The 56170-nt window shown below is 48.0% G+C and carries 58 protein-coding genes and 3 tRNA genes; 36 read left to right on the forward strand and 25 right to left on the reverse strand.

All coding sequences use genetic code 11. The features are described from left to right. The 3 genes from EHO61_RS16380 to EHO61_RS16390 form a co-directional block, all read left to right on the forward strand. A partial coding sequence (locus EHO61_RS16380) for a flagellin (protein ID WP_281276701.1) occupies positions 1-169 on the forward strand: 169 nt, incomplete at its 5' end. A 275-nt stretch (positions 170-444) separates the two neighbouring features. Continuing rightward, positions 445-771, forward strand: a complete 327-nt coding sequence (locus tag EHO61_RS16385) for an ArsR/SmtB family transcription factor (RefSeq protein ID WP_135814649.1) — start codon at positions 445-447, stop codon at positions 769-771. Beyond that, entirely contained in the window at positions 768-1319 is a 552-nt protein-coding gene (locus EHO61_RS16390) for an SRPBCC family protein (RefSeq protein WP_135814650.1), read from the forward strand. The genes EHO61_RS16385 and EHO61_RS16390 overlap by 4 nt, the downstream gene beginning before the upstream one ends. Before the next feature lie 57 nt (positions 1320-1376). Here the strand turns inward: EHO61_RS16390 and EHO61_RS16395 are convergent, their stop codons facing one another. Continuing rightward, entirely contained in the window at positions 1377-2615 is a 1239-nt protein-coding gene (locus EHO61_RS16395; RefSeq protein ID WP_135814651.1) for a lipoprotein LipL46, read from the reverse strand. 65 nt (positions 2616-2680) lie between these two features. Between EHO61_RS16395 and EHO61_RS16400 the strand changes: the two genes are divergently transcribed. From EHO61_RS16400 to EHO61_RS16415, 4 genes are read left to right on the forward strand one after another with little or no spacing between them, the layout of a single operon-like run. Further along, positions 2681-3943: an exo-beta-N-acetylmuramidase NamZ family protein gene (locus EHO61_RS16400; RefSeq protein WP_135814652.1), complete on the forward strand. Its 1263-nt coding sequence runs from the start codon at positions 2681-2683 to the stop codon at positions 3941-3943. A gap of 31 nt (positions 3944-3974) precedes the next feature. Further along, positions 3975-4571: an LIC_11883 family protein gene (locus tag EHO61_RS16405; protein ID WP_135814653.1), complete on the forward strand. Its 597-nt coding sequence runs from the start codon at positions 3975-3977 to the stop codon at positions 4569-4571. Continuing rightward, entirely contained in the window at positions 4568-5425 is an 858-nt protein-coding gene (locus tag EHO61_RS16410; protein ID WP_135814654.1) for a DUF2797 domain-containing protein, read from the forward strand. The genes EHO61_RS16405 and EHO61_RS16410 overlap by 4 nt, the downstream gene beginning before the upstream one ends. Positions 5426-5466: 41 nt before the next feature. After that, a complete protein-coding gene (locus EHO61_RS16415) occupies positions 5467-6330 on the forward strand; it encodes a M48 family metalloprotease (protein WP_135814655.1) in 864 nt (287 codons plus the stop codon). A 34-nt stretch (positions 6331-6364) separates the two neighbouring features. Here EHO61_RS16415 and EHO61_RS16420 read toward each other — a convergent pair. The 6 genes from EHO61_RS16420 to EHO61_RS16445 all read right to left on the reverse strand — a co-directional run bounded on the left by EHO61_RS16420 (position 6365) and on the right by EHO61_RS16445 (position 11205). Beyond that, positions 6365-6436, reverse strand: a tRNA-Pro gene (locus tag EHO61_RS16420). A 47-nt stretch (positions 6437-6483) separates the two neighbouring features. Beyond that, complete coding sequence (locus tag EHO61_RS16425) at positions 6484-7371, reverse strand: NAD(P)-dependent oxidoreductase (protein WP_135814656.1); 888 nt, start codon at positions 7369-7371, stop codon at positions 6484-6486. A 53-nt stretch (positions 7372-7424) separates the two neighbouring features. After that, on the reverse strand, positions 7425-8174 hold the full coding sequence (gene mce, locus EHO61_RS16430) for a mammalian cell entry protein Mce (RefSeq protein WP_135814657.1): 750 nt from the start codon (positions 8172-8174) through the stop codon (positions 7425-7427). A gap of 68 nt (positions 8175-8242) precedes the next feature. Next, positions 8243-9010, reverse strand: a complete 768-nt coding sequence (locus EHO61_RS16435; RefSeq protein WP_135814658.1) for an ABC transporter ATP-binding protein — start codon at positions 9008-9010, stop codon at positions 8243-8245. Between the two features lie 10 nt (positions 9011-9020). Beyond that, on the reverse strand, positions 9021-9800 hold the full coding sequence (locus EHO61_RS16440; protein ID WP_135814659.1) for an MlaE family ABC transporter permease: 780 nt from the start codon (positions 9798-9800) through the stop codon (positions 9021-9023). 4 nt (positions 9801-9804) lie between these two features. Further along, positions 9805-11205 (reverse strand): hypothetical protein, encoded by a 1401-nt coding sequence (locus EHO61_RS16445; protein ID WP_135814660.1) that lies wholly within the window; start codon positions 11203-11205, stop codon positions 9805-9807. 43 nt (positions 11206-11248) lie between these two features. Between EHO61_RS16445 and EHO61_RS16450 the strand changes: the two genes are divergently transcribed. Continuing rightward, positions 11249-12313, forward strand: a complete 1065-nt coding sequence (locus tag EHO61_RS16450) for a D-alanine--D-alanine ligase (protein ID WP_167884896.1) — start codon at positions 11249-11251, stop codon at positions 12311-12313. Here the strand turns inward: EHO61_RS16450 and metW are convergent. The 3 genes from metW to EHO61_RS16465 all read right to left on the reverse strand — a co-directional run bounded on the left by metW (position 12310) and on the right by EHO61_RS16465 (position 15433). Further along, positions 12310-12918, reverse strand: coding sequence for a methionine biosynthesis protein MetW (gene metW, locus EHO61_RS16455; RefSeq protein ID WP_135814662.1), 609 nt, complete (start codon positions 12916-12918; stop codon positions 12310-12312). The two genes, EHO61_RS16450 and metW, sit on opposite strands and share 4 nt — an antisense overlap. 4 nt (positions 12919-12922) lie before the next feature. Then, positions 12923-14026, reverse strand: coding sequence for a homoserine O-acetyltransferase MetX (metX, locus tag EHO61_RS16460; protein WP_135814663.1), 1104 nt, complete (start codon positions 14024-14026; stop codon positions 12923-12925). Between the two features lie 102 nt (positions 14027-14128). Further along, positions 14129-15433 (reverse strand): O-acetylhomoserine aminocarboxypropyltransferase/cysteine synthase family protein, encoded by a 1305-nt coding sequence (locus tag EHO61_RS16465; protein ID WP_135814664.1) that lies wholly within the window; start codon positions 15431-15433, stop codon positions 14129-14131. Between the two features lie 504 nt (positions 15434-15937). Between EHO61_RS16465 and EHO61_RS16470 the strand changes: the two genes are divergently transcribed. After that, entirely contained in the window at positions 15938-17467 is a 1530-nt protein-coding gene (locus EHO61_RS16470; RefSeq protein WP_246032200.1) for a hypothetical protein, read from the forward strand. Here EHO61_RS16470 and EHO61_RS16475 read toward each other — a convergent pair. The 4 genes from EHO61_RS16475 to EHO61_RS16490 form a co-directional block, all read right to left on the reverse strand. After that, positions 17441-18217 carry an RsmE family RNA methyltransferase gene (locus EHO61_RS16475; RefSeq protein WP_135814666.1) on the reverse strand — a complete coding sequence of 259 codons (777 nt, stop codon included), beginning with the start codon at positions 18215-18217 and terminating at the stop codon, positions 17441-17443. The genes EHO61_RS16470 and EHO61_RS16475 overlap by 27 nt on opposite strands. Further along, entirely contained in the window at positions 18217-18642 is a 426-nt protein-coding gene (locus EHO61_RS16480; RefSeq protein WP_246032197.1) for a hypothetical protein, read from the reverse strand. Before EHO61_RS16480 ends, EHO61_RS16475 begins: the two co-directional genes overlap by 1 nt. A gap of 102 nt (positions 18643-18744) precedes the next feature. Then, positions 18745-19569, reverse strand: a complete 825-nt coding sequence (fcpB, locus tag EHO61_RS16485) for a flagellar-coiling protein FcpB (protein ID WP_135814668.1) — start codon at positions 19567-19569, stop codon at positions 18745-18747. A gap of 135 nt (positions 19570-19704) precedes the next feature. After that, positions 19705-21000, reverse strand: coding sequence for an ATP-binding protein (locus tag EHO61_RS16490; RefSeq protein WP_210415359.1), 1296 nt, complete (start codon positions 20998-21000; stop codon positions 19705-19707). A gap of 82 nt (positions 21001-21082) precedes the next feature. Between EHO61_RS16490 and fliN the strand changes: the two genes are divergently transcribed. Further along, positions 21083-21610: a flagellar motor switch protein FliN gene (gene fliN, locus EHO61_RS16495; RefSeq protein ID WP_135814670.1), complete on the forward strand. Its 528-nt coding sequence runs from the start codon at positions 21083-21085 to the stop codon at positions 21608-21610. Positions 21611-21680: 70 nt separating this feature from the next. Here fliN and EHO61_RS16500 read toward each other — a convergent pair whose 3' ends face one another. Genes EHO61_RS16500 through EHO61_RS16510 form a run of 3 tightly spaced genes read right to left on the reverse strand, consistent with a single transcriptional unit; the run spans position 21681 to position 24063 of the window. Further along, positions 21681-22610: an SPFH domain-containing protein gene (locus EHO61_RS16500; protein ID WP_135814671.1), complete on the reverse strand. Its 930-nt coding sequence runs from the start codon at positions 22608-22610 to the stop codon at positions 21681-21683. Positions 22611-22618: 8 nt separating this feature from the next. Further along, positions 22619-23545 (reverse strand): SPFH domain-containing protein, encoded by a 927-nt coding sequence (locus EHO61_RS16505; RefSeq protein ID WP_135814672.1) that lies wholly within the window; start codon positions 23543-23545, stop codon positions 22619-22621. 41 nt (positions 23546-23586) lie between these two features. Next, on the reverse strand, positions 23587-24063 hold the full coding sequence (locus EHO61_RS16510; RefSeq protein WP_425460362.1) for an NfeD family protein: 477 nt from the start codon (positions 24061-24063) through the stop codon (positions 23587-23589). Positions 24064-24131: 68 nt separating this feature from the next. On the opposite strand from EHO61_RS16510, the gene EHO61_RS16515 reads away from it, so the two are divergent. The 6 genes from EHO61_RS16515 to fliM all read left to right on the forward strand — a co-directional run bounded on the left by EHO61_RS16515 (position 24132) and on the right by fliM (position 29641). Beyond that, a complete protein-coding gene (locus tag EHO61_RS16515) occupies positions 24132-24566 on the forward strand; it encodes a heme-binding domain-containing protein (RefSeq protein WP_135814674.1) in 435 nt (144 codons plus the stop codon). 9 nt (positions 24567-24575) lie between these two features. Then, a complete protein-coding gene (gene argH / locus EHO61_RS16520) occupies positions 24576-25997 on the forward strand; it encodes an argininosuccinate lyase (RefSeq protein WP_135814675.1) in 1422 nt (473 codons plus the stop codon). Beyond that, entirely contained in the window at positions 25994-26866 is an 873-nt protein-coding gene (locus tag EHO61_RS16525; RefSeq protein ID WP_135814676.1) for a peptidylprolyl isomerase, read from the forward strand. The genes argH and EHO61_RS16525 overlap by 4 nt, the downstream gene beginning before the upstream one ends. Next, positions 26863-27471, forward strand: a complete 609-nt coding sequence (locus EHO61_RS16530; protein ID WP_135814677.1) for a hypothetical protein — start codon at positions 26863-26865, stop codon at positions 27469-27471. The genes EHO61_RS16525 and EHO61_RS16530 overlap by 4 nt, the downstream gene beginning before the upstream one ends. A 161-nt stretch (positions 27472-27632) precedes the next feature. Then, positions 27633-28619, forward strand: a complete 987-nt coding sequence (locus EHO61_RS16535; RefSeq protein WP_135814678.1) for a hypothetical protein — start codon at positions 27633-27635, stop codon at positions 28617-28619. Beyond that, positions 28616-29641, forward strand: coding sequence for a flagellar motor switch protein FliM (fliM, locus tag EHO61_RS16540; RefSeq protein ID WP_135814679.1), 1026 nt, complete (start codon positions 28616-28618; stop codon positions 29639-29641). Before EHO61_RS16535 ends, fliM begins: the two co-directional genes overlap by 4 nt. A gap of 58 nt (positions 29642-29699) precedes the next feature. Here the strand turns inward: fliM and EHO61_RS16545 are convergent, their stop codons facing one another. After that, positions 29700-29924, reverse strand: coding sequence for a ferredoxin (locus EHO61_RS16545; RefSeq protein ID WP_135766227.1), 225 nt, complete (start codon positions 29922-29924; stop codon positions 29700-29702). Between the two features lie 271 nt (positions 29925-30195). Between EHO61_RS16545 and lsa33 the strand changes: the two genes are divergently transcribed. Next, on the forward strand, positions 30196-31125 hold the full coding sequence (gene lsa33 / locus EHO61_RS16550) for a surface adhesin Lsa33 (RefSeq protein ID WP_135814680.1): 930 nt from the start codon (positions 30196-30198) through the stop codon (positions 31123-31125). A gap of 68 nt (positions 31126-31193) precedes the next feature. Here lsa33 and EHO61_RS16555 read toward each other — a convergent pair whose 3' ends face one another. Both EHO61_RS16555 and queF read right to left on the reverse strand, forming a co-directional pair. After that, entirely contained in the window at positions 31194-31463 is a 270-nt protein-coding gene (locus tag EHO61_RS16555; RefSeq protein WP_135814681.1) for a SemiSWEET transporter, read from the reverse strand. Positions 31464-31465: 2 nt separating this feature from the next. Further along, complete coding sequence (queF, locus tag EHO61_RS16560; protein ID WP_135814682.1) at positions 31466-31885, reverse strand: preQ(1) synthase; 420 nt, start codon at positions 31883-31885, stop codon at positions 31466-31468. Between the two features lie 80 nt (positions 31886-31965). On the opposite strand from queF, the gene guaA reads away from it, so the two are divergent. The 3 genes from guaA (at position 31966) to EHO61_RS16575 (ending at position 34040) form a co-directional block, all read left to right on the forward strand. Beyond that, positions 31966-33780, forward strand: coding sequence for a glutamine-hydrolyzing GMP synthase (gene guaA / locus EHO61_RS16565; protein WP_135814683.1), 1815 nt, complete (start codon positions 31966-31968; stop codon positions 33778-33780). A gap of 56 nt (positions 33781-33836) precedes the next feature. Further along, positions 33837-33907 (forward strand) — tRNA-Cys (locus tag EHO61_RS16570). A gap of 46 nt (positions 33908-33953) precedes the next feature. Beyond that, positions 33954-34040: transfer RNA gene (locus tag EHO61_RS16575), tRNA-Leu, on the forward strand. A 14-nt stretch (positions 34041-34054) separates the two neighbouring features. Here EHO61_RS16575 and EHO61_RS16580 read toward each other — a convergent pair. Continuing rightward, on the reverse strand, positions 34055-36043 hold the full coding sequence (locus tag EHO61_RS16580) for an O-antigen ligase family protein (RefSeq protein ID WP_135814776.1): 1989 nt from the start codon (positions 36041-36043) through the stop codon (positions 34055-34057). 107 nt (positions 36044-36150) lie between these two features. On the opposite strand from EHO61_RS16580, the gene EHO61_RS16585 reads away from it, so the two are divergent. The 9 genes from EHO61_RS16585 (at position 36151) to EHO61_RS16625 (ending at position 45809) form a co-directional block, all read left to right on the forward strand. Continuing rightward, complete coding sequence (locus EHO61_RS16585) at positions 36151-37044, forward strand: glycosyltransferase family 2 protein (RefSeq protein ID WP_135814684.1); 894 nt, start codon at positions 36151-36153, stop codon at positions 37042-37044. Continuing rightward, positions 37045-37833 (forward strand): LBBP_01157 family protein, encoded by a 789-nt coding sequence (locus EHO61_RS16590; protein WP_135814685.1) that lies wholly within the window; start codon positions 37045-37047, stop codon positions 37831-37833. 3 nt (positions 37834-37836) lie between these two features. Next, complete coding sequence (gene gmhA / locus EHO61_RS16595) at positions 37837-38424, forward strand: D-sedoheptulose 7-phosphate isomerase (RefSeq protein ID WP_135814686.1); 588 nt, start codon at positions 37837-37839, stop codon at positions 38422-38424. 9 nt (positions 38425-38433) lie between these two features. After that, on the forward strand, positions 38434-39231 hold the full coding sequence (locus EHO61_RS16600) for an ATP-binding cassette domain-containing protein (protein ID WP_135814687.1): 798 nt from the start codon (positions 38434-38436) through the stop codon (positions 39229-39231). Between the two features lie 4 nt (positions 39232-39235). Then, on the forward strand, positions 39236-40687 hold the full coding sequence (locus EHO61_RS16605) for an FHA domain-containing protein (protein WP_135814688.1): 1452 nt from the start codon (positions 39236-39238) through the stop codon (positions 40685-40687). A 159-nt stretch (positions 40688-40846) separates the two neighbouring features. Further along, positions 40847-42244 carry a 3-isopropylmalate dehydratase large subunit gene (gene leuC, locus EHO61_RS16610; RefSeq protein ID WP_135814689.1) on the forward strand — a complete coding sequence of 466 codons (1398 nt, stop codon included), beginning with the start codon at positions 40847-40849 and terminating at the stop codon, positions 42242-42244. 11 nt (positions 42245-42255) lie between these two features. After that, entirely contained in the window at positions 42256-42882 is a 627-nt protein-coding gene (gene leuD / locus EHO61_RS16615; protein ID WP_135814690.1) for a 3-isopropylmalate dehydratase small subunit, read from the forward strand. Between the two features lie 40 nt (positions 42883-42922). Beyond that, positions 42923-43924: a PLP-dependent cysteine synthase family protein gene (locus tag EHO61_RS16620; protein WP_135814691.1), complete on the forward strand. Its 1002-nt coding sequence runs from the start codon at positions 42923-42925 to the stop codon at positions 43922-43924. Between the two features lie 4 nt (positions 43925-43928). Continuing rightward, a complete protein-coding gene (locus tag EHO61_RS16625; RefSeq protein WP_135814692.1) occupies positions 43929-45809 on the forward strand; it encodes an AAA domain-containing protein in 1881 nt (626 codons plus the stop codon). A 5-nt stretch (positions 45810-45814) separates the two neighbouring features. Here the strand turns inward: EHO61_RS16625 and EHO61_RS16630 are convergent, their stop codons facing one another. Beyond that, entirely contained in the window at positions 45815-46447 is a 633-nt protein-coding gene (locus EHO61_RS16630; RefSeq protein ID WP_135814693.1) for an NrsF family protein, read from the reverse strand. A 125-nt stretch (positions 46448-46572) separates the two neighbouring features. On the opposite strand from EHO61_RS16630, the gene EHO61_RS16635 reads away from it, so the two are divergent. From EHO61_RS16635 to gshAB, 7 genes are all read left to right on the forward strand, one after another. After that, entirely contained in the window at positions 46573-47160 is a 588-nt protein-coding gene (locus EHO61_RS16635; protein ID WP_135814694.1) for a sigma-70 family RNA polymerase sigma factor, read from the forward strand. Between the two features lie 3 nt (positions 47161-47163). Next, entirely contained in the window at positions 47164-48336 is a 1173-nt protein-coding gene (locus EHO61_RS16640) for a GNAT family N-acetyltransferase (RefSeq protein ID WP_135814695.1), read from the forward strand. Then, positions 48333-48668 (forward strand): ATP-dependent Clp protease adapter ClpS, encoded by a 336-nt coding sequence (gene clpS, locus EHO61_RS16645; RefSeq protein WP_135814696.1) that lies wholly within the window; start codon positions 48333-48335, stop codon positions 48666-48668. Before EHO61_RS16640 ends, clpS begins: the two co-directional genes overlap by 4 nt. Next, entirely contained in the window at positions 48665-50917 is a 2253-nt protein-coding gene (gene clpA / locus EHO61_RS16650) for an ATP-dependent Clp protease ATP-binding subunit ClpA (protein ID WP_135814697.1), read from the forward strand. Before clpS ends, clpA begins: the two co-directional genes overlap by 4 nt. Further along, complete coding sequence (gene ggt / locus EHO61_RS16655; RefSeq protein ID WP_135814777.1) at positions 50917-52683, forward strand: gamma-glutamyltransferase; 1767 nt, start codon at positions 50917-50919, stop codon at positions 52681-52683. The genes clpA and ggt overlap by 1 nt, the downstream gene beginning before the upstream one ends. A 63-nt stretch (positions 52684-52746) precedes the next feature. Further along, positions 52747-54288: a glutamate--cysteine ligase gene (gene gshA, locus EHO61_RS16660; RefSeq protein ID WP_135814698.1), complete on the forward strand. Its 1542-nt coding sequence runs from the start codon at positions 52747-52749 to the stop codon at positions 54286-54288. Beyond that, positions 54276-55310, forward strand: a complete 1035-nt coding sequence (gene gshAB, locus EHO61_RS16665; protein ID WP_135814699.1) for a bifunctional glutamate--cysteine ligase GshA/glutathione synthetase GshB — start codon at positions 54276-54278, stop codon at positions 55308-55310. The genes gshA and gshAB overlap by 13 nt, the downstream gene beginning before the upstream one ends. Here the strand turns inward: gshAB and EHO61_RS16670 are convergent. Genes EHO61_RS16670 through EHO61_RS16680 form a run of 3 tightly spaced genes read right to left on the reverse strand, consistent with a single transcriptional unit; the run spans position 55307 to position 56142 of the window. Beyond that, positions 55307-55552: a glutathione S-transferase N-terminal domain-containing protein gene (locus tag EHO61_RS16670; protein WP_135814700.1), complete on the reverse strand. Its 246-nt coding sequence runs from the start codon at positions 55550-55552 to the stop codon at positions 55307-55309. The genes gshAB and EHO61_RS16670 overlap by 4 nt on opposite strands. Before the next feature lie 5 nt (positions 55553-55557). Continuing rightward, entirely contained in the window at positions 55558-55875 is a 318-nt protein-coding gene (grxD, locus tag EHO61_RS16675; protein WP_135766206.1) for a Grx4 family monothiol glutaredoxin, read from the reverse strand. Between the two features lie 42 nt (positions 55876-55917). Beyond that, complete coding sequence (locus EHO61_RS16680) at positions 55918-56142, reverse strand: BolA/IbaG family iron-sulfur metabolism protein (RefSeq protein WP_135814701.1); 225 nt, start codon at positions 56140-56142, stop codon at positions 55918-55920. Between the last annotated feature and the right edge of the window lie 28 nt (positions 56143-56170).

The raw sequence follows: 56170 nt of genomic DNA on the forward strand, positions 1-56170 counted from the left end.
GGCGGCATACGAAAATATGCAGGCATCGGAATCCAGAATTCGGGACGCCGATATGGCGGAGGAAATGGTTGCGCTGACCACAAAACAAATACTCGTGCAGAGTGGTACGGCGATGTTAGCGCAGGCCAACGTAAAACCGAATTCGGTTCTTAAGCTTCTCCAGATGTAGTTCTCCTCGGGACGGAAGTGCCACCGGAAGATTCTTCTTCCGGTGGTTTTTTTCTTTTAAGCGGTCTCAAAAATCTCTCGCAATCCTTCGTTAGATTTCTATTCGTCTAAATTCGATTTTTCTAAATAGATTCGGAAAAAAAGTGCGGAGGCGCCGGACAAAAATCTACGTCTCGGATTCTAATCTCGCAAGTTTCGAACCCCGGATATAGCTAAATAAAAAGATTTTCTAAATTTAAGTATTGACTTAATTAAGTTATAGCTTAAATATAGGGTATGCTCGCTTTAGATGCCGTAGGGGATCCTACAAGGCGTAAAATACTGGAGACCCTCTTTGACGGAGAAAAATCCTCCGGAGAAATCGTTTCCCGATTCAATATCAGTGCCGCCGCGATTTCGCAGCACTTGAAAGTGCTCCGGGAGGCGAACCTGATCCAAGTCCGTGTGGAAGGTCAAAAGCGGATTCATTCCCTGGATTATACCGGCTGGAGGGAAATTCAGGATTGGTTGGATCTTGCAAAGAGATTCTGGGAAGGGCGTTTGAACGCGTTGGAAAGGGAATTGAAAGCGAACCAAAGAAGAAAGGAGAGAGATTCAAAATGAGAGACACAAGTACGAACAGGAATTTCGGAAATTTCACTTCGGTACAGGAAATACAATTCGAAAGAATCCTTCCGGGACCGATCGAAACGGTTTGGGAATATTTAACGGATTCGGAAAAGCGCGGGACTTGGCTCGCCAAAGGACCGATGGAATTGAGGGTCGGAGGCAAGGTGGAATTGCATTTTCTGCACTCGGAACTTTCGGAAGAGAAAACCTATCCAGAAAGATTCAAGCATATGGAAAACGGGGCGGTCGGTCAGGAAACCGTAATCGCGTGCGATCCGCCCAGATTCCTAAGTTTTACCTGGGGGCCGGATTCCGAAGTCAGTTTCGAGCTGGCACAGAAAGGCGAGGACGTTCTTCTTACTTTAAAACATCATAAATTATCGAAAGACGATGAGAAGCTCATGGTATCGGCCGGATGGCATTCCCATCTGGATATATTGGTTTCCAAATTGTCCAAAGAGAAAGTCCCGCGGTTTTGGGAAAGTTTTTTCAGATACGAATCCGAATACGGAAAGATAATCAAAGAACAAATCCCGCGCTAAAAACAAAAAAACCGGCGATCTCTCGCCGGTTTTTCCTACGCAAGGTTTTCCATCCGATCAGTTGTTCGGCTTGAACTCCAGGGTGACCACTCCGCGAGTAGCGGATTTGACGGTCATATTTTTGGTGGCCAAGAAGGTGAACCCGCGGTCCTTTTTATAAACCAACTCGTCCATAAACAGAGCGTCTTTGCCCGGGTAGGTCACTTCCCACTCCGAACCGTTCGCGTCGGAAGTACGGACGTTGATATCCTTCGCTGCGGTGAACTCGGTCAGGTCGTCCTTGAATTTGGTCGACTCGTCCGCATTCAAACCGGTGAATTTCAGGATGATCGTGTTGTTTTCCGTAAGGTTGAACCATTCTTCTTTGAGTTGTTTGTTCACCTTTTTGGCGACGCTTTCCGCCCATTGGGATACCGCCTTTTCGCGGGATACTTTTTGGGTGATGTCTGCCGCTCTACCGTCACCGGTTCCGGAGTCCACAATCTTACCGTCTCCCCAAAGAAGGATCACTTTGTAGGATCCGGTGGCTGCGGTATTGAATAGGGGACGATCCAGATTTTTTCCACCTATGCTGGATACTACAGGCTGGTCCTCGGTTTCCACATTGCCTATGATCATGACTTCCGCTCCGGAAGCCTGAGCTTGAGCGACTATAGGAGATCCGGCATCCACAGTGCTCGGATCTACTTGGGATTTATTTACGGTTTTAGCCGCGGTGGCAGCATCCACGACTTTGTTACCGGCTTTCTTCAGGTTCTTGGCGATTTCCGCTTCCGCTATGTTATTCGCGGTTAGAGGGGGAACCGGTTGGCCGCCGACCTTAGAAGGTACGACGATGACGACTCTCGGGTTTCCCACATCCGCCAAGAGAGAATCCACGGCGGTCGAAAGTTTGCTTTGTTCGATCGTACATCTTACGGTCAATTTTAGGATCGGCTGGGTATCGATTTTTCCTTCGGCCTCATCCACGATATCGTAAGACTTTACGAATGCGTCCGTTTTGGATAAAAGGCTGGAGCCTAGACTTTCTCCGTCGGAAGCCTGGCTTTTACTGGTAATCTGCTCGCCGACCACCTTCCGAACCGCATTGATTTTCGCGTCTTTTAATGCGCGTTGTTTTGCGTTCGTTTTATCGCCGTTATAGATGGGAGCTTCTCCCATCACGGTGACTTGGTCTCCGTTAATTTCGTAGTATTCCTTTTTTTTACGACCGCTAGCACTTCCGGTGGCGCAAGCAATAGCGAAAGAGAGGACGAGGGTTAGAGCGGAAATCCGCAGGATGGGCAACATAGCCATATCGCTCCTTTTTCTCCTTGAAGAATAGAATTCTGTCTATTTAGTGAACAAATAAGGGTTCTTACATGCGGTTCAAAGAAAGAAACAAAAAAATCCTAACTTTAATCATTTTTTTTCTGACAATTACCTCCGATTCGTGCGCAGAAGCCTCTTCTCGCAGACATATCTCCAATTCCAAAATCATCCCGTCGGAAGTCGCTTTTTACGAAGAAATACTTCCCTCACTCGCCGGCAAAACCGTGATCTTAGTCACGAATCCTTCCGGAATCGGAAAATATCCGGAGAAGATTCTCAGGGAATTCAAAGAAAAGAAGGTCAAGATCAAACACCTTATCGGACTAGAGCACGGCTTCTTGGGTTTGGAAGAGGATTTCAGCAAATCTCCCGTGACCGTGGACGAAACGTTTCAGTTACCCATTTATCATATATATAAAGTGAAAAACTCAGAGATCCCTGCCATTTTGAAAGGGGGGGACGCCATCATATTCGACGTGATGGATATGGGAATGAGATGCTATACTTATTTGAGCGTTCTAAAACGGTTGATGGACAATCTTCCGGATGCGGAAACGACTCGATTTATACTTTTGGATCATCCGAATCCCGCCTTGTATTTAGGGGCTCGCGGAGAGAATCTCGAAAAGAAATTCTTAAATTTTGCGGGAGAATTTCCTTCCTTATTTTTTACGGGAATGACGATGGGAGAAGCGGCCATGTTTTATAACGGAGAATACCTTTCCAACAAAATCAAACTGGAAGTGATCTCCCCAAAGAATTTGAAACGAGGATTCGATTGGGAAAAGGAAGGGATAGCCTGGATCACTCCTTCTCCGAATCTTCCCATGTTGGAATCCGCGCGGAACTATCTGGGTTTGGTGCTCTTGGAAGGAGTAAACGTTTCCGTCGGTCGTGGAACCCAAGCCCCTTTCGTGTATTTCGGAGCGCCTTGGATGAGCGAGCCTGACGCGCTTCTTTCCGAATTGAACGAAGGTAGCAAAGGGGACTATTATTACCAGAGCGTATTTTTTAAGCCAACGTTCGGGCCGTTTAAAGGGGAGATCTGCAGGGGGTTGCGATTGACTGTCGTGAATAAAAATTACGATCCGATTCGGATGGCGTATCTTCTCGTTTCCGTTCTAAAAAAGAAATACAAGGACTTTCGTTGGAGACAGTATCCGGACGGTTCGCATAACATAGATTTTCTTTGGGGTACGGAACGTTTTAGGCGGTCGATCGACTCCGGAATGGAATACGCGGATTTTAAAAAATCCTTTTCCGAAGCGGAAGAAAACGCGAATCGATCCCTCCGTAAATATATGATGTATTAATGATCGCTTGTTTTTGTATTAGGAATTTTGAATGAACTTTTTCGGAGCGCTCCTCGTGACAGCGACAATCTTATTTCACCAGAATTTGGTCGCGGAGCCGCAGCATTCCGGCGGAGATTGGAAGCAATACAACCTGAAGCAAATTCTGGGACGCTTAAAATATTACGCTTTCGCGAAGATCGCACAGAGCGTCCGGAAAGGAGTTCCTTTTTTACAGGAAAGGGAGATATTTCCCGTATCGTGTCCGAGCGATTTTCCCCGATTAGCGGATCATTTCAACTGCTCTTTTTTGGAATCCGGAAAGTTCGAGGAAAATCCCGCTCCAAAGGAGAATCTTTCCCGCGCTTATTCCCCCGATTTATCGCTTCCGGCCGCCGTTCCGATTTCCGCAAAATGGTACGAGGGAAGCACTTTGGCCGGGAAAGGGGCCTTATTCGTTCCTCCGAAGGATGGAGACAAAAGCGAATTACGTTTGTTTTATCTGAACAACGGGAAGTTGAGCCATTATGTGTCCGGTGATACGATCGTAGTCTTTGATTGGCAAGGTTCCGAACTGCGCACGATTTTGGAAGTGAAGGTGGACGATTTGCTTCGTCCCTTGGGTGGAAGGGAGTATTTTTTTCCATGAAACAATTGTCTTCCGGTTATCTTCGTATGCTGGACCATGAAGGTTTGGATCCTGTCGAGTACTCCTGGGTGGTGGCCGAATATCAGGACGGCAATTCGGGGAAATCGTCCGCGACGTATCCGAAACAGGATTTTAGGTTCCCTTCCTTTTTGGGAAAAAAGGTTTCCTTGGAATTCACTGGAGACATCCGCTGTATCCACTGCGGAAAGCATACGAAAAAAAGTTTTAACCAGGGAAGTTGTTTTTCCTGCTTTCAGTCCTTGGCGCAAAACGACTTGTGCATCCTCAAACCGGAGATCTGTCATTTTCATTTGGGTACTTGCAGGGAACCGGATTGGGGAGAGGAACAATGTTTTCAAAAACATACCGTTTATCTTGCCAATACCAGCGGACTGAAAGTGGGAATCACGAAAGAACAACCGGTTTCGAACCGCTGGGTGGACCAAGGAGCCCAAGAAGCGATTCCCTTGTTGGAGGTTCGATCCAGAAGGGATGCAGGAGTGATCGAAAAGAAATTCTCCTCCATCATAGACGATAAGACGAAGTGGCAAACCATGGTGACCACTGACTCCGTTCCGGCGGATCTTGCCTCGAAAAAGGACGAACTTTTATCCCAATTGGAAGCGTGGGATCTGGATGTGGTCTATCAAGTGGTTCCTACGAGGGAGTCCACCAAGATCCGTTATCCTTTTCTTCGATATCCCGCAAAGGCGAAATCCTTTCAACCGGAAAAGGAGACGAAAATCGATTCTCTGTTTCTCGGGATCAAAGGCCAATACATGCTTTTCGAAGACGGAGTCATCAATTTACGTGCATATGCAGGCTATGAGATCCGTCTTTCCGTCGAATCCTAATCGACAAAGAATAAATCTTCCTGTTTTCTGGAAGGACTCCTATGAATTCTAGACGTTTCGCTTTTTCTTCCGTACTTTGCTTAGGCTTATTTTTTAACTCCTGCGGTTGGGTGGTGGAAACCGCTTTTCCGATTTCCTTGGATGAATTCTTAGGAAAGCAATTTTACGATGCTGCCGTTCAAGGAAAGGAAGGAATGCACGTATTGCGTAACGAAAGGTTGCGTACCTACGTCCAGGATGTGGCTTCCAGAGTTCTGAAGGCGAAAGAGATCCGGTTCAAACAGGAATTTCCGTACAAGGTCACGATCTTAAACGACGATTCCGTTATCAATGCGGTCTGCGCTCCGGGCGGTTATATCTTCGTTTATACCGGTCTTTTGCATTTCATCAAAGACGAAGCAACCTTGGCCGGAATACTGGCCCATGAAATCGCCCACGCCGAAAAAAGACATTCCATGAAACAGTTGTCCTCAAGCATCGCCACTTACTTTGCGATCTATCTGGTTCTGGCTTATGTGCTCGGTCCAGATTTGGCGCAACATGCCTCGGGCATGGCCTCTATCTCCTCCAATCTACTTTCTTTGGCAAATAGCAGGGGTGCGGAGGAGGAGGCGGACGCATTAGGATTCCAGTATATGCGGGCGACTCCTTATTATCCCGGGGCAAGTGCGAATTTCTTTCGGGAAATCAAACGTTGGAGACAGAAGCATTCGGGAGACAAAGAGGATTCTTTACCGCTCGGAAAATATTTGAGCACTCACCCGATGGACGACGACAGGATCGCAGACAATGAAAAACGATTAAAAGCTGCGGGAATCGGCGAGCCGAAACCGGAATCCTTTTTTCGGGAAAGGTACAGACAAAAGATAGGGGCTCTTTTAGGGGATACGAAGGGAGAGGAGTAGGTCTCCGAGGATAAGTTTTCCGCTAGAGAAAACGTCGGGATGACTGGATTTGAACCAGCGACCCCTTCGTCCCGAACGAAGTGCGCTACCGCTGCGCTACATCCCGAATCTCCAGGACAGAATTCTCCGGCGAAGCGGAAAGGCAAGGCAATTTTAACCGGAAGCCCGAGATCGGATTTTTGCGGTGACCTCGTTTAAACTGCAATAGTCCATTTCTCCCAATCCGCGTTCCATCCCTAAATCGTAAATCCCGTCCAGGCAGGAACAGAGGGCGAGTGGAGTTCCGGAATTCCGAGCCAAGGCCGAGGCGTGCTTTACGTCTTTTCTCATATTCTTGAGCGAAAAATGGGTCTCGTAGTTTCCGGAAAATACGAAAGGAAATTTGAATTCGCTAATTCCTGATTTTGCCGCGGATTGGACCAGGATCTCTTTCAGTATGTCGGGGGAAATTCCCTGACTTGCGGCTAACTGGAATCCTTCCATGTATACTTGAAAGATCCCGGCTTGTACCATGTTTAACGCGATTTTCGCTCTTTGCCCATCTCCGATGCCGCCGCAATAGACGACGTTCTTGCCGCAGGTATCGAAGAAGAATGAGATTTCGGAAATCTCCGCACGGTCTTTCGCTCCCAACATAAATAAGATCTGACCGTCTCTGGACGCGTTCTTGGAACCGGTCATCGGCGCGTCCCGGAAAGAGATTCCTTTGGAAAGACAGGCTTCCCCGATCCGTTCCGTAAGTTCCGGAGAAGTGGTTCCGGTATCCAGGAGATATTTGCAGCCGCTTTCCAGAATTCCTTTTTGGAATACGATGTCTTCTACTACGGAATCTTCCGTCAGGCAGAGAATGACGAGAAAGGAGCCCTTAGCGGCAGATTTCGGGTCCGTATGAATGGATACGGTTGGAGATTCCAAATCCCGGATTTTTTCCGGGTTTCTCGCAAACAGGCGGAGAGGAAAGCCTTTGGCGGAGAGATTTGCAGCCATTCCTCTTCCCATGATTCCGGTTCCGATGATAGCGATTTCAGGCAAAAACGACATAGCTGACTTTTCTCCCTCCGGCAGCGGTAACTTGCAAGGAAAAAGAATCCGATTCAGAACGAGCTAAGAGCCGCGCGGATGAAGCTCGTAACCGGAGCCTGTTCCCTCGTATCCTCCAGACCTTCGCGCAACTCGCGGAGCACGATCTGAGCATCGGTAAGTACGGTATTGATATTCGTATGGAGGTCGTCCCGATTGATCAATCTTCCGAGAGTTCCGTCGCCGTTATTCACCTTCGTAGTGATGTCTGCGACGTTGGAAAAGGTTCTCCGGATGTCTCCTCTATTCTCGGCGATCAATTCGGAGAGAGAGACTAACGGATCCTGCAGTACCCTACCTTTAAGGGAGGATCCTTTTTTATAATCGACGGTCTGAAACGTGGTGCCGGCCGGAAGTTTGGCCTCGGGAGGAGCTTCCGCCGTTCCCGGATCGATGGAAATCAATCTTCCGGAAAGAAGGCTTTCGTTTCGGATCGTAATATCGTAATTTTCGTACATACGTAAGGGTTCCTTTAATAAGATGGTGACTTCCACCCTGGTCGCGATTCCTATCTCTCCGGAGGGAAGGACTCTTCCTTCCTCGTCGATCTGGATGAGACGGATATTCGAAACGTAGCCGAAGGGAACTCCCTGTACGGTGACCTTGTTTCCTACCTTTATGCCGTCCGCATTTTTGAAATTGATCTTTATGAATTCCCCTCTCTTTTGTACGGGACCTCCTTCCGTCATGACGGTAAAATAACCTACCACGACCAGTGCCACGGAAAAGATGGCTCCGACCAAAAGATAACGAAACGATTTCATTTTTTATCCGATTCTCCGTTACTAGTATCGACTTTCGCTTGGAGCCGCTTCATCTAGGACCCATTTTTTCAAGATTTCGTTTCCAGTACCATAGGACCCTTCGTCGAACCCGTCACGAATTGGCGTACGAATTCATTGTCGGAAGTTTTGACTTCCTCGGGCGTCCCGGTAAAAAGAACCTGCCCTCCGTAAAAGAAGGAAATCCGATCCGCGATCATATACGCGCTGGACATATCGTGAGTCACTACAATTTGGGCAGCCCCCGTCTCCTGTCGGATCCGAATAATTAATTCGTTGATCACGTTGGACATGACCGGATCCAAGCCGGATGTAGGTTCATCGTAAAGAATGATTTCCGGATTCGATGCGATGGCACGGGCCAGCCCGGCCCTTTTTTTCATTCCTCCGGAAATATCATTGGGATAATTGTCTTTTGCGATGGTCATATCCACGAGTCTCAATTTTTCCGAGACGATCCTCTGGATGTCCTCTTCCGGAAATAATTTGTGCTCCCGTAAGGGGAGAGCCACATTATCGAAAACCGTCATCCAGTTGATGAGCGCTCCGGATTGGAATAATACCCCCATTTTGGAACGAAGTCTTTTCCTTTCTGCGTCCGTCGTGCCGGAAATTCTTTCCCCGAAAATCCTACATTCTCCCGCATCCGGATTCAGGAGTCCCGTGATATGCTTTAATGTCACCGACTTGCCGGTTCCGGAGGGCCCTAGGATCACTCTCGTTTCACCTTTTTTGACTTGCAGGTCCATTCCTCGTAAAATCTTTCGGGAACCGAAGGACTTGTGCATGTTGACGATTTCTATCGCATAAGGTTCCATTCCGATCCGCCTATTGTCTGTAGAAGATCGCAGTAATCACGTATCCGAAGAAGATGACCATTAGGAAAGAGTTTACCACTGACTCTCTGGTCGCTCGTCCCACTCCGATGGCCCCGCCGCTCGTTCTCAAACCGTGAGAGCAGGAAATGGAAGAAATGATAAGTCCGAATATGTAGCCTTTGAATAATCCGGTGTATAAGTCCTTGAGTCCGGGAATGGAAGTGATTCTTTCATACACGTCTTGGAAGTAGACGATGAATTCCAGACCGAGTTGGAAATGTCCGACGACGGCTCCTCCGCAGATTCCTAATATACTGGAATAGACGCACAAGACGGGAACCATGATTGAGAAGCCTAAGATCCGGGGAAAGACCAGAAATCGAACCGGATCGATGGACATGACTTCCAGCGCGTCGATCTCTTCGGAGACCTTCATGGTTCCGATTTCGGCGGCCATCGCGGATCCTATGGAAGCGGCCAAAATCAGCGCGGTCATGAAAGGGGACATTTCCCGAGTTAGGGTAACTGTTAAGAGGAGACCTACCTGTCCTTCCGCGCCGAAATCCTTTAAGCCTAATCCGGTATTCAGGGTCAAAAGCATTCCGGTAAAAACAGCGACGACGGAAACCACGAAAAGACTTCCGACTCCGGCGATGAACATTTGGTCCAGGATTTCCTTACGTTTTTCGACGGAAAAACGCAGGCTTAAAAACGTTTCCGCTATGAGTAAAATCGTAAATCCCGCCGCATACAGGACTTCGTTCGTCTTTTCCTTGAAAGTTTCGAACATTCTTTTATATCTTAATCCACCAGAGAATTTGAACGGTGGTTTTTTCCCTATCTTTTTCCACCCCGAAAAATCCGTACAGGAATTGATAGGATGTTTTTTCCGGAGTGGAGGAATATTCGACTATGAAAGGGATGTGCACGTGAAACTCTTCCTTGGACCATCTTTGCGTGTACAATCTCATCAGTAAGGAGAGTCTTTTTTCCCCATTGGACAGCCTTTGGTATTCGACGATGGACCAGACCGGATCCCAAATCCTCTCTACAATTTCCGATTTCAACGGAAAAAGAGAAAGAAGATTCCAGGTGAGATTTCCGTCCCGGTCCTCGTGCCAACGGAAAAGGGGCCAGAGTTTGTAATAGTTTTCTTCTCGTCCCCATTGGACATAGGTTCGGTTCGTCCTCCACCAAAACGGAATCAGATAGGTTTCGGAAGATTTGATGTGATAGGTGTCGGAACTTAAACGGAAATAGAACGGAGTCAAGAAACGGGTTTCCTTATAGGCGAAGCGATAGTAACCGTAAAACGGAAAGAAGATCATTTTTCTGTAATCTTCGTCGTCGTTTCTACCGTACTGGAAAAGAAAGAACAGAGCGTTCCAATCCAGTTCCTGGGTTCGCTTATCATATCCATAGGAAAAAAGCGCTCCTAAGATGGGGAACCAGAGAAAGGATCGGACCTTTAAGTTTCCGTAAGCCGAGTCTTTGGAAAGATAAAAAGGCCAGAACATCCAGTACGAGGCAGGCTCCCGTTTGTCCTGGAAGGTTTCTCCCCATTGGAAAAACGGCCAGAGGAGAGAATATCGTTCGTATTTTCCCTTATGTATTTTCCGCGAGAAGAAAGGAAAAAGGCGGAATTCGCTCCTGACGTCGGAACTTCCGTACAAAAAGATAGGCCAGAGTACGGAATGGGCATTGTACGTTTTGTACTTCCAATTCGTATAAATGGGAAAAAGCGTGAAGTTCAGTTCGGCGTAGGAAAGTTTGCTCCGTAACCTTCCGTAAAAAGGAAAAAAACCGAAATACGATTCTCTGGCCGTATCCCCTTTGCCCCAGATCAGAAGAGGGGAGAGAGTGTCTTCGTCCCAACCTTGGTCGTCGTGAAAGGTCTCCGTACCTGTGGCAAAGAATAGAAAGGACCAAACTTTCCAGTAATCCGTCTGTTCCGAATAGAAGATCGGAAATAGAAAAGTTCTATATTTGTAATTCGATTTTGTTTCCCTATAATAGGAAAAGAAAGGACGGTAGATTTGTTCCTCTTCTCCTAGTCTTTTTTCGTTTTGGTACAAAAACCAGAATTGGCTGTATTCGGAAGGATAGGGGGAAACCGGTTTGAACGGGAATTCCGAAAATAGACTTTCCGTACAAAAGAGGAAGAAAAGGATAAGGAGAATTCTAGGAAATCTCATTCTTCAGGATTTTCCCTTGGGTTTAGAGAAAGGAGAGATTGGTTTGTTGAAGATCGCGGTCTTGTTCGGAGGAACGTCCACGGAGCACGTAATATCCCTAAGGACAGGTGCATTCATATGTAGGACATTGGTTTCCATGGGACATCAGGTCAAACCCATTCTTATTACGAGGGATGCGAAGTGGGTGATTCCTAATGAATATCGGTTATTTTTACCCGAAGGAGTACCGACCGATCCCGACTCGTACCAAAAAGAGTTCGAGAAGAAAAACGGAGTCCAAGCGGAGGCCTTCTCCGGTCTTGACTGCGATATCGTTTTTCTCGGGTTGCACGGAGCTTTAGGGGAAGACGGTCGTATGCAGGGTTTCCTAAGCGTATTGGGAATTCCATATACGGGTTCCGCCGTCGAAGCGTCCGCGATCGCGATGGATAAGATTCGAGCCAATCGTCTGTTTCGCTCCGTGGGGATGAATGTGGCTCCGTTTTGGGAGATCGGAAAAAACGACTTTCAGAGCGGACCCAAGTTGTTGGACTCTTCCGAGCTCGAATTTCCTCTGTTCCTGAAACCCGTGGAAGGCGGCTCAAGTTATCATACCTTCAGGATCGATCGAAGGGAAGACTTGAAGCCGAAGTTGGAGGAGTTTTTTAAACACCAAGACCGTGCGATTCTCCAGAAATTTCTTTCCGGTACGGAAGTTTCCTGCGGTGTTTGGGAAAGAAAAGTTTCCGGAAAACTCGTTAGGATGGCGCTTCCCCCTACGGAAATCATCCCGGGCGGGGAATTTTTCGACCTGGAATCGAAATACAAACCGGGACTTTCTCAGGAAATCACTCCGGCTAGACTTCCTGAGTCGGTTTTTTCCAAGGTACAAAACCAAGCGATTGCCGCTCACCAAGCTCTAGGGTGCGAAGGGTATTCCAGAACCGATTTCATTTTGGTGGACGGGGAGCCCTTCGTTTTGGAGACCAATACGCTTCCCGGAATGACCGAAACGAGCCTTGTTCCGCAGCAAGCCAAGGCCGCGGGAATTCCTATCGAGGAGATTTACAGATCTCTGATCGATCTCGGTTTGGAGAGGGCGGGCAAGATTCCCGTCGGAAGTAATTAACGGATTCGGAATAGGGCCAATTTCGCGAAGAAATTCGGCCTTAGCTTGATCTGTTTCAAATCCCGGAAAAACGCCCGGTCCTCGATCGTAAAGCCTCGGATCTGGCAGAACTCCTCGAAATCCAGTACGGATAAGAAATGAAGATTCGGAGTATCGAACCACCGGTACGGAAGTAAATCGGTTACGGGAGTTTTTCCTCGCAAAAGGATTTTAAAGCGGACCTCCCAATACCCGAAATTCGCAAAAACGATGATCAGGCGTTTTCCGATCCGGAGGCATTCCTTGATGATGTCTCCGGGGTGCCTGGTTTCCTGGATCGTTTGGTTGAGTATCACGTAATCGAAGCGTTTGTCTTCGTGATGCTCCAAGCCTTCGTCTATATCTCCGTGGTGGACGTACACTCCTTTGCGAATGCATTCCACGATGGCATCCTCGTCTTTTTCGATCCCTTGTCCTCGGATCCCTTTTTGACTGAGAAGGTATAGCAAGTCTCCATTTCCACATCCCAAGTCGAGCACTCTAGAGCCCGGAGCTATCGTGTCCAGAATGTAGGCAAAATCGGGTCTTTCCTTTAACGCGGTTCCCGGAAGTGTTTTAGAATCCATGAGTTTAAGTCGCCGGGTTTTCCAGGAATCCGCGCAGCACGTCTTCCTGTTTTTGATTTGCGAGTAAGAAGCTATCGTGCCCTTCTTTCGTATTTAATTCCACGTAAAAAACCCTCTTATCGGACGCTTCCAGGCTCTTGACGATCTCCCTGGATTGCGAGGGAGGATAGAGCCAGTCGGAACTGTAAGATACCACTAAGAATCTGCATTTGGCCGGCTTGAGAGCGGCAGTGAGTTCTTTTCCCTTCCCTAAACTGAAATGGTCCAGCGCTTTGGTCACGTATATATAGGAATTTGCGTCGAATCTATCCACGAAACTTTCTCCCTGATAAATCAGGTAGCTTCCGACCGCAAAGTCCGAATTGAGAAGGTTTCCTCTCGGTGCGTTTCTGCCGAACTTTTCCCTCATCTTGTCGTCCGAAAGATATGTGATATGCCCGACCATCCGCGCTAACGCAAGGCCTTTTCTCGGCGAATTTTCCTCGTACAAACCGTTATTCCAATTCGGATCGGAAAGAATCGCCTGTCTTCCTACTTCGTTGAATGCGATTTGCATCGCGGAGTGTTCCGCAGTGGAAGCTAACACGATGCAATTCCTAAGACAGTCCGGATAAGAAATGCTCCATTGCAAAGCCTGCATTCCGCCCATGGATCCGCCGGCCACACAGAATAAGACGTCTATACCAAGATGTGCAACCAGCGACTTTTGCGCAGCAACCATGTCCTCTATCGAAACGAAAGGGAAGCTAGAACCGAAAGGTTTTCCGCTGACAGGACTCGTTGTTAAGGGACCGGAAGAACCTTTGCATCCTCCGATCACGTTGGAGGAAATAACGAAATATTTAGTAGTATCGAAAGCTTTGCCCGGGCCCACATATTCGTCCCACCAACCGGGACGTTTGTCGGACTCCGAATGAAATCCCGCCGCGTGCGCATCTCCGGAAAGCGCGTGGCATATCAATATCGCATTGTCTTTTTTTTCGGAAAGAACTCCGTAGGTCTCGTATGCGATTAAAAGGGGAGAAAGGATGGAGCCGTTGCCCAGACGCAGGTCGGGAAGTTGCACAGTCTGGGTTTGAACGATTCCGACCGATTTTTTTACATTCATCCTGCTTTTCCGACCAATCGAGAAGGCCACCCTCAGAATTTTCCCGATCGAAAACCCGGAGAAGCGGCCGTTTTTATACGTTTTTCTTAATAGAATCGGACGTCACACCTTTTTCAGAGCTTCCTCCAGATCGGTTAAAATATCGTCGATATGTTCCAGACCGACCGACAAACGTACGAACTCGGGGGTGACTCCGGCGGAGAGTTGTTCGGCAGGCGTCAATTGCTGGTGTGTCGTAGAGGCAGGGTGGATCGCTAAGGACTTTGCGTCTCCGACGTTCGCCAATAAGGAGAAAAGCTCCAGATGATCTATGAATTTTTTCGCCTCCGGTAAATCACCTTTGATACCGAATCCGAGTATCGCGCCGTAAAGTCCTCGCTTATGGTATTTTTTTGCGAGGGAATGATTTTTGTCGCTAGCGAGTCCGGGATAGTTGACCCAATTTACCTTAGGATGTTTGGCGAGATATTCCGCGACCTTTTGCCCGTTCAATGAATGTTGAGTTAAACGTAAAGGCAAGGTTTCGATCCCTTGTAGGATGTTCCAAGCGTTAAAAGGGGAAATCGAAGGACCTAGGTCGCGTAATCCCTGGACGCGAGCTTTGATGATGAAGGCGATATTTACGCCACCGAACGGTTCGAACTTTCCGAAAACATCCCAAAATTTTAGTCCATGGTAACTCGGATCGGGATCCGTAAAATTCTTAAATTTTCCGTTTCCCCAATCGAATTTTCCCGAGTCTACGATGATTCCTCCGATCGAAGTCCCATGGCCGCCGAGGAATTTCGTTAAGGAATGCACGACTATGTCCGCTCCGTGTTCGATCGGGTTTACCAAATAAGGAGAGGGGAGAGTGTTGTCTATGACTAGAGGCACTCCTATTTCGCGAGCCACTTTAGATACCGCTTCCAAATCGAGCGTATCCAACTTCGGGTTTCCGAGCGTTTCGGCAAAGAAGGCTCTCGTCTTATCGTTCGACGCTTTTCTGAAATTTTCCGGATCGGACTGGTCTACGAAATGGACCTTGATTCCGAATTTCGGAAAAGTATAATGTAGTAAATTATATGTCCCTCCGTACAGAGAAGAAGAGGCAACGATTTCCTGGCCTGATTCTACGATATTCAGTAGAGCCAAGGTTTCCGCCGATTGGCCGGAAGCGGTCGCCAAAGCCGCGATTCCACCTTCCAACGCAGCCACCCTTTGCTCCAGAACGTCGGTAGTAGGATTTCCCAATCTGGTATATATATTTCCGAATTCCTGTAAGCCGAATAAGCGCGCTGCATGGTCCGTGTCTTTAAATACGTAGGATGTCGTCTGGTACAACGGTACCGCTCTGGAAGTGGTGGTCGGGTCGGGAGACTGTCCTCCGTGCAGTGCGATCGTTTCAGGTTTGTATTGTCTAGGCATGGGTGTTCGCTCCTTCTCCAACAAAACTTAAAATCCTGTTAAATATAGTCAATTAAAATCTATTAAATAGGATAAAATATTTGTTATAGTGGATTTATCGTGGGGTTTGCAAGAAATAACTCCAAATAGTAAGAGAGAAAAGAAAACATTTGAAAAATATTTCCAAAACCGAGAAAATTCCCCCCAATGAATCGGTTCCGATAGGAAGAAAGTGACTGAAGAGAACTACCGTTTCGGAACCGTTTCCAGTCCGCTTTCCGGTCTTCCCCCGGCGGGTTTTGATTTAGATTCCTGCCAAGGGTTACGATACTATCTATAAGTTTTTGATGGTCCGAAAAAGGGAGTCCCGGTTTCGGCCGACGGATTATGAAGTTAAAATCGATCGCGGAATTTAAAAGACGTTTCATCCTACCGGGGACCTTTCTGCTCGCATCGGTTTTGGCACCCTTGATCGGAACTTCCGATCTCGAGGCACAATTGTGGTTTCCTCCGGGTAGGCAATTCATGCAGCCCGCCGACGCGTTTACTTACGACGCAGGTATTAACAAATACCAGAACAACTATTATTTTTATATCGCTCCGACCTTGAATTTGAATTTCGGGGGAGATTTCGGAATGTCCCTTACGGTTCCGGTGAACTTTCTGATCTACAATCCTCCTCCCACGGACCCGAACTTGAAAGTGGGAAGCATACGTAAGATCGATTACGATCAAAAAAGCGAATATCTCAGGTTCATCAATAATATTTGGTACGGGACGTACGGACAGTACAAACCGGGAGAAACCACCTTTTCCTTTTATGCGGGAAAGATTTTCGACGGTTATATCGGGCACGGGACCGTAGTTTACAGATATGTAAACAACCAACGGATAGACAACTATAATGTCGGACTCATGTCGGATATCAATTCTGATTACGGAGGAGTTCAGGTTTTTACTAATTCCGTTTATTCGCGGGAAATAGGAGCGGGGAGGGTGTATGTCAGGCCTCTTGCGGTCGGGTTTAAACTCTTCGACATATTGACCGGTAGATCCAGGCTTTTTGCCATGATGTCCGTAGGGCAGGGAAACGTGGCAGACGAAGCCGGGCGGAATAAGGTATACGAAGAAGCCGGCGTGGATCCGGAAGATAGGGAAAAATACCGAGCCCTATCCGAAGACGGGAAGAAGGAACAGATGGTTCCGATCGAAAAGAAACCGGAACAAAAGATGAAGGAATTGTTCAATCAGGATAATTTCGTAAATCGTTTCGCGATCGGCGCCACTACAGCTTTCGACGCAAAGGCTCCTTCCCAGCTTTCTTTCGACACTACCGGACGTTTAAGGCTGGACTCCAATAATAACCCTCTCGTGCAGACCACCGAAAAATTGACGATTACCGGCCTTGACGCGGAATACAAACTCCTAAGTTCCAAGTATGTGGAGCTGACCCCGTACTACGATATAAACACGATCCGGAACCTGAATAACGCGAAAGGAACCCATTACGGTGCGGTTTTTCAGGTCGGCGGAAAGGATATTTACGCCAGAATCAAACCGGAATATCGGAATATGGATGCGAATTATATTCCTATGTACTTCGACAGTTTCTATGAATTGGAACGGTTTCAGGCGAACGTAGGTTCGAATATCCCGGAAACGAAATTGCAAGCCGCTAGACTCTTGGATCCGAACGGTCCGAAAGTGAAGGGCACGTTCACCTCCGTGATCCTGGCTTTTTACAGGTTGTCCATAGAGGCGAACTACGAAAAATACGGCGGTACGAACAATAGACGCGTATTCCTCGGAGTCTACATTCCCTTGGGAAACACTCTGGTACTTTCCGGTTATTATACCAAAAAGAATTTCAATCAAAACAGCGACGCGTTCAAACTGGACAATAATTCAGTGGGAGCGATCGAATTGGCTTTGAATTTAGGAGTGGTAACGATCCGTTTACAGGACATCCGACGTTGGGTGTATGATAGTACTTCGAATCGTTTCATTACCCAAGACGAGCAAAAGGTTCTATTTTCGAATTCTCTTACGTTCTAAGATATCTTCCTGTTGGGCTAAAAGAAAGGCCAAGGCCTGCTCGCTCCTGAGCACGGAGCGGGATAAGCGTACGGGTAGAGCTCCGATTCCGCGAAATTCCTCTTTTTCCCTGGGGCTCCAACCGGGTTCCGGCCCTAATAAGAATCCGCAAGCCGCGTTCTCGTTTTCGAATTCCGTACGTGCCGCTAACGATTCTCCTTTTCTGTCCAGATAAAACAGTCTTCCGGGAAAGGAAGAGAGTTCCGCTTTCCAATCGTTTTTTAGTACGGGTTTTTTTCCGCTTTGCGGAGGAGAAAAGAAAAGGTGTATTGTAGGTTCGAATACGCACCGGCCTTGTTCCATTCCGAGCCTGAGTTCCGTTCTGAGATTTTCCGTTCTCCAGATGGGAGAGGTGAGGTATTCCTTTCGGGAAAGTTCGGAATTGAAAAATCCGATTTCGGAGATTCCCCAGGTCCCTGCGAGTTGGAGTATTTTTTCCACGGTAGGGGGTCTCTGTAGAGCGGAGAATAATGCCAGCTTGGGGTTACGGGGGCTTGCAAAGAGGATTCTTCTATACCTCCCTTCGATTTCCCGTTCCCGAACGGCAATGATGCGGAAGCTGCCTAAAGACTCGTTTAAGATTCCCGCTCGAACGGAATCTCCTTCCCGTTTTTTTAATACGTTCAGAATATGATCGACCCTTTGTCGGTCCCTAACGGAATATTCCGAATCTCGAATCCGCTCTTCCGGAGTCAGGAGGAGTAGATTCATCAGATTTCGTATTGGGGAGGTTCTTCCTTAGGCTCGTCGGGAGAAGACGGAGGGGATGTTCGCCTCTCCGGTTCTTCCTGGATAGGAGGAATGGGCTCTTCCTGAAAAATCATACGGTCCCGACCGAAAAAGCAGGCGCGTACGATTCCGATAAAGATCAGGGCTAATAGGAAGTTGCGGGCAAATCGTTGCGCAAAACTTTTTCTATAAAAGGAGCGGGAGTTCGGGTCCGCGTATTCTCTCGGGGAAGACGGGGATTGCCAACCTAAGGTTTCGTTTCTCTTAGGAAAGAATCTTTCTTTGGTTTTTTTCCAGAGGTTTTCCATAAAAAGAAAAAATCCCCGTAAAGAACGGGGATTCGGACTTTCCTCATCCGATTCGTATCTGCCTCCGACGTAAGAGGACTTATCGTCCGGGTCGAACAAAAACGAATGATAGCAGCGAGGGCACCGAACCGTCAACTTTCCCAGATTTACGGGGATACGAAGTTCGGTTCGGCACGACGAACAGGGAACAATATACCTCACTTAGTACTTCAGAGACTCCTTCATAATGTCTACGTTCTCTTTGTAGTTTTCGTTTCCTAACTGGTCGTTATAATCGAAAATCTTCGTAAAGAGACGGTCGAAATCGTCCAGGTGCTTGATATAGAACTGTTTTTTAAAGGCGTTTCTGATCGGGTGGGTTTTGGTGTTTTCCACGCTCGCCATCAGGTATTTACCGACGCCTTTTTCACCAGGGGTTTCCGGTCTTCCGTATTCGGGATAACCGTTCTTTTGGAAATAGATCTCCACCTTATCGTTATGAGCGGGCTGTCCGTTCGGAGTACGATCGATGATCTCGGAGATCACCTTGTCTTCGATCAGAAAATTATTTTTGTATATTTTGCTGATCAACTTAGCCATGTTTCTCGGAGGCTCCATACGAGGATCGGGATCGTTGCTGTTTTGGCCGTCGAAATAGATCTCCATAAATTTAGCGAGTCCGCCCTGTACGATTTTTCCCTGGCCGCGCTCGTCGTCCTTAATGAAATCGTAAACTTCCACCCGTATACAGTTGTTCGCGGGATCTTCCTGGCTAACGGCAGGGACGCATTCGTCTCCGTTGGATTTTCCTTTAAACAGGACAGTGCGGAAGGGTAGGATTCGAACCTTCATCTTCATCAAGACCGTATGCCGGGTAAGTCTTTGATTCAGCTCGAAGATGCGTTCATCCAGGCCTTTTTCCGTATCTAGGATCGCCGCTCCTGCTTGGAGATCGTCCTTCTTTTGGCCTTGTTGGTTTTGTTGTTGTGCGTCCAGTAGGCCGGTTACTGCCAAAATGGCTAGGCAAAATGCGACTTTGCGTTTCATTGTCCCCTATTCCTTGGTACTTTTAGTCAGCGGATTGAAATTTTTCGGTATTCTCGAAAAATTCCTGTATATAGTATCGGAAAAATAGACTCCAGATTGAATCGGAAGATAACCTTTTTTCATGGAGGAAAACGGTTATTTTCCCGTTTTAGAACTGATTTCCAAATACAGTTCATACGGTGGGGGAAGGGGCTTCAATCCTTTTTCGATCAATCGGGCAGTCCACCTACGTTCCGTAAAGTCGCAAAAATCGCGTATGTCCCGCCCGGATTTACCCTCTAATTTTTCGGAAAGCAGGATTCTTTCCTTTTCGGTTAGGTGGATCGCATAATTTCCCAAAATCGAGCTTCTTTCCTCTAGATTCGGCAAGGGGAAGTAAATGGAACGATCGAATCGGGACAATAGGGCTCTGTCTAGATCCTGTTTTCGGTTTGTGGCACCCAAAGTTACCGATTTTTGTCCCCCGTCAAACCCATCCAATTTCCGTAATAGGACGGAAAGGATGTTTCTTGTGGCTTCGAATAGACCGTCGTCACGGGAACCGGCTAGGGAGTCGATCTCGTCTAGGAAGAGCAGGCAAGAGGGAAAAAGGGCTGCGGCGTCGAATACGTAGGCCATATTTTGGGCGCTTTCTCCGTAATATTTACTGAGGATGGATTCTACAGGAACATATACCAGGGGAATGTTCGTCATACAGGAGACCACCTTGGCCATGGAAGTCTTGCCTACACCGGGTTCCCCTTCTAGCAAAACCGCTCTGGGTTTGGTTCTTCCCGGAAATTTACGGGTCAATTCGGCCACTTGCCGGAATGTTTCCGGAGATTTTAAAGGAAGAATGATGGATTCCAGAATCTGTCGTTTTACGTCCTCGTAGCCGGCGATGGCATCAAAGGTCATCCAGTCCCCTTTTTTCTTGGCCTCTTCCGGCTCGTAGACCTCGATTCCCAGGCGTAAAAGAAGTTCCTTGGGATTCTGCACGGATTCCCTTTTTGATTGGCGCAAATACCGGAAGAGATCGATCGCCGCAAAAATTTCCTCTCGAGAAAAGTCTCCCTTTTTCGTGATTTCTACGCGATTTTGGGTTCTTCCGGAATAAAATCGAAATTTAGCGTTATCTAAGATGTTTCTTGTTTCGAAAAGATTTTCGTTCAGGGCCTGGAGACAATAATACCCGGGCTCGAAGGTGTGGATCCGCAGATTTTCTACGTGATTTTTTACGATTTGCAGGCAATCTAATAATTGGGACTTTTCGATCGGAGGAATGGGAAATTCCACTTTGAGATCTTTTTTGTCCGGGAGAAAGGAGGGAAGTTCCCTTTCCGCCACTCCGGAAGAGAGGAGTTCTTTGAGCAAAAGCTCTTTGGCACGACTAAAATCCAGATGAGTTCCTGTGTTTTTGCCGCCGTTGTGGTGGGAATCTTCGGGTTTCATGGTTTCTCCGGAAGAATTTATCTTGTAATATCCTTCGGTACTGTCGAAGAAAATAGAAATACCCCTTGGAGGCAACCCCCTTATGGGTGAAGGATCTCTTTCCCAGGACGATATCGATGCACTTCTTACCGGAGGCGGCGGCGGCGCTGCATCCGGAGGCGGGGAAGGCGGGTCCGCCGATTTTAACCTAAGTGGAGAGCTGGATTCCCTTTTGGGCGGGGATGCGGGAGCTTCCGGATCATCGGGAGGGGGTGGAGGGGCAGGTGCACCTTCCTTTGCGGACATTGCGGCCGCTCTAGGGCCTTCTTCCACACCGGCACCTCCTAAACCCAGTTCCAGGGCTTCCTCTTCTTCCAACACCGCCAACTTGAATCTTCTCCTAGATGTGAACGTGGCCTTAACGGTGGAATTGGGACGCACGAACATGTACATCAAGGACGTGCTGGCTCTGAGCGAGGGCGCGGTAGTGGAATTGGACAATGCGGTAGGAGAGGATTTGGACATTCTCGCGAACGGAAAGCTTGTGGGGAAGGGAAAGCTCGTCGTTTTGGACGACTATTACGGGATCCGGATCACGGAGATCGTACATCCGGATCGGAGGATGATGTAAGTGAGTTTCCGGTAGAGAAATCCGAATTCGCTAGAAACGGAACCGCCATATGGACGGCTCCGTCTTTCTTTCAAGGCTTCGGTTCTTTTCCTAGTACGGACTTCATTACGGAAGAGAAATTAGAAAGGTCCAAAGGCAGGACTAGGTTCGTTCCTTCCTTGCCGAGTTTTTCCACCTCTTTTATGAAACGTTGAGCGATCCTGAATTGTGCGGCTTCTTTTCCGCCTTTATTCTGGATAGAAGAGGCGAGGAGGGTGATTCCCTTTGCCGTTGCAGTCGTAATGGATTCTATCTCCTTGGCGGCACCTTCCGCTTCGTTGATTCTCTTCTGCTTTTCCCCTTCCGATTTGTTGATCGCCTCTTCTTTCACTCCCAAAGAACGATTGATCCTGGAATCCCTGTCTCCTTCGGAAAGGGAAATCTGCGCTTTTTTGGTGATCTGCGCTTTCTTTTCTCTTTCCATCGCTTCGATGACGGATTTGGGGGGAGTAATATTCACGATTTCATATCGGTTGACTCGGACTCCCCAAGGTTCGCCTGCCTGGTCCAATACTTCCAGAATCTTGCTGTTGATCACTTCCCTGGTTTCGAAGGTAGTGTCCATGTCCATGGTGCCGATAATTGCGCGCATCGTGGTCTGTACCAACTGGGTGACGGCGAATTGATAATCGTCGATTCCGTAACTGGCCTTTTGGGGATCCAATACGCGCAAATATAGGATTCCGTCCATTTCCACCTTTACGTTGTCCTTTGTGATGCAGGTTTGAGGTGGTACGTCTATCGCCTGCTCTTTCAGAGTATGATAATAGGAATCCTCGTCGATGAACGGAACCAAGAGGTGGAATCCAGCATGAAGGGTTCGGTTGTATCTTCCCAATCGTTCTACGATGATGCATTCCTGGGCCGAAACGATCCGGATGGAACGATAAATCTTATACGCAAGGTAGAGAGTGAATGCGAACCAGAAAATTCCGGTAAAGATTTTCAGAATGTCTTCCATGTTTCGAATTACCCCTTCGTACTGCCCGTTTTCGGCAATTGGTTCGTTACTTTGGAAATCCCTTCGAAAAAGCCGGTAATTCCCGCTACCTCGATCGGAAGAACGGTCGTCTTTGATTTTTCGAAAACTTCTCCCAATCCCGTAAGATAATCCTCCGTGATTTGAAGATGAATCGCCTCCTCGCCTCCTTGTTGGCCGGCGGCGTCCGAAATCAGTTGGATTCCCTTGGCTTTAGCGGTGGCGATCAATTCGATCTCTTTTGCCTTACCTTCCGCCTCGTTTACCTTTCTAGTTTTTTCCCCTTCCGAAAGATTGATGGCTTCCTGCCTTTCTCCCATAGAACGGTTGATTCGGGCGATTTTTTCCCCTTCGGAAATCGTGATTTCGGCCCGCTTGACTCGTTCCGCTTTTACCTGCTCTTCCATTTCATGCAGGATTTCCTTAGGAGGAGAAATATTTTTAATCTCGTAACGGGTCACCTTGATTCCCCAAGGGTCCGTCGCCTCGTCCAGCGCCCGGACTACGTGAGAATTGATGTCGTCTCTCTCGGAAAAGGTATGGTCTAAAACCAATTTTCCGATTTCGGAACGCAAGGTGGTTTGCGCCAATTGCACCGTAGCGCTTCTGAAATTTTCGATTTCATACGAAGCTTTATACGGATCCACGACCCTGAGATATAGAATTCCGTCCACCAGAATGGATACGTTATCCTTGGTGATACAGGTCTGAGGGGGAATCTCCATTGCGATCTCTTTCTGGTTTTGCCGGTACCGGACCTGGTCGATGAGCGGAATCAAAAAATGGAGTCCGGCCGGTAACGCTCCCCGAAATACTCCCAACCTCTCGACCAAAAAACTATAGTTTTGAGGAACGATGATGAAAGTCTTTCGAACCAAGTAGATCGCAGCTATGACAAATAAGGTAAAGTAAAACATTTCGTTTTCCGACCTCCCGTATTTTTTTATGGATTGAGCCTTTACGTTTCTTCCGGAAATTCCACGGGCTTCACGATAAACGTTAGATTTTCCCGCTCGATGATTTCCGCCTTCCTACCGGAAGGGATGCGCCTAGTTTTGCTTATGGCGTCCCATTCTGTTCCTTGGAATAAAATTCTTCCACCCTTTCTTTCCACCAAAATATCTTTTGTGACGGAAACGATTCTGCCGGGACCTTCTTCCGGAGAGAGAGGGGATTTTTCGGTTCTGGAGGGAAAGAATTTTCTAAGGGTGGCGCCTCCGATCAGAATCAAAATTCCGGAAAGCGTCGCCCAAAGCGCGAATTGGATCCAAATGTTCCAATCCAAAAAATAGGAGAGAATTCCCACCAAGACCGCCGAGATTCCTAAAAACACCACGAAGGTTCCCGGAATAAATAGCTCGCCGATCATCAGAGTTATTCCCGCTAGGATCCAGAGAGTCGAATTTCCGATACCGTTCTGTAGAAAGTCCATGATTTGGTCCGAGGAAACGTTAAAATTCTATTTCCAAAATCCCTTCCCTTCACTAGGATAGCAGGAAACCCATGAAAAGAATCTTGATTCGCATAGGAATCGGATCCCTTGTCCTGTTTGCAGGATTGCAGTTTATCCCGTTGCAGTTTCCTTCGGGGAAGAATGCTAAGGAAATCCAATCGGAAGAAAGCGTCAAAAAGATTTTTCGTAAGGCCTGCTACGACTGCCATTCGGATCTGGTCAAATGGCCCTGGTATTCCCGAATTTTTCCGGTTTCCCTGTATTTGATCAGACATGTGCAGGAAGGAAAGGATGAATTGAATTTTTCCGACTGGGAGGGAATGAAGCGGAGCGAACAAGCGGATTTGGCGGAAAAGATTCTGGAAGAAATAGAAGACGGGGAAATGCCTCCTAAAGAATACGTTCTTTTGCATTCGGAAGCAAAACTGGACAAGGAAGAACTGGAGACATTGAAAGACTGGTTGCAGTCCTACACCGAAAAGTGAGATCGATCCGTGTCAGAAAAGAAGAATCAAAAAGAGAAACTCTGGGGGGGAAGGTTTAAGGGGGAGGCTGCGTCCATTCTGGAACGGATAGGCGAGTCCATTTCCTTTGACCGAAAATTGTACAAAGAGGATTTGGAAGGCAGTCGCGCTCACGCGAAGATGCTTCATAAAATCGGAATTTTGAGCCGGGAAGAATTGCAAAAGATCCTAAACGGTTTAAATACGATCGAATCCGAAATCGATTCCGGCGAATTCGTTTTTCGTTCGGAGTTGGAAGACATTCACATGCATGTGGAAGCCCGCTTGACCGAACTGGAAGGCGAGGTGGGAAAGAAATTGCATACCGGTCGTTCCCGTAACGATCAGGTGGCCCAAGACGTTCGATTGTACATCCGAAATCGGATTCTGGAAGTCCTGGACCGACTGGACTCCTTACGAGAGTCCTTGTACCTCCAGGCGGAACGGAATATCGATACTATCATTCCCGGGTATACTCATTTGCAAGTGGCTCAACCGGTCCGGGCGTCCCATTTTTTATTGGCCTATTTTTGGATGTTTACCCGGGATAGGGATTTTTTCCAATTCGCGGCTTCCACCAACGACGAGCTTGTGCTGGGTTCCGGCGCGATGGCCGGAGTCAATTATTCGAATGATCGGGAGTTCCTCGCTTCCGAGTTGGGAGTTCCTAGGATTTCCCCGAACAGTATGGATGCCGTGAGCGGCAGAGATCATCTCCTCCAGTTTCTGTTTGCCGGAACACAATGTATGATCCACGCGTCTAGACTTTGCGAGGATCTCATTCTGTATTCCTCGCAAGAATTCGGCCTCGTCCGACTACCGGACGGACTTACTACAGGCTCTTCTATTATGCCCCAGAAAAAAAATCCGGACATAGCGGAGTTGATCCGAGGAAAAGCGGCTCGAACGATCGGCAATCTGAATCATATGGCGGTATTGCTAAAAGGGCTTCCCCTCACTTACAATCGGGATTTGCAGGAAGATAAGTTGGCGTTGTTCGATTGTGTGGAAACCCTTTTGATCAGCCTGGAGGGATTGGAGGAGATGATCCGAGAACTCGAATTTCGCCCTTCTCGAGGAGAGCGTTCCCTGAAGGAGGGTTTCGCGACCGCTACGGATCTGGCGGATTTTTTGGTGGGAGAAAAAGGGGTTCCGTTCCGAACGGCGCACGAGTTGGTTGGCAGACTGGTCTCGGAATGCGGCGAAAAGGGGGAGACCCTGTTTACTATCTCCGAACAAGCCCGATCCGCGATTTCTCCTTTTTTTACGGGAAAAGAATATGATCGGGCCGTCTCGCTGGAATTATCGGCGGATAAAAAGAATAGTTTCGGAGGAACGGCTAAGGCCAGACAGATCGAACAATTGAAAATAGCATCGGAATCTTTAAAAACCTCTTCTAGGACGAAAGAATGAATCGCAACTTTTTCTTGGCACTCTGCTTGATCGGTATTTCGATCGAATGCAAAAATAATCCCTATTCCGAGCAAAAATACCGTCCGGAACCCTACACGCAAAGTCCGGTCGTGGTGCACCGGATGGACCAGAATTATCTGGGACTGCCGGATAAACCTGCTCTCTATGCGGTCATCCAGACCACTCAGGGGGATATGGTTCTGGAATTGTTCGACAAGGATGCTCCTAAAACCGTACAGAACTTTATCGATCTTGCTCAAGGGGAAAAGGAATTCACCGCCCGCAACGGACAAAAACAAAAGAAGCCTTTTTACGACGGTCTGACATTTCATCGTGTGATCGAAAATTTCATGATCCAGGGAGGCTGTCCGAACGGAGACGGTACCGGAGGACCCGGATACAGATTCGAGGATGAAATCGACGCAAAATCTTTGGGCTTGGACAAGCTGAGGGTAGGCCAGCTTCCCTATTATACCGGACAATTGCAAAGGGTGGTCGTTCAGGAAATGGGAATCAAGAGCATGAGGGAATTCGAGGATAAAAAAGAGGAATTCGAAAAAAACCTGGAACAAGCCAAGGGATTGTCGGTAATGGAAATCCTATATCGCTTGGGATATCGATACAACGAAGTTTTAAATAGTCATCGTGCGGTAAAGGGAGCCCTTGCAATGGCGAATGCAGGGCCGAATACGAACGGCTCCCAGTTTTTCATCAATCTGGTGGATACCCCTCATTTGGACGGTTTGCACACCGTTTTCGGTCAGCTTGTTCGGGGCGGCGAAGTTGCCGATCGGATCGTGGCTTCCGGAAATTCCAAATCCTCGATCCGCAAAATACTCGTAGTGGATCGGAGAGCGACTGCTCCATGAGTTCGGACGGGGAAAAAAAAATCTATTTCCTGTTCGCAAAGGAAATAAGCAATTCTAAAGGAACTGCGAAGGTGCTGGAAGCGCTCGCGGAGATTTCGCTCGGGGAAAAGGAGGAGGCGACCATCGTTAAGGAAACGAAGGCGAGAGAGGACGTTCCTGTCGACTTCGTGACGATCGCCAAATTCTTTCGCGCCTCCCAAAAGACCAGGCAATCCCTAAATCAAGTCTACGAAGAATCCATGGCCAAATACAGTAAGGTGAATGCCATGACAACGGGAAAGCGTCGTCCGACGGAGGACGAGGTCAAGTTAAAGCAGACCTTGATGGATTATATTCTGAAAGCGGAAGGAATCTTCGAAAGAAACGATTTGGTCGACGAATCCTTGATCAAAGAATTGAACCGTTTTTTCGAGAGTCTGGATTCCGCGGAGAAACTTTCCGAGGCGAATATTTTCAGCCTGTACATCTCTCCGAAGACCGCAGGTCTGATTTACCCTTTATTGGATAAGATGCGGGATTGTTACCAGGAATATGGAAAATTGCAGCCTACCTTAAAACGTCTGAATCGTATCGCGGATTTTATCATCGAAGATGCGGGGACTTGATTCCGCTCCGTCGTTTTGAGACGTAATTTCCTCCGAATCCTCGTATTTTTCCTGAGTTTTTGCCGGTTTCTGCCGAAAGAACTAAGAGAACCATAGGCTCAGGATCGAATTTTTCGCCCGATGGCCTTTCTAAGTTCTCTTTAAAACCTGGGTTGAACGGAATGAAGATTTGGCAAATCGGAACCTTACTGCTTTTTCTTGCACAGTCGGCGTTTGCCTTCCCCAAAAGGGACGCTAGGGGAGAGGTCTCCGAAAATTATCTGCGCCAACAAGGAATCGTAGATTTAAAATTACCTAAAATACAATACCGGGAAAACGAGCCGGTCAAGGTTCATGTTTCCGTTCGGAACACCGGTAACGAAGTACTACGGATCTTTCCGTACGGAAAAGATCTCCGTTCTTTTCAAGTGGTCGTGAGGGATGAGGATGGTCGGACCGTCTCCAGACAGGAAGAGGAAATTTCGGGAGATCCGATCCTTAAAAGAAGGAACAGGGTCGAAAATCTGGTCGGAGACGAAGTAAAGGAGATCATTCTCCACAAGGACGAAACCTTTTCCAAGGAAATACGTCTGGATAGGTTGTACCAGCTGGAGACCGGACGAAAATATTTCGTCACTGCGTATTTTTACCCGAATATTTCCGAATACCGGGATCATTTCATCCGGTCGGAGAATCATCCGTATTTCTCTATCGAAGAGAGAAGGAAAGATTGGGTTCTACCAGGCATCCCGTACCAGGATCCGGTATCCGACGGAATGGAACCGGAAGAGGTGATCCATTTGTTCTTGGGTGCGGAAAAGAAAGGAAATTGGAAGCTTCATTTCAAATGGATCGATTTTCCGGAATACGTGCAAGCGTATGATCGTTTTTCCAGGGAATGGGTTCAGTCCGAAGAGTCGGAAAAGGACTTCATCCTGGAAGAGTTCCGTAAATTCTTGATGGAAAACCGCGCGGGCATGCTACAATATTATAAGATCCTCGGAGTGGAAAAGATAAATCCGAACCTATCGAAGGTCAAAGTCGCGGTGGAACGAAGGTTGAATAAGATCCCCGTCCGTTATGAATACGAATATACTCTTCGAAGAGTTCCGGAGGAAACCGGAGCTTTTTGGAAAGTCGCCAATCTTATAGCTAAGGTGCGGAAATGACCGAAATTTTATCGCAAGACGAAATCGACGCGCTCTTAAACGCGATCTCCAGCGGGGAAGTCAGTGAAGACGAATACTCCTCGGTCGGTGAACAAAAAAAGGTCAAGATCTACGACTTCAAGCGTCCCGACAAATTTTCCAAGGACCAGATCCGGACCCTGCAGATGATGCACGAGACATTTGCTCGTCTCGCGACGACGGGACTTTCCGCTCAGCTCCGGGCTCTCGTTCACGTTCACGTTGCGGCAGTGGACCAGCTTACCTACGAGGAGTTTATCCGTTCGATTCCCAACCCCACGACTTTGGCGGTGATCAACATGGACCCTTTGCGGGGTTCGGCGATTTTGGAGATCGATCCTTCGATTTCTTTTACGATCATCGATCGGCTTTTCGGAGGAAAGGGAGAGACCGCCAAGATCTCCCGGGAACTCTCCGAGATCGAGATGAGCGTTATGGAGGGGATCATCGTCCGTATTTTGGGAAACATGCGTGAGGCTTGGTCTACCGTGATCGACCTTCGCCCCAGATTGGGAAACATAGAAACCAATCCGCAATTCGCCCAGGTGGTTCCTCCGAACGACATGGTGGTTTTGATCAATCTCGAGACCAAAATCGGGGAAGTGGAAGGGCTGACGAACCTTTGTATTCCTTACATCACGATCGAGCCGATCATCAATAAACTTTCCGCCCAATACTGGTATTCTTCCATCCGAAAAGGAGAGCTGGACGAAAACCGTTCCATCATTCAGGAGCGGTTGGATCAGGTTCAGATTCCAGTGATCGCCGAGGTGGGATCCGTGGACATCTCGATTTTGGACTTTATGAATTTGAACGTGGGAGACGTGGTGAAGCTGGAAAATACCACGACTCGCTCAGATATGCTGGTCAAGGTAGGGGAACGGAAGAAATTCAAGTGCCTCCCCGGGCGAGTCGGAAACCGTCTCGCGATCCAGATCGGAGACAGGGTGGAAGACATTCCCGACGAATTGTTGGGATCCACCCGTTCCGAACAGGAATATTAAAAAAAAAGCGGGCCTTACGACCCGCTTTTCTCCGAACAGAGCCTTTCGATCGTTCGGATTATTTTTTCCAATGAATGCACTCTCCGGGACATTCATCCATTTCTTTCTGGACGATTTTCCATTCTTCTTCCGGAATCGGAGCCTGGTTTATGGATTCTCCTCCGATATGGGTTTCGGACGTATCGTTGTCGTCCATTTGAAAGTATTTGGGTAGATTGTCCGCACATTGGTTACAGGAAGTGCAGTTGTCCTTGTCTACATAGGCTATTTTCGTCTGTGCCATACGCTAGATTCTCCTCGAAAGTTTCCTGACTGCTTGCGGAAAACGGCTTCTTTCACTACAGTTTCGAGCCCCGGTCTGGACGGCAAACGATTTTCCCGGGAAATCGAGGACCGGGCTCCGATTGCGGAAAGCGATACGATTTTCATTTCGAGAGATTCCGGAAAGACATGCAGGTTTGCTTGAAAGGTTTAAAGAGGAAAAATGTGGACGAAATTTATTTCTTCTATATTCTTCCTGGAAAGCAATTTCCTAAGGGAGAGAACTAAATTCAATGAAACGGATTACTATCGTTTGTATTCTCGCAGTGTCGATAGGTTTTATCGACTGTCGCAAGGCCAAGGAAGATCTGCAAGGTGGGGTAATCACTTTTGCAAAAGGGAGCGTAAAACTTTTCGACAAAGCCGGAAAGGAAAAGCCCTCCACTCCGGATTCCTTTCTTATGCCGGAAGATCGTATCGAAACCGGTAAGGATTCTTATGCCGATTTACAGCTTACCGACGGGGTAGTGATTCGGATCAAAGAAAACACCTCTCTGATCCTGAAAAAAATCTTCGTAGATTCCAAGAACGGAGAAATGTTCGCGGACCTGAACATGAATAAAGGAAAGATCTTTTCCAAAGTGTCCACCAAACTAGGAAAGACAAGCCAGTTCAACGTCACCACTCCTACGGTAGTGGCTTCCGTTCGCGGCACAGACTTTCAGGTGGAAGATAACGGTAAATCGGCACATACGCTCGTATCCAACGGATCCGTTTCCGTTACGGACGCCGACGATCCAACAAAACAAGCTACGGCCGACGCGGGAGAGAAAGTCAGTTCCGACGGAAAGGATCTTACGGAAGGGAATTTGACGGATGCGGAAAAAGCGGAACTGGAAAACGATTCCGCCACGATCCAATCCGTTACGGAGGAACAGAGAGCGCGTATCCAGGAAATCCTGAAAGACTTCCAGGAAAATAAAGCTTTGATCCTTCAGGGAATGGAAGATCAGAAACAAAGAAACCGCGAATTGATCGAAGGCGCAAAAGAGGAAAACCGTAAACTTTTGGAAGATACGAAAAATGCGGGCAAGGAAGAGCGGGAAGCTATCCGTAAATCCGGACAGGAAGAAAAGGAAAAAGTGAAGTCTTCCATGGACGACGCCAAAAAGGATTTGGAAAACCAGCGTAAGTCCTTGAAAGACCAAGCGCTTCCGAAATAAGTTTTTTCGGAATCTCGCTCGAGAAAAAACGCCGGGGTGCGTCCCGGCGTTTTTCGATTCGGAAGAAGTCAATTTTCCTCCGGTTCTTTCTCCTTCAGTTTGAAATAGAGGATCACCGTAGTGAAAATCAGGGTGAAAGTATTCGCCAAGATGATCGGTAAATCCTCTTTAAGGATTCCGTAAGCCAGCCAGAACCCTAACCCCACGGTCAATACCAGATACATATTCCGCGAGATGTCGCGGGTCTTTCTTTCGATCAAAACTTTGATCACTTGGGGAAGAAAGGAAATCGTTGTCAGTAAGGAGGCGGTGTATCCGATCCAGCTCGTCGGCTCCATTTCTAGTCCGCCTCCGATCGGAATTCCCGCGTGACCACGGTCTTGATTCCGCCCCTAAGATTGTAATCGCCTCGTACTCTTGCGTATTTCGGACGGACGGATTTTATAAGGTCCTCCAATATGCGGTTGACCACGTTTTCGTGAAAGATCCCCAAATTGCGGTAAGCGAGAATGTATTCTTTTAACGATTTCAGTTCCACACATCTGTCCGAAGGTACGTAGGAAATCTCTATCGTACCGAAATCCGGCAATCCGGTCTTAGGGCATACCGCGGTGAATTCCGGTATGGTAAAATCGATTGTGTAATCCTTACCTTCGTACACATTGGCGAAAGATTCTATATCGGGAAGTTTCAGAGTAGGAATGTGTTCCTGCCTTCCTTCGTAGGAAGAAGCTCCTGTTTCTTGCTGTCGGTCGTCCATTCGTCCTCCTCTGAAACCAGAGTTTTCCGGAACTTTTCCCTGGGAATCCTTTTACAAAGCAGGGACTCGGAACGCTCGCCATGAACCAACGAAAAGTCATAGGTATCGTCGATTTCGGCGGCCAATACGCACACTTGATCGCTTCCCGTATCCGTAGACTGGGAGCCTATTCCGAAATTCTTTCCAACGAAGAACCCGCGGATTCTTATGCGAAATTATCCGGATTGGTTCTATCCGGAGGCCCGGAGAGCGTGTACGAGCCGGGATCTCCCTCCATTTCCGAAAAAATTTTCGATCTCGGCATTCCGATTTTAGGGATCTGCTACGGGCACCAACTGATGATGAAGCTTTTGGGAGGAGAGGTTCGAAAGGCGGGCACTGCGGAATACGGACAGGCATCATTGGACCTATTTTCCCGGAACGGATCCGAATTGTTGCAGGGTTATTCCGGCGGGGAAGTGGTTTGGATGAGCCACGGGGATGAAGTGGTTCGTTTGCCGGAAGGTTTTCAAGCGACCGCTTCCTCTTCGGACTGCAAATATGCGGTGGTCGAAAACGTCTCCGCTCATAGATTCGGAATCCAATTCCATCCCGAAGTGACCCATACCCAAAAAGGAAACGAGTTATTACGGAATTTTATCCGGATTTGCGGAGCGGAGAATACCTGGGATCTCACCCAATACTTGGCGCTCAAACTGGAAGAACTGAAAGATACGATCCCGAAGGACAAAAAGGTCTTTTTGCTCGTTTCCGGCGGAGTGGACTCCACCGTTTCTTATCTCCTTCTTACGAAGGCGCTCGGACGAGACCGGGTCAAAGGCGTACTAATCGATACCGGCTTTATGCGGAAGGACGAGGTCTTGCACCTCCGAGAAAACTTGACTGTTCAGGGAATCCATTTGCACGTTCATGATTCTTCTGAGCTCTTTTATTCCAGGTTAAAAGGAAAGAAAGATCCGGAAGAGAAAAGAAAGATCGTGGGAAATCTATTCTTGGAGGCACAAGAGGATTGCGCCAGGGAATTGGGGCTGAACTCTGAAGAATGGATTTTAGGACAAGGAACGATTTATCCCGATACAATCGAAAGCGGCGGGACGAAACATTCTCATACGATCAAGACCCACCACAATCGTGTGGAAGCCATACAAAAATTGATGGAAGAAGGGAAAGTGGTGGAGCCGATCAAGGATCTCTATAAGGACGAGGTTCGGGAGCTCGGAACCGTTCTCGGACTTCCGAAGGAATGGACATTGCGCCATCCTTTTCCCGGACCTGGTCTGGTTGTCCGAATGATTTCCCAAAAACGCGAAATTATTCGGGAAGCCGAGACCGAATTGGATGAAATCCTTGCGGATTTTTCCGGAGTGGCGGGAAGCATTTTGCCTGTCGCTTCCGTGGGAGTAAAAGGGGACAGGAGATCCTACGCGTACTGTGCGGTTCTTTCCGGAGAGAAGGAATGGGAAGACTGGAATCGCGTATCGACCGCCATCACGAATCGAAGTTCTCATATCAATCGAGTGACTCTTTTTGTGGGACCGGAAAACGTTTCCGTAAAAGATGCTTCCTTTCTTTTCCAGCCGTTGGATCTCGATCGGAAAGATTCGGATCTTTTGCGCGAAGCGGATGCGGTTGTCGAATCGGTTCTCAGATCCGCGGGAATCTACGGCGAGATCTGGCAAATGCCGGTGGTTCTTTTACCGGTAGGAAAGGCTGCGGAAGAAAGGAGTATCGTTCTTCGACCTGTTCATTCCCAGGAAGCCATGACTGCGAGTTTCTTTCCTTTGGACCGGAATGTATTACGGGAATTGGAATCTAAGTTGCTAGGAATTCCGAAAATTCGATACGTATTTTTCGATCTTACCAATAAGCCTCCCGGCACGATCGAATGGGAATAGCGATAAAATAGATTTCTATTGACACCTTGCCCCTCGACGAAATTATACCTCATAACGGCGTCGTGGCCAAGTGGTAAGGCATGGCTCTGCAAAAGCTTGATCCCCGGTTCGAATCCGGGCGACGCCTTTTAGTTCGCGAATCGTCGGATGTCAGCGAAACTGACTCCTATGACGCCTGGATGGTGGAATCGGTAGACACCCAGGACTTAAAATCCTGTGAGTTCACGCTCGTGCGGGTTCAAGTCCCGCTCCAGGTACCAAGAATCCTTTTCGGTCATTCGTAATCGCAAAGGTCGCCGAAGTCGAAGGCAGGAAGATCCACATCTTTGTCCTTCCGAAATCCTTCCCATACAATCTTAAAATCTCGGAAAAAAACTCCCGTTGGAAACTTGGGAGAAGAAGTAAAAGGAATCGTCTCCTTCCAAAGAAAAGAATTCCATCCGGATTTCAGAGTGATTCTCTCGGAGCCGAGTTCTACCTGCGCTTGGGACCAGTACAATTGGTCTTCGTCGAAAGACTCCCGGCTTACTACGGTAACAGAGGCTTGCTTAGGCGGATTCTCGGCATTCGGAGAAAGGTATATTCCGATCCGAAACGGACCCTTCCTAGGAGAAGGTGGATTAGGCCATCTGTGCGTCAGACATCCTTCGATTTGAAAAGGCATTTCGGCCCAACGGTTCGGAATCTGAACTTTTTCCAGGATTCGATTCTGCCGAATCGTGGCTTCGGAGCGAAAAGGAAGAATCCGTTTTTCCAATAATTTCCCGTAATCGGGATTCTCCGTACGGATTTGTCTGGAATATGCCTGGGTCGGAGGAGTCCGCAATCGCCAGATCCAGAAGCAGGCGTTGAGTAGGAACGGCAGAACGAGGAGAAGCGCAGTAAACCGAAATCCGGCTTTTTCTTGGGATCTACGGCTTCCGATCAGGATTCCGGACAACGCGTAAAAGGGCAAGGCGACCTCGTCGTCCAAAAGATAACATTGAAAAAATCCGGCCACCCAAAGAGACCCGACTCCGATAGGAGAAAGAGTTTCCCGGTCTCCGGGAGAAGGGTTTATATCACGGAAAATGAATATAAAAAAGAGTAGGAGCGATAGTGCTGAAGCCCATCCTCCTACGACCGCAAAATGCAGTATATCGTTATGGGCGTGGCTATTCGGAGTTATCTCCAATTCGTACCATAGCTGTTCCTGTTCCCGGACCGACCGGTCGGAAAGGTTACGATGGGCGGATTTGAATTTTCCTCCCCCCACTCCTATAGCATAGGTTTTTTCTAGTAAGGGGAGGCTGTTTTTGTAAATCCAATATCTCTGGTTTTCCGGAGTCTGCACTTCTAAAACTTGGGAAACGGTTCTGTGAAAGAGCCAATTCGTCTCATAGAGATATTTGAAGCTGAAGCCTATACACGCGAAAAGAATACAGACTGCAAGGCCCGCAACGGCGACGTTACGGGAAGAAAGTCCGATTTTTCCTCGTAGCATAAATCGAAGCAAAAGATAAACGCAAACGAAGCCGACTCCTAACCAGGCGGATTTGCTTTGGTTCAATAAAAATAACCAGGATGCAACTAAGAAAAGGATTCCGTAAAACCCGATCCTGAAACCGGATTTCCGTCGGATGGAAGCGAAGAAACCAGCGGCTAGACCGGGAACGTACAGCGACAATAAGCCTCCGTACGTGAGATGAGTATTCATCAATCCGATCGGAAGATAACTCAGGATCCCGAGTAGGAGCCCCGCCGGATGTTGTTTCCTGTCGCCGGGAGCATATTTAAAACCGTTGGAAATAAATTTCCCGAGACGGTATTCGCTGAATATGGAAATCAGTCCCGAGAGCAGAAGCAGAAAGAAGGAAATCCAAATGAATCTTCCGATCTTACTGGAATTCGATTCCTCAGTTGCGTGCGCGGCTCCGACGGGAAACACCAGGCAGAGCCAAAAGTCCCCGGCTTCGGATTGCCTTGCGAAATTCTTCCAGAAATCTCCGCTCTCGTCCGAATGCCAAGCCGAGGAAAGGAATACTAAGAAATAGGCGCCTAAAATCAGAGCGAAAGGAAGCAGAAACGGGCGACTTTTTTTCCAGACTGCCGGCCCGGCCGCGAGGAAAAGGAAAACCGCAAGGCCCGCAAATATTTGCGAGACGGAAACCGATAAAGGGAAGGTAATGAGTAAAAAGAGAAGGGAATAGAAGGACCCTTTTTCCGACAATCTGGAAAGAGTTCCGGATTCTATACGGTCTAAGGAAAACGATTCGATCTTCATAGAAGGGGAGTTGGCCCGGCCGGATTCCATAAAAAACCGCTGACAAGGAAAGAAAAGCTCTTATCCTGGGATCCCGACGGAAATCCGCAGGACTTTCGCCCGATTATATGTCCGAAAAAAAAATAGAATCCTCCCGATCGACGAGCAAAAAAAGGAAGAAATCAAATCCGGTAACGCTTGTATCTTCCCACCCCAGATTCAATAAACACCTTTCCGTAGCGATCATCACGTACAACGAAGAAAGGAATATCGGAGATTGCATCCGTTCTTGCCGAGATATCGCCGAGGAGATTGTCGTCTTGGATTCGAATAGTACGGACAAGACGGAGGAAATCAGTAGATCCTTCCCCGAGGTGAAATTCCATTCCCAAAAATTTCGCGGACATGTGGAACAGAAAAACGACGCGATCGCCCTTTGTAAAAACGAATGGATTCTTTCTTTAGACGCGGACGAAAGACTGAGCGATGAACTGAAGGAATCCCTCCGTGTTTTTTTGGAGAGTCCCGAGGACGGATCCCTAGATGGATTAAGAGCGGCTAGGCTTACCTTTCACATGGGAAGATTCATCCGTTTTTCCGGTTGGTATCCTCAGACGAAATACAGGATCTTTCGCAAATCCAAAGCGAGCTGGACCGGAGAGAATCCTCACGACTATCTAGTCGTCGACGGGAAGGGAAAAAAAATTTCCGGAGATATTTTACATTATAGTTTTCGCGATTTGTCCCACCAAGTGGACACGATCAATAAATTCTCTTCCATCGTAGCTTGGACTAGATTTCGGAAAGGGAAGACGTTCCGACTACTGCGTACGATCTATAAACCTTTCGTAAAATTTTGGGAAATTTATCTTTTTAAGCTCGGATTTCTGGACGGATTTCCGGGGTTTGCGATCGCGGTTTCTTCGGCTTACTCCACTTTTTTAAAGGAAGCCAAAATTTACGAACTTAGCGGTAAATTGATACAGAGACCTTCGAACCTCCGAGAGGATTACGGGGCCTAGATGTCTAACGGGCAAAAAAAAACGAAAGGTTCTTTTTGGAATCGATTTCTGTTCTGGAAAAAAAAGCCCTCGGAACAAGATTTTTCCGGGGAGCCTGCAGTTCGGGAAAGTCGAGGATACACCTGGGAATTGAAAGACCTGAGGGAGAAAGTGGACCGGTTCTTTCTGACCCGTAAAAAGCCGAGCGGAACGATCTTCGAATCGACCGCCTTGAAATTGACCAAGAACAACCGGCATCTGTTTCGATTGGAGGGAAAGGAAAAGTCGGGCAGAGAATATTCCATTCTATTCGTAACGGGAAATTATTTGAACGAGCAAAATGGAAAAGTAAATGGAGTCGTATTTTTAGGGGAAGCCGATTTGAACCGAATCCTTTCCTCCGACCAAAAGAATCTCAAGGGAATTCTTTCCGGTGTGAAAACCCCAGATTGGGACGAGGAATCCTGGTCGGTTATGCAGGAAGAACCGGACCTTCGCAAATCCTCCGATTCTTGGAAGGAGATCCTTGCTTGGGAACCGATCTGGAGCCAGCAGGTGATCATCCATTTGAGACCGAATGTATTAGCGGTTTTATTGGTGTTTTTGGGAAAGGAATTCGAGGATTTTTTCCGTAAGAACTCCGCTGTAAGAGTGCAGGAAATGGTTTCAAAGGAATTGTATTTCTTAAACGTAAGCGGAAACAGGGATTTTCCTCACTCCGAAAATCTTTCCTTATATGAATTTGATTCAGCAAAACGGGAATTGGAATCCGTTTTGAATCGAATTCGGTCCAAAAGAGAGAAGATATAAAGTATGGATCTAAAAGAAATTGCGGTGAAACAAATCCAATCCTCCATCGCTACAAAGCAGGCGGTTCTGGATCATCTGCTTCCTGAAATCGTAAAATCCGGCCAACTATTGGCTGAGACGCTTCAAAAAGGAAATCTGGTTCTTTTTTGCGGAAACGGGGGTTCTTCTTGCGACGCTTCCCATATCGCCGCAGAATTGGTGGTTCGATACAAATCCGGAAACGAAAGGAGAGCGCTTCCTGCGATTTCTCTTTCGGCAGATTCGGCAGTGATGACCGCCGGCGGGAACGATTACGGATACGAGGAAGTTTTTGCCAGACAGGTGGAAGCGTTTGGAAAAGAAGGGGACTTGCTCGTAGGGATTTCTACCAGCGGGAATTCCAAAAACGTGATCTCCGCCGTGGAGAAGGCCAAAACTCTCGGAATGAAAACGATCTGTTTTTTGGGGGGAGACGGAGGGAAACTCAAGGGGAAAAGCGATTTGGACTTAATCGTTCCGAGCGGAGAAACGGCTCGCATCCAAGAATCGCATATTCTCATCGGACATATCCTGTGCTCCATCGTGGAGTCGGAACTGTTTCAGTTGCATTAGGAAGCGGATTTGGCGGCTCATAATTCGGAAGATGCAGTGGTCATTACCGGGTTGACCGTTCGTTCCGGATCCGGTTCTCTTTTGGATCGCTGCGATTTCAGGATACGAAAAGGGGAAATTCACGCGGTGATCGGAGAGTCCGGAAGCGGAAAAACCACTCTCGCGAATTTTCTGTTGGGACTATTGGATCGGAATTTGGACGCTTCGTGGGAGGAATTTTTTCTTTTCGGAGAAAAAATGCAGGGTTCTGCGTCCGGTGAAAAATGGAAGGAGTGGAGGGGAAAACGGATCAGCCTCATTCCTCAAAGTCCGGCATCAGGTTTCCATCCGTATCGAAAGATTTCTTCCCAAGTATTGGAATACTTTTCCGTACTCCAGCCCGAACTTTCCGATCGCCAAATTTGCCTGGAGCTGTTCAAAAAAATAGGACTTTCCGATCCGGAATCGGCTTGGGAGGCTCATCCCCATTCTCTCTCCGGAGGGGAAAGGCAGAGAATTCTAGTATTACTTTCGCTTTATTCGAATGCGGAATTGATTCTAGCGGACGAACCGACATCCGCTCTGGATCCGATCACCGGCAGGGAAATTCTGGACCTTTTGTCCGGATTGGTCCGACAGAAAGAGAGGAGTCTGGTATTCATCAGCCATGACCTGGGTTCCGTATCTGATTTTGCGGATACGATTAGCGTGTTGAAACGAGGGCGTCTTGTGGAGACGCTTTCGCGTTCTTTTTCGACCTGGGCCCCAAAAACCGAATACGCAAGAAAACTGTTTGAAATAGACTCCTTTCCCCCATACTCTGCTTAGATCGATGAGAGTCATTTTACGGATCATTCTTCTCTCCTGTTTTCTTTCTTCCTTTTCCGCTTCCTATGCGGAAAGTAAGGGGATCGTTTTGGAAGAAGGAAACGTTTCTTCCTATCCGAAAGTAGCGCTCAAAATTAAGGAAAACCGCAAATCCTCTCCGGAAAGAGAGATCCTTGTCTTAAGAGAACGAAAGGATTCCAGAGTGAGGAGGGTGCTAGAGCCGGAAATCTTTCAGGAAGAAGGAACCAGACCCATCCACCTGCATTTGTTGGTCCAAATGTCCGATTCCTTCGATTCCAACGTGCAGGGAACCGAAATCCTGAAGCGAATCGTCCAAGCGTCCGGAGAAGAGGACCGTTTCAGTTTCGTCTTTTTTACGGATGATGTGTTTTTGCCGAAATCGGATCTGAGTAAAGCCGAAGCTCTGAAGGAGGCGAAACTTCCCGGCGGAAAGACGAACCAAAATACTTCCTCCAACTTGGATTACGTTTTTCAGAAGATTTCTCCTCATATAGGAAAGCGGGATTACCTCCTTCTCGTTTTTTTCGATCGGGAATTCCAGCCGTCCCAAGAAGCGCGTAGGGGAGGATATCTTCGAGACAACCCTCTGAATATTCTAGGAAACCCTTCGGAAGGGACGGCGAGACTTGCGGAGACATACGGAGGTTTCTTTTATTCCATCCAACGGACCGATTCCTTAAGTCGCGTGCTGACCGATATCGAATTCTTCCGCAAAAAACCTTGGACGGTCAGATACGATTCTCCGTTCGGAGAAGATTGGAACTGGGGAAGCGAGGACAAGGTCCATGTGGAATTGGAGACTAGAAATTTCGGAAAGATCCTTTACGACTACTCTCTGCCTTGGACGACCAGGTCGATTCTCTTCCTTCTCCATCCTAGAATTTTTCTCCCTACCGTCGGTTTCTTACTCATCGTTACGATGGTCGCCTTTCTATTCGTTTTGAAACGAAGCGACAAGCGGAGTCCGTCCCATGCCGGATCGATTGCGGAAGAGAGGTTGCACACTCTGGACGACGAGCAGGACGCGTACAGAAAAATGTATGGGGATCAGTACCAATTGATGTATTCGGAAGACAATCGGATCCAGACGGACAGATTGACCCCCGTCGCGGTAAGGGAATTCGAGGACGGCGAGGTGTACGAAAAAGCTACTTTGATTCTGAAAGAGGGAAGGCATCCGGGAAAACAATACTCTTTGCAAAAGAGCCAAACCGTTCTCGGAAACTCGGAACTGGCCGACTTGGTTTTGTACGAACAGGGAGTGAGCGGCAGTCACGCCAGGATCAGAAGGGTAAAGAACAGATTTATTCTGTACGATTTGGTTTCCGAATCGGGAACGTATCTGAACGGGAAAAAGGTGCTGAGGCCCAGAATCCTGTACGACTTCGACGAAATCGGGATCGGTAAAGCCTTACTGGTATTTCGGGGAAAATAAGTCCGTAGCCGCCTGATTCATTCCTTCTTTACGAAAAAGGCCTCCTTTTTAGCATGGAGGTGTAGCCTTACCGGCCGGCGAACCCCGAACTCCCTCGTTTTCCGATCGGGAGTCTAAACTAGAAACGAATTTATTTTTCCTTATAGGACAGGCGATCATATGAAGACGATGTTTGAGAAAATCTGGGAAGACCATTTGGTCGGAGAACTGGAAGGCGGGTCTTATCTGATCTATATAGACAGGCATCTGATACACGAGGTTACGAGTCCCCAAGCCTTCGAAGGATTGCGGATGACGGGGAGAAGCGTACGGAGACCGGATGCCACTTTCGCCACGATGGACCATAATGTTTCCACTCGGATCCGAAACCTTGATTCCGCAGATCCGGTTTCCGCAACTCAGATGAGAACTCTGATGAAAAATTGCGAAGAAAACGGAATCACTCTCTACGATATCAATCACCCGGACCAGGGGATCATTCATGTCATTGCTCCGGAAATGGGATTGACTCATCCCGGAATGACCATCGTCTGCGGGGATTCCCACACGTCCACGCACGGAGCCTTTGGCGCTCTCGCGTTCGGAATCGGCACCTCGGAAGTGGAGCACGTCCTGGCGACTCAGACCCTTTTGCAGAGAAGGGCAAAGACCATGGAGATCCGGGTCGACGGAAAACTTTCTCCTCACGTCACTGCGAAAGACATTATTTTGGTGGTGATCGGAAAGATCGGAACCGGAGGAGCCACCGGTTTTGTGATCGAATACCGCGGGTCCGCAATTTCCACGTTGAGTATGGAAGCTAGGATGACGATCTGCAATATGTCCATCGAGGCGGGAGCAAGAGCCGGACTCATCGCCCCGGACGAAATCACGTTTCAGTATCTGAAGGATAGAGATTTTTCCCCAAAAGGAAAGGAATGGGATCTGGCTTTGCAGCGCTGGAAGAGGTACGTCACGGACGAGGGAGCCAAGTTCGACGTCTCCGTTGTGCTCAAAGCGGAAGAAATCGCGCCGCAAGTCACTTGGGGAACGTCTCCCGGGCAGGTGGTTCCGATAACGGGAGAAATTCCGGACCCTAAAAACGCCTTGGACCCCGTAGAAAAAATCAGCATCGAGTCCGCGCTGAAATACATGGATCTGAAGCCCGGCCAGAAGATCCAGGATGTCGGTATAAATAAGGTATTTATAGGTTCCTGTACCAATTCCAGAATCGAGGACCTTCGCATCGCCGCAGCTACCGTAAAAGGAAAGAAGGTTTCCCAGAAAGTCCAAGCCATCGTGGTCCCCGGATCCGGAAGGGTCAAACGCCAAGCGGAACAGGAAGGACTGGATAAAATCTTTCTGGAAGCGGGATTCGAATGGAGGCTGCCGGGATGCTCCATGTGTCTTGCCATGAACGACGACGTTTTGGAGCCGGGAGACAGATGCGCGTCCACTTCTAACCGAAACTTCGAAGGTAGACAAGGAAAAGGCGGGCGTACGCATTTGGTCGGACCTGCGATGGCGGCTGCGGCTGCGGTCGAGGGTCATTTCGTAGACATTCGAAACTGGAAATAAAGGAAATCTTAATGAAGCCGTTTACAACCCACGAAGGATTAGCCGTTCCGATAGACCGTCCGAACATAGATACGGACCAAATCATTCCGAAGCAATTTTTACGCAAAATCGAAAGGAGCGGATTCGGAATCCATTTGTTTCACGATTGGAGATACTTGGACGACGCCGGTACTGCGCCGAACCCGGAATTCAGCCTGAACCAACAAAGGTATCAAGGAGCTTCCGTACTGCTAACCAGAGACAATTTCGGATGCGGTTCCTCTCGAGAACACGCTCCTTGGGCTCTGGAAGATTTCGGATTCCGGGCGATCATCGCACCTTCGTATGCGGATATTTTCTATAACAATTGTTTCAAAAACGGGATCCTGCCGGTCGTTTTAAAAACCGAAGAAGTAGAAGAATTGTTCCAGTCCATAGGAAAGACTCCCGGGGCAAGGATCAAGATCGATCTCGACAAACAGAATGTGATCAGTCCGGAAGGGAAAGTATATTCTTTCGAAGTGGATTCTTTCAGAAAATACTGTCTCTTCAACGGTTTGGATGATATAGGACTAACCTTGCAGCACGCGGATAAAATCGGTCTTTTCGAAGAAAAGAACCGCAAGGAAGAACCCTGGCTGTATACTAGTAAAAAATGACCGGTTCGAAGTTTTCGAACTTCCGATAGGAGAGAAGGCAATGTTTGACGAAATATCCCGTTCGATCGATGAATTCGGTAATAGCCTTCTTGGAGCGCTCAACAACGTACAGGGGATCTTCGGACGGGAATTAAGCGTCGCAAAGCCGATCAAAGAGAACGTTCTCCAGATGATCGGCAACACTCCTTTGATCCGGTTGAACAAGATCGGTTCCCACCTTCCGAACGTGGAAATCTATCTCAAAGCCGAATTTTGCAATCCTACCGGCAGCGTAAAAGATAGGACGGCGCTTTCCATGGTACTTTCCGCGGAGAGAAGAGGGGAGTTAAAACCCGGCGGGAGTATTTTACAAGCGGGGTACAATACCACGGCGATCTCTCTCGCTTGGATTTCCTCGATCCGCCAGTACAGATACAAAGTGATTCTTGCTCCCGATACGGATCAGGAGAAAATCCGGGAATTGAAGTCTTACGGAGCCCAGGTGGAGGTCCTACAACTTGCCAAAGGAAATTGGGACGACTCACTGCTGGAAAAAGCGAAGGATCTCAAGAACGCCGAAAAAGGCAGCGTCATACTCAACGAATATAAGGATATGGCGAATACGAACGCGCACTTTCTGTTTACGGGTCCGGAAATTTGGCGGGACCTGAACGGTGGAGTGGACGCTTTCGTAGCGGGAGGAGGTTCGGGAGGAACCTTGTCCGGTGTAGGTCGCTTTTTGAAAGGAAAGAAACCTTCCTTGCAGGTAATCATGGGAGTGAGTAAGAACTCCAGATTCATCCGTCGTATGGTGCAAGGGGATAGCAGCATCCGACTTCCCGAATCCTTCGACCCAAAAGTCACGGACCAGTACATTGGCGTGGATCGGGAAGAAGCCCTCCGGTATCAATCCGAACTCTACCAAAAAGAAGGAATATTCGCAGGTCTAACCACGGGCACGACTCTGGCTTCGGCTCTTCATTACGCTGAGAGTCTTCCCACAAGAGAGGATTCGAAAGCCACTCCTTATAGAATCGTAGTACTTTCTCCGGATAGACTTTGATGATATGAGTTCCCGGTACGAGGACCTAAGAAGGTCGCTTTTAACCGAAAGGGACGCGGAGATTGCCCGCTACAAGGAAAGTTCCTCCTCCGACCGCAATACAAAGATCGCTTCGGGTCTTTGTATCTATCCTTTGGTATATGAAGACTCTGAATTGGGCACCGAAGGGAATTGGCGTATTCGGTTTCGACCCACAAAGCCCGGGGCCGTTCCGGAATTCTTTCGTGCCGGAGTTCCTGTACGCATTTTCAAGGAGGATTTGGAGACCTCTGCCATTCTTACAAAGTGTTCGGAAGATTCCTATACTGTTAACCTGGATGAGATTCCTGACTGGATGGAAGAAGGGAAGTTAGCTCTGGAAATTCTGCCGGACGAGACTAGCTACAAAGAATGGGATAAGGCTTTGGAAAAAGTCATTCGTGCGGAAAAAGGAACCCGCGCGAGATTTTTCGGAGACCTCTTCTCGGAAGCCTTAGATCTCAAGCCGACGAATTATAAGCAGGATCCATCGATACGCGCCGAATTCAACGAATCTCAGAAGAGAGCGATATCGGGCATTTTAGAAACCGAAGATTTGATTTTGGTACACGGACCGCCCGGGACGGGAAAAACGAAAACGATCTGCGAGGCGATTCGTATCTTGGCCGGAAGGGGAAAGAGAATCCTAGCGTCCGCTCCGACGAATGCAGCCACGGATCTGATAGCGGAATCTTTGGGAAGGCTGGGAGTGCCGGTACTTCGGATCGGACATCCGGCTAGGATGAGCGAATCAGTACTGAACGTATCCTTGGATGCAAGTCTTCGCCGACATCCCGAAAGCAAATGGATCGAAAAAGATAAAAAGGATCTCGCTGAACTTCTAAAAAAGGCCGGCAAATACAAACGCAATTTCGGAAGGGAAGAGGCCGAGGAAAGAAAACGTTTTTATCAAGAAGCGAAGGAATTACGGAAAGGAATTCGTGAAAGGCAACGGATTCTCATCAATTATCTTCTGGAATCCCATCCGGTGATCGCGTGCACTCATACGGGAGCCTCTTCCTCCCTATTGAACGGTATGGAATTCGATTATTCCGTTTTAGACGAGGGAAGCCAAGCGACGGAGCCTTCTTCCTGGGTTCCGATTTTACGCGGGAAAAAGATCGTCATTGCGGGAGACCCGAGGCAGTTGCCTCCCACCGTACTTTCCGAAGATCCTTTGCTGAAAGTCCCTTTGATGGAAAGATTTTTGGAAAAATTGGAATCCGTAGGTAGGGTCTTTCTATTGGATACCCAATACAGAATGACGACTCCGATCCAATCCTTTCCGAATCGAAAATTCTACGCCGGAAAACTGAAATCGGGGTTACCGGAGGGAGAACAATTCGCGAAACCTTTTCCCGAATCCGATTTTCCTTTTTCGGAGAGTTTCGTTTTCGTAGACAGCTCCGGCACGGATACGGCGGAAGAACTTTCGGAAGGAAGTCTAGGAAATTTCTGGGAAGCGGAGTTCACGATTTCTCTCTTGCAGAAAATTTTGGATTCGGGATGGAAGCCGGAGGATCTGGTTCTGATCTCTCCGTATAGGTTCCAAAGATATTTGCTGGAAGATCGGTTGCGTTCCCGACTTCCGGAGATTGCCGATCGGATAGAAATCGAAACCGTCGATTCCTTTCAGGGAAGGGAGAGAAAAGGAGTTCTCTTTAGTTTGGTACGGTCCAATCCGGAAGGTAGAATCGGATTTTTGTCGGAAGAACGAAGATGGAACGTAGGAATGACTCGGGCAAAACGTCTGCTGGTCTTGGTCGGAGACGGAGCCACTCTAGGGGAGCAGGAATTTTTTCGGGACCTGTTAAGCGAAGCCGAATCGGTCGGAGAAGTCAGAACCGCTTGGGAGTTTCTGGATTAGAAACTTCACCAACGTAATTTATTTTCCAGAGGAACGAAGGCCAGGACGATCCAGGAAACGGTCCCGATCGCGTGTGATAACAATAAATGATAACCGCTCTGGTCCGTGCAAATGAACTTCAGCGTTAGGTTGGAAGCGGCGAACAAAAGGCTTAAAATAGTCAAGGACGCAATGTAGGGATTTGCGGGAGCGGTTTTGCGGACCCAAAACGCGGATGCTCCTCCGAAAATCAGCCCGAAGAGAGCCAGAAATGCCGGGCAAAATCCTATGTGTTCCGGGTGGGGAGTATTCCATTCCTGCATAAAATGGAAAGACACGTATCCTAACCAAAGAATCGGACCCAATAGGGTTAGAAGTAGAGGCCAATTCCGCTTTTCCTCCGGAAAAGAGGTCTTGGACAGTGCCAGAGTGGAAAGTAAGCCCCAACCCAGAATCAATACAGGTTCCGGCCACCAACCCGGAAAGGCGTTTCGAGCGGATAGGGAAGACAGAAAAAATCCTAGACCGACAGATAGGCCCAAAAGCAAAGCACCGGTAAAAAAAAGCTGACTTACCTTTAGAGGGCGCGAGCGTCTAAGATTCGCACCCAAGGAAAGAATCAGCTTTTCCGTCGGATCAGAATCAGAATAAGTGGGCATCGTTCTTCCTTCCCTTTTTCGTTTTTCTATCTAAGAACAAGAAAGATTGGACAATCCTTAAAATCCAGTCGAAATGTTCTTTCGACCGCTCTTATTATCATTCGTCGGGCGCGGTGTAAGGTTACATGACCGATACGGGTAAAATCTGGGAAAGTTTAGCGGCTCGAATGAAATCGGCTCAGGGAGGCGATTCCAGAGAGTACGAGCTACTTTTGCGCCAGGTCCGGGATATCTTACGCGCATTTTTGGCATCCAGAATTTCCCATGCGGAGGACAGGGAAGATCTCATCCAAGAGATTTTACTCGGTATCCATCGTGCAAAGGAAACGTATAGACCGGATCGACCTTTTGCTCCCTGGCTATTTTCCATAGCAAGATACAAAACCATCGATTACCTTCGTAAGTTAAAGAAACGCGACTTGCTGGTTCTCACGGAAATGGAAGATTTTGCGCAAGTAAAATCTTCGGAAAAAGAGGAGTCCTGGATGGAGGCGGACGGAATAGAAACCTGGCTTTCCGTCTTGGACGATAGGCAAAGAGAGATCTTAAAACTGGCTAAATTGGAAGGATACAGCGTGCGAGAAATTTCCGAAAAAACGGGACTTTCGGAATCGAACGTGAAAGTGATCGTGCACAGATCGGTTCAGAAAATCCGTAAAGTTTTTTCGGGAGAAAGACGGCCCCAAGCCGGACAGGAAACGTCCAACTTATAGGACATGCCCCTTTCGTTGAAAGCCAGATCCGTGGATTCTATATGCTCCCTTTCTAAGGAGGAATGGGACAAGTTAAGCGATCCGAATAATCCTTTTTCGGACTACGATTTTTACGCCGGTTTGGAAAAAACTTCCTGCATCGGAAGTAAGACCTCTTGGCATCCGAGATACGTACTCGCGACGGATTCTCACGGATTTCATTCCGCCTTTCCCTTCTTTCATAAATTCGATTCGTACGGAGAATATATTTTCGACCATGCCTGGGCGAATTTTTTCGCTCAAAACGGATTGTCCTATTATCCGAAAGGACTGGTCGCGTATCCCTTCACTCCCGTAACGGGGCGGAGAATCTTGCGTCGGGACGGCGTCTCTGTTCGCGAGGCGTTGGACGCACTTTTACCGGAAACGTTCCGCGCGGCGGAAGAGGCTGGCCTTTCCGGTATTCATTTTCTGTTTTTACTTGAGGAAGAAGCGCAGGAATTGTCGAAACGAGGGTTTGCTACGCGCATAACGCACCAGTATCATTGGCAGAATCGGAATTACAACGACTTCGAGGATTTTTTGAAAGAATTCAAATCCAAAAAAAGGATGCAAATCCGGAAAGAAAGGGAGAACATCCGCGATGCCGGGATTTCCATCCGGGTTTTGGAAGGAGATTCCGTTACACAAGAGAATATGGAGCAGATGTATCGTTTTTATACCGATACGTATTCACGTAAATGGGGTTCGCCTTATCTGAATTTGGCCTTTTTTCGGGAGGCTTGGAAGACGCTTCGGGATAAGATCGTATTGATCCTAGGAGAAAAAGAGGGAAGGATTCTGGGAGGAAGTCTCAATCTAAGAAAGGGGGATAAATTTTACGGAAGATATTGGGGTTCTTTCGAGCATATTCCGTTTTTGCACTTTGAATGCTGTTATTACTCTCCGATCGAATACTCCATCCGGAATAGGATTCGAATCTTCGAAGCCGGCGCCCAAGGAGAGCAGAAATTCCTGAGAGGGTTTCCCGCGGTTCCCACTTACAGTTCTCATTTCATTTTCCATTCCGGAGCCAGAAATGCGATTGAACGTTTCCTAGAAACGGAAAGAATGCATATGCAGGAAATGATCGAAGAGACTAACGAGCATTCCCCTTTAAAGGAAGTCCCAGGTTTAGCGGATAGGGAAACGAGATGAGCGAAGTATACCGTTTCGATACCGAAGAGCAAATCCTTACAAAGGAAAAATTGAAATTAAAAAGACCGCCGAAGTTCAGGGTGGTGATCCTGAACGACGACTATACTCCTATGGAGTTCGTCATATGGATTTTGAGAGTGGTCTTTTATAGAACCGCCGCCGAAAGCGAGCGGATTATGCTTCAAGCGCATACTACCGGAAAAGCGTTGTGCGGAGTCTATTCCCACGACGTAGCTAAGACTAAAGTTTCAGAAACACATAAACTTGCGGAACAAAACGGTCATCCCCTTCAATGTCGGATGGAAATCGAAGAGGGTGAGGAGGAACCATGACTCTTTCCGAGGAACTAGAAAGATCCTTGAATCAGGCCAGAATCGAAGCGGTAAAGCGCAGGAACGAGTACATCACTCTGGAGCATATCCTTTTGGCTCTGACCTACGATCCCGTGGGACAGGAGGTTCTACTTGCCTGCGGCGCGAATCTGGAAACACTACGCAACGAATTGCGGGAATTTTTGGATACGGAGATGGAATCGATTCCGGATTCCTTCGGAGAGATGGAGCCGGAGTATACGATAGGAGCACAAAGGGTACTGCAATTAGCGGCTTTTCACGTGCAATCCACCCAAAAGAAAAAGTTGGACGGGGGCTACGTTCTGGCCTCCCTCTTTCGCGAGGATCAATCCCATGCGGTTTTCTTTTTAGCTAGACAGGATATTTCCAGATTCGATGTGGTCCGGTACATTTCCCACGGAATCCGCAAAGACGGTAAGAAAGTAACTCCGGAAGGAACAACGGAGCCCACACCTTCCGAATCCGGGGATCCTTTAAAGGACTTCTGTGTGGACCTTACCGAAAAAGCCAGGATCGGAAAATTGGATCCTCTTGTTGGCCGTTCCGAAGAGATAGAGAGAACCGTCCATATCTTGGCTCGTCGCAGAAAGAATAACCCGATTTTCGTGGGGGATGCCGGGGTAGGAAAGACAGCGATCGTGGAAGGTTTGGCCTTGAACATTATGGCAGGGACCGTTCCCGATTCTTTGAAGCAGACCCGGATTTTCTCTTTGGATATGGGACTACTTTTGGCTGGTACGAAATTCAGAGGAGAATTCGAAGAACGTCTGAAAAACGTAGTGCAGGCGGTTGCGGCCGATCCGAACCGTGTCTTATTCGTGGATGAGATCCATACGATCATCGGAGCGGGAGCGGTTTCGGGAGGTTCCTTGGACGCTTCCAATCTGCTGAAGCCGGCTTTGGCAAACGGGGAATTGCGATGCATCGGAACCACCACCTACAAGGAATACAAGGCGATCTTCGAAAAGGACCATGCTCTTTCCAGGCGCTTCCAGAAGGTGGAGGTAAACGAACCGAGCGTAGAGGAAACGATCCGTATTTTAAAAGGACTCTTGCCTAAATACGAGGATTTTCACGCAGTAAAATATTCCTCTCAAGCGGTGGAAGAAGCGGCGAGGTTGGCGGATCGATATATCCTGGATCGGAAATTGCCGGACAAAGCCATCGATTTGATCGACGAGGCCGGAGCAAAAGTAAAGATACGTTCCTCCGCAAAGCATAAAACCGTCACTGTCAAGGATGTGGAAGATCTCGTTTCCAAAATCGCGAAGGTGCCGACCCGGACCGTAAAGGCGGACGATCGGGATAAACTGAAGGAACTGGATGGCGAACTGAAAAAGAGGATCTACGGTCAGGATAAGGCCGTTACCGAAATCGTACAAGCCATCAGACTTTCTAGAAGCGGTTTATCGGAACCCGGGAAGCCGGTAGGGTCCTTCCTGTTCGCGGGACCTACGGGAGTAGGAAAAACCGAACTTTCCAAGCAGCTAGCCTCTAACTTGGGGATAGAGTTCCACCGTTTCGATATGAGCGAGTATATGGAAAAACATACCGTATCCCGTCTGATCGGATCCCCTCCGGGGTACGTAGGTTTCGAGCAAGGAGGACAATTAACGGATGCCATTATTCGAACTCCTCATTGCGTTCTCCTGCTGGACGAAATCGAAAAGGCACACGAGGATATTTATAATATTCTTTTGCAGATCATGGATCACGCCACTCTTACGGACAATAACGGTAGAAAGGCGGACTTCAAGCAGGTCATTCTGATCATGACGACGAATACCGGGGCGAGAGAGCGTGCCGCGAATCCTCTCGGATTCGAAAATACCGCTTTGGCCGACAGGGGTCTCAAGGCGATAGAGAGACAGTTTTCGCCCGAATTCAGGAACCGTCTGACCGCTATTGTGGAATTCGAAGCCCTGGACGAATCCGTCGTTTCCAAAGTGGTTCGAAAGCAATTGGAACTTTTGGAAGAACGTCTGGAGGAAAAGAAAATCGTTCTCGAATACGGAGAAGAGGTTTTAGTCTTCATAGCACGTAAAGCTTACGATCCTCTATTCGGCGCTCGACCGGTGCAAAGGTGGATCGATTCCAACGTTTCAAAAAGACTCTCGGAGGAAATTCTTTTCGGAAAACTCCGTGCCGGAGGATCCGTCCGTTTAAGGGAGATCGAAGGAGAGTTGGAGTTGGATTTTTCGGAACCGGAAGGGCAGAACAAAGGATGATGATATTTCAAATAAGAAGCTTTCTTCCTAGGGGTCGGATTCTCCTCGTTTTTCTTTTCCTATTCTTCTCGAATTCTTTCTGCAAAGGAAACGGACTCTTTCTGGAGGGAAAACGCGTTTCGGGAGAAGGGCTTGTTTTCCCCAAATCAGGAACTCCTCCGGAGAGATTGTCCGCGGAATCCGAGAATATCATGATTTCCACCGATTCGGAGGAGGCTTCCCGAACAGGTTTGGAAATTCACCGATTGGGAGGTAACGCGGTGGACGTTGCGGTTGCGGCTTCCTTCGTTATTTCGGTGACTCGTCCCCAATCCACAGGAATCGGAGGAGGAGGTTTCCTTCTGCTTCATAGTTCCAAAGAAAAAAAAACATACGCCTTCGATTTTAGAGAAAGGGCTCCCGCGGCCGCATCCCGCGATATGTACCGGAATCGACCTAAAGAGGACTCTCTATTAGGATACAAGTCCGTAGGTGTTCCGGGAACCGTGGCTGGACTCGTTCTGGTTCAGAAGAAGTTCGGCAAATTATCCTTAAAGCAGGTGATGGAGCCGTCCATTCGTTATGCGGAAAAAGGATTTGCGGTTTATCCCGATCTTAGGGAGTCCATTCTGGAATCATCGAACGATATGAGTCCTGCGATGCGGGATATTTTTTTACCCGGGGGAAAAGCGCCGGAGGTCGGAGGAATCCTAGTACAAAAGGATCTGGCTAAGACCTTAAGGATCATTTCCGATACCGAGGGGAAGGAGTTCTATAAAGGAAAGATCGCCCTTGCATTGGGAAAGCTGATGAAAGAAAGGGGAGGAACGGTCTCCGAGTCCGATTTAGGCAATTATCGAGTCCGGGAGGGAGCACCCTTGGAAATTCTCTACAGAGGATATTCCGTTCGAACGATGTTTCCTCCTTCTTCCGGAGTGCACATGCTCACTATGTTGAGGATGCTGGAGACTCGAAAGTTGACGGACATGTACCGATCTTCCAAAGCGGAATACTATCATTTTCTTGCGGAGGTGATGCGTAGGGGATATTCGGACCGGGCCGTTCTCGGAGGGGATCCGGATTATACGAATGTCCCGATCGAAAACCTCTTGTCTCCGGCTTACGCGCTGGCCAAGATCGCGGATTTTAAACCTATGATGGCGACACCGAGTTCCGACTACCTGGGAAGATTGAATCTAAGGGAGGAATCCCATGAAACCACTCATATTTCCGTCATGGACGCCCAAGGAAACGCGGTCTCCACGACCCAGTCCGTAAATTACAGATTCGGAGCGGCCGTGATTTTGGACGGTTACGGTTTCGTACTGAACGATACCATGGACGATTTCAGTCGTTCCCCGGGGGAACCGAACGTTTACGGATTGATCGGAGCCGAAGCGAATTCGATTCGAGCGGGAAAAACTCCTTTGAGTTCCATGTCTCCGACCATCGTGCTTAAGGACGGAGAGACCTTTTTAGTTACCGGCGCCCCCGGCGGATCTTATATCGTCAATGCGGTACTTCAATCCTTATTGTTTAACCTGGATTTTAAACTGACCCTGTACGAATCCGTTGCCAGGGGGAGGATCCATCACCAATTTTTTCCGGATGCCTTATATATGGAAGGAGCGGCAATGGACACCGCCGTCTCTAATCAACTTAAGGCAAAACGGCATGAATTGAGGGTGGGTCCGAATTTCGCTAAATTGTTTTCCGTCAAGAAGGAGAACGGAAAACTCTACGGAGCCGCGGATCCCAGGGGAGACGGAATTCCGATGGGAGAATGAGGAATTCGGAGCTAACTTTAAGAGTCCGGAACGGTCTAAGAAAAAAACGATTGGAATCAATGAATGAAACGTAGTGTAGCCAGCTTAGTATGCCCAAATTTGAGACACGCGGTCAAAGCGAAGCACGGATTGGAAAAGGAGAGTATGCGGATCTTTTCCGACGGAAAGATCGCGACCACTTCCCATCCTAAAACTTTGGGCTCCAGTCTTACGAATCATTATATTAAGACGGATTTTTCCGAACCGCAATTGGAATTCGCGACGAACGCCAGACCTAGAATAGAAGCGATCGTAAGAGAATTACAGGATCTGCATATTTTTACTTCCCGCCACCTACAGGGGGAATGGATTTGGCCGTTCAGTATGCCTCCCGTTTTGCCTAAGGAGGAGAAGGACATCCCCTTGGGGAAATACGGCTCCTCTTTTTCCGGAGAATGGAAGACGCTTTACCGGAACGGACTCGGACTTCGTTACGGAAGAAGAATGCAGACGATCTCAGGCGTGCATTATAATTTTTCCTTTTCCAATCTGTTCTTAAAACAGATTTTCGAAAAAGAGATCTCCAAGTTCGACAAAGAAGAGATTTCGGAAATGTATCTTTCCGTCACTAGGAACTTCTTTCGGAAAGTCCCTTTTGTGTTGTATCTTACCGGAGCGACGCCCGCCTTCGACGAGACTTTTCTACCTGTTCGATTCGATTTTCAGTTTACCAAACATAAATCCCATACTCTCTTTGCCCCTTACGCGACTTCGCTCAGAATGAGCGAGATCGGTTATACGAGCCAGGTGCAGGACGCTCTTCCTATAAATTATAATTCTTTAAAAGAGTATGTGGACGGAATGTGTTACGCGGTGAGTACGCCGTATCCTCCTTATGAATCCTTGGGCGGATCTCCGAATCAGTTGAACGCGAATTATCTTCAGATCGAAAACGAATTCTATTCTCCCATTCGACCCAAGCAGATTCCGAAAAACCAGGAACGCCCGTTGGATGCTCTTAAAAACAGGGGAATCCAATACATAGAGATCCGATGTCTGGACATAGAACCGGAATCTCCGACTGGAGTCAGTAAAAGCAGCCTGGCCTATATTCAAATGATTTTGTTGGATGGGATCCTGAGACCGAGTCCGCCCATTCTGGAACCGGAAAAAAAACGGATCCGTGAAAATACGAGGCGAGCGATTTGGGAAGGGAGGAAGCCCGGCCTTTCCATAGTAGGAGAGGAAGGAGCGGAAATCGATTTTACCCGAGCCGGAGCCGAATATACGGAATCCTTATTTCCTATCGCGGAAGAACTAGACCGGCATTCGGGAAGAACGTTTTACCAGGATACTCTTTCCACCATGCTGGAAAAATGGAGAGACCCTGGGAAAACACCTTCCGGCCGCTTTTTGAAACGGCTTCTGGAAGAGGATTGGGAATTTCGTGATTTGGGGATCCACCTTGCTCGAGAGAATTTCCGCAACCAATCTCAGATGGAACTCACGCCGGGAAAATGGAATTCGTTCGAGAAGGAAGTACATAGATCCGTTGAAGAACTGGCGAAAATCGAAGAGACCGAAAAGGTGCGTAAGTTCCCGACTCCTAAAATATGCAACCATTGACGATCCGACTTCCCGAAGGGCAAAGATTGGATCCGAACGAGTACGTACTTTCCGGATTCGAAGATCTGGAGATCTCCACTCAAATCGTGATTCGGGACGCACTTAATCGCGGGCTGACAGTAGAGGTATTGGATCGGGTAAGTCACTTTCTGCGGATTTCCGGATCGGGAACCTCCCGCTTGGTCAAGGAGGCCTCTAAGACGGACTTGGATTCCTATATGACCTTTCTGGTCATGGAAAATAAGACGGTAACAAAGCGCATTCTGCAGGAAAAAGGGATCCTAGTTCCGTCGGGTACCAGTTTCTCGCATCCTGAGGAAGGAATGCAGTATTATCGCGGTCATTCCCAAAAGAAAATGGTCTTCAAACCGGTTACCACGAATTTCGGAATCGGAATCACGATCCTTCCTCCCGGTTCTTCCGAAGAACAAGCTAAAACGGCTATCGAAACGGCTCTCTCTTTTTCGGAGACTGCGATACTGGAAGAGTTTGCTGAAGGGCAGGAATATCGGTTTTTAGTGATTGGGAACGAATGCGTCGCAGTATGCAATCGTATTCCGGCTAACGTAATCGGAGATGGAAGTAAGAGCGTAAAGGAATTGGTTCTCGAAAAAAACCGGGATCCCAGGAGAGGAATAGGTCACGTCACTCCCTTGGAAAAGATCCGGTTGGAGGATACGGAGCTGGGAGTTTTAAGGGAGCAAGGTTTGACTGTGGATTCGGTTCCGAAGGGAGGGGAAATCGTCTATCTCAGAAGAAATTCCAATATCAGCACAGGAGGAGATTCGATAGACGTCACGGACGAGGCTTCTTCCGGCTATAAAAGGATTGCGGTGGAAGCGGCACAGGCCGTAGGAGCGAAAATTTGCGGAGTGGATATCATCGTAAAGGATTTAAGCGGAAGCGAGGACTATAGAATTCTGGAACTCAATTTCAATCCTGTCCTTTACATTCATAACTATCCGTATTCAGGAAAAAATCGGGACGTCGGGAATCGGATTTTAGATCTTCTGGGGTTTTAAGCGCTCTTTTTTTTACGCACGTATTCCACGATATCTCTGGATTCGTACATCTTGACTTCATCGTCTACGAGAAACGGAACTTGGCTGATTCCGCCTAAGCGGACGACTTCCTGCCTACCTGGAGTTCCTCTACTTGCCTCCACCAGTTCAAAATCCTTTCCTATAACCAAGCCTAATCTGGAAAATTCCTCTAAAACATAGGCGCAATAGGGACAGGTCTGGAACTGGTAGAGTTTCATCATCGATCTTATACTGGGAGTCCTAGTTTTTTCTGTAATTCCCCGGTTTTCGCCAATTCCACGACGATATCGTGGCCGCCGATAAATTCTCCTTCTATATAAAGTTGGGGAATCGTCGGCCAATTTGCGAATTCCTTGATTCCTTCCCGGACCGTCTGGTCGGAAAGTACATTGAAGGATCCGTAATCCGCACCCAGGCTTCGTAGAACGTTCGTGACGCCGGCGGAAAAACCGCACATCGGGGCTTCAGGAGTCCCTTTCATAAATAGAAAGATCTTTTTCGAGCCGATCAATCCTTCGATTTTTTCTTTGAGAGTTTGGTCCATTTGCTTCCTCTAAAATTGTATTATTTCTACGGTTCTAAATTTCTAAGAGACTTTGGTTTCCAGAGCTAGGGCGTGGACTTCTTCTTTGAGTTCTTCCCGCAAGGTGTCGTAAACCATTCTATGCTGTTCCACCATCGATTTGCCTTGGAAGCCGGAGTACTTCACCACCGCCTTGATATGAACACCGTCCTTGTAAGGATCTAAGATTTCCACCTCGGAACCGGGTAAGCCGGATCGGATCTTATTTCGGATTTCTTCTATCGTCATGATTCCTATGATTAGACTTCGGCTCTTG

Origin of the sequence: Leptospira fluminis (assembly GCF_004771275.1) — a bacterium.
GTDB classification, from domain to species: Bacteria; Spirochaetota; Leptospiria; order Leptospirales; family Leptospiraceae; genus Leptospira_B; species Leptospira_B fluminis.

Bases quoted from the DNA above. Each gene is read 5' to 3' on its own strand.
- EHO61_RS16400 (WP_135814652.1), top strand. From the start codon at position 2,681: ATGCGGTTCAAAGAAAGAAACAAAAAAATCCTAACTTTAATCATTTTT.
- EHO61_RS16475 (WP_135814666.1), bottom strand. From the start codon at position 18,217: ATGAATCTACTCCTCCTGACTCCGGAAGAGCGGATTCGAGATTCGGAA.
- fliM (WP_135814679.1), top strand. From the start codon at position 28,616: ATGACCGAAATTTTATCGCAAGACGAAATCGACGCGCTCTTAAACGCG.
- EHO61_RS16470 (WP_246032200.1), top strand. From the start codon at position 15,938: ATGCAGCCCGCCGACGCGTTTACTTACGACGCAGGTATTAACAAATAC.
- EHO61_RS16515 (WP_135814674.1), top strand. From the start codon at position 24,132: ATGAAAAGAATCTTGATTCGCATAGGAATCGGATCCCTTGTCCTGTTT.
- EHO61_RS16395 (WP_135814651.1), bottom strand. From the start codon at position 2,615: ATGGCTATGTTGCCCATCCTGCGGATTTCCGCTCTAACCCTCGTCCTC.
- gmhA (WP_135814686.1), top strand. From the start codon at position 37,837: ATGGATCTAAAAGAAATTGCGGTGAAACAAATCCAATCCTCCATCGCT.
- EHO61_RS16490 (WP_210415359.1), bottom strand. From the start codon at position 21,000: ATGAAACCCGAAGATTCCCACCACAACGGCGGCAAAAACACAGGAACT.
- EHO61_RS16630 (WP_135814693.1), bottom strand. From the start codon at position 46,447: ATGCCCACTTATTCTGATTCTGATCCGACGGAAAAGCTGATTCTTTCC.
- metW (WP_135814662.1), bottom strand. From the start codon at position 12,918: ATGGATTCTAAAACACTTCCGGGAACCGCGTTAAAGGAAAGACCCGAT.
- EHO61_RS16530 (WP_135814677.1), top strand. From the start codon at position 26,863: ATGAGTTCGGACGGGGAAAAAAAAATCTATTTCCTGTTCGCAAAGGAA.
- EHO61_RS16670 (WP_135814700.1), bottom strand. From the start codon at position 55,552: ATGATGAAACTCTACCAGTTCCAGACCTGTCCCTATTGCGCCTATGTT.
- EHO61_RS16545 (WP_135766227.1), bottom strand. From the start codon at position 29,924: ATGGCACAGACGAAAATAGCCTATGTAGACAAGGACAACTGCACTTCC.
- EHO61_RS16640 (WP_135814695.1), top strand. From the start codon at position 47,164: ATGCCCCTTTCGTTGAAAGCCAGATCCGTGGATTCTATATGCTCCCTT.
- EHO61_RS16415 (WP_135814655.1), top strand. From the start codon at position 5,467: ATGAATTCTAGACGTTTCGCTTTTTCTTCCGTACTTTGCTTAGGCTTA.
- lsa33 (WP_135814680.1), top strand. From the start codon at position 30,196: ATGAAACGGATTACTATCGTTTGTATTCTCGCAGTGTCGATAGGTTTT.
- queF (WP_135814682.1), bottom strand. From the start codon at position 31,885: ATGGACGACCGACAGCAAGAAACAGGAGCTTCTTCCTACGAAGGAAGG.
- EHO61_RS16410 (WP_135814654.1), top strand. From the start codon at position 4,568: ATGAAACAATTGTCTTCCGGTTATCTTCGTATGCTGGACCATGAAGGT.
- leuC (WP_135814689.1), top strand. From the start codon at position 40,847: ATGAAGACGATGTTTGAGAAAATCTGGGAAGACCATTTGGTCGGAGAA.
- EHO61_RS16445 (WP_135814660.1), bottom strand. From the start codon at position 11,205: ATGAGATTTCCTAGAATTCTCCTTATCCTTTTCTTCCTCTTTTGTACG.
- fcpB (WP_135814668.1), bottom strand. From the start codon at position 19,569: ATGAAACGCAAAGTCGCATTTTGCCTAGCCATTTTGGCAGTAACCGGC.
- EHO61_RS16535 (WP_135814678.1), top strand. From the start codon at position 27,633: ATGAAGATTTGGCAAATCGGAACCTTACTGCTTTTTCTTGCACAGTCG.
- EHO61_RS16555 (WP_135814681.1), bottom strand. From the start codon at position 31,463: ATGGAGCCGACGAGCTGGATCGGATACACCGCCTCCTTACTGACAACG.
- EHO61_RS16465 (WP_135814664.1), bottom strand. From the start codon at position 15,433: ATGCCTAGACAATACAAACCTGAAACGATCGCACTGCACGGAGGACAG.
- EHO61_RS16435 (WP_135814658.1), bottom strand. From the start codon at position 9,010: ATGGAACCTTATGCGATAGAAATCGTCAACATGCACAAGTCCTTCGGT.
- EHO61_RS16580 (WP_135814776.1), bottom strand. From the start codon at position 36,043: ATGAAGATCGAATCGTTTTCCTTAGACCGTATAGAATCCGGAACTCTT.
- gshA (WP_135814698.1), top strand. From the start codon at position 52,747: ATGAAACGTAGTGTAGCCAGCTTAGTATGCCCAAATTTGAGACACGCG.
- clpS (WP_135814696.1), top strand. From the start codon at position 48,333: ATGAGCGAAGTATACCGTTTCGATACCGAAGAGCAAATCCTTACAAAG.
- EHO61_RS16440 (WP_135814659.1), bottom strand. From the start codon at position 9,800: ATGTTCGAAACTTTCAAGGAAAAGACGAACGAAGTCCTGTATGCGGCG.
- fliN (WP_135814670.1), top strand. From the start codon at position 21,083: ATGGGTGAAGGATCTCTTTCCCAGGACGATATCGATGCACTTCTTACC.
- EHO61_RS16385 (WP_135814649.1), top strand. From the start codon at position 445: ATGCTCGCTTTAGATGCCGTAGGGGATCCTACAAGGCGTAAAATACTG.
- EHO61_RS16505 (WP_135814672.1), bottom strand. From the start codon at position 23,545: ATGTTTTACTTTACCTTATTTGTCATAGCTGCGATCTACTTGGTTCGA.
- EHO61_RS16500 (WP_135814671.1), bottom strand. From the start codon at position 22,610: ATGGAAGACATTCTGAAAATCTTTACCGGAATTTTCTGGTTCGCATTC.
- EHO61_RS16625 (WP_135814692.1), top strand. From the start codon at position 43,929: ATGAGTTCCCGGTACGAGGACCTAAGAAGGTCGCTTTTAACCGAAAGG.
- EHO61_RS16585 (WP_135814684.1), top strand. From the start codon at position 36,151: ATGTCCGAAAAAAAAATAGAATCCTCCCGATCGACGAGCAAAAAAAGG.
- EHO61_RS16405 (WP_135814653.1), top strand. From the start codon at position 3,975: ATGAACTTTTTCGGAGCGCTCCTCGTGACAGCGACAATCTTATTTCAC.
- leuD (WP_135814690.1), top strand. From the start codon at position 42,256: ATGAAGCCGTTTACAACCCACGAAGGATTAGCCGTTCCGATAGACCGT.
- ggt (WP_135814777.1), top strand. From the start codon at position 50,917: ATGATATTTCAAATAAGAAGCTTTCTTCCTAGGGGTCGGATTCTCCTC.
- EHO61_RS16525 (WP_135814676.1), top strand. From the start codon at position 25,994: ATGAATCGCAACTTTTTCTTGGCACTCTGCTTGATCGGTATTTCGATC.
- grxD (WP_135766206.1), bottom strand. From the start codon at position 55,875: ATGGACCAAACTCTCAAAGAAAAAATCGAAGGATTGATCGGCTCGAAA.
- EHO61_RS16590 (WP_135814685.1), top strand. From the start codon at position 37,045: ATGTCTAACGGGCAAAAAAAAACGAAAGGTTCTTTTTGGAATCGATTT.
- metX (WP_135814663.1), bottom strand. From the start codon at position 14,026: ATGAATGTAAAAAAATCGGTCGGAATCGTTCAAACCCAGACTGTGCAA.
- clpA (WP_135814697.1), top strand. From the start codon at position 48,665: ATGACTCTTTCCGAGGAACTAGAAAGATCCTTGAATCAGGCCAGAATC.
- gshAB (WP_135814699.1), top strand. From the start codon at position 54,276: ATGCAACCATTGACGATCCGACTTCCCGAAGGGCAAAGATTGGATCCG.
- guaA (WP_135814683.1), top strand. From the start codon at position 31,966: ATGAACCAACGAAAAGTCATAGGTATCGTCGATTTCGGCGGCCAATAC.
- EHO61_RS16425 (WP_135814656.1), bottom strand. From the start codon at position 7,371: ATGTCGTTTTTGCCTGAAATCGCTATCATCGGAACCGGAATCATGGGA.
- EHO61_RS16635 (WP_135814694.1), top strand. From the start codon at position 46,573: ATGACCGATACGGGTAAAATCTGGGAAAGTTTAGCGGCTCGAATGAAA.
- EHO61_RS16605 (WP_135814688.1), top strand. From the start codon at position 39,236: ATGAGAGTCATTTTACGGATCATTCTTCTCTCCTGTTTTCTTTCTTCC.
- EHO61_RS16680 (WP_135814701.1), bottom strand. From the start codon at position 56,142: ATGACGATAGAAGAAATCCGAAATAAGATCCGATCCGGCTTACCCGGT.
- EHO61_RS16390 (WP_135814650.1), top strand. From the start codon at position 768: ATGAGAGACACAAGTACGAACAGGAATTTCGGAAATTTCACTTCGGTA.
- EHO61_RS16620 (WP_135814691.1), top strand. From the start codon at position 42,923: ATGTTTGACGAAATATCCCGTTCGATCGATGAATTCGGTAATAGCCTT.
- mce (WP_135814657.1), bottom strand. From the start codon at position 8,174: ATGAAATCGTTTCGTTATCTTTTGGTCGGAGCCATCTTTTCCGTGGCA.